General features: G+C 74.1%; 57 protein-coding genes (2 of these 57 cut by a window edge). 13 read left to right on the top strand and 44 right to left on the bottom strand.

What is annotated here, in order from left to right:
* The 3 genes in view from FHX39_RS06290 to hisF are tightly spaced (at most 4 nt apart) and all read right to left on the bottom strand, a layout consistent with a single transcriptional unit that may run on beyond the window.
* Positions 1-712 carry the 5' portion of a glycosyltransferase 87 family protein gene (locus FHX39_RS06290; protein ID WP_183337276.1) on the bottom strand. Its footprint begins 584 nt before the window's first position, so 712 of the gene's 1,296 nt are visible here — the first part of the coding sequence; its start codon is at positions 710-712; its stop codon lies beyond the left edge, outside the window.
* The gene (locus FHX39_RS06285) at positions 709-1,227 is read right to left on the bottom strand and encodes an HIT family protein (protein WP_332836697.1); all 519 of its coding nucleotides are present in this window, start codon (positions 1,225-1,227) and stop codon (positions 709-711) included. The genes FHX39_RS06290 and FHX39_RS06285 overlap by 4 nt, the downstream gene beginning before the upstream one ends.
* 4 nt (positions 1,228-1,231) lie before the next feature.
* The gene (gene hisF, locus FHX39_RS06280; protein WP_183337275.1) at positions 1,232-2,032 is read right to left on the bottom strand and encodes an imidazole glycerol phosphate synthase subunit HisF; all 801 of its coding nucleotides are present in this window, start codon (positions 2,030-2,032) and stop codon (positions 1,232-1,234) included.
* Positions 2,033-2,086: 54 nt separating this feature from the next.
* Between hisF and FHX39_RS06275 the strand changes: the two genes are divergently transcribed.
* Entirely contained in the window at positions 2,087-3,604 is a 1,518-nt protein-coding gene (locus FHX39_RS06275) for a TldD/PmbA family protein (RefSeq protein ID WP_183337274.1), read from the top strand.
* Positions 3,601-4,983, top strand: coding sequence for a metallopeptidase TldD-related protein (locus tag FHX39_RS06270; protein ID WP_183337273.1), 1,383 nt, complete (start codon positions 3,601-3,603; stop codon positions 4,981-4,983). The genes FHX39_RS06275 and FHX39_RS06270 overlap by 4 nt, the downstream gene beginning before the upstream one ends.
* Here FHX39_RS06270 and FHX39_RS06265 read toward each other — a convergent pair.
* The 8 genes from FHX39_RS06265 to FHX39_RS06230 form a co-directional block, all read right to left on the bottom strand.
* Positions 4,967-6,481 carry a glycosyltransferase family 39 protein gene (locus FHX39_RS06265; RefSeq protein WP_183337272.1) on the bottom strand — a complete coding sequence of 505 codons (1,515 nt, stop codon included), beginning with the start codon at positions 6,479-6,481 and terminating at the stop codon, positions 4,967-4,969. The genes FHX39_RS06270 and FHX39_RS06265 overlap by 17 nt on opposite strands.
* Before the next feature lie 79 nt (positions 6,482-6,560).
* Complete coding sequence (locus FHX39_RS06260; RefSeq protein ID WP_408631482.1) at positions 6,561-9,437, bottom strand: DEAD/DEAH box helicase; 2,877 nt, start codon at positions 9,435-9,437, stop codon at positions 6,561-6,563.
* A 46-nt stretch (positions 9,438-9,483) separates the two neighbouring features.
* Positions 9,484-10,431 carry a diacylglycerol/lipid kinase family protein gene (locus FHX39_RS06255; protein ID WP_183337271.1) on the bottom strand — a complete coding sequence of 316 codons (948 nt, stop codon included), beginning with the start codon at positions 10,429-10,431 and terminating at the stop codon, positions 9,484-9,486.
* The gene (gene tatC / locus FHX39_RS06250; protein WP_332836696.1) at positions 10,424-11,305 is read right to left on the bottom strand and encodes a twin-arginine translocase subunit TatC; all 882 of its coding nucleotides are present in this window, start codon (positions 11,303-11,305) and stop codon (positions 10,424-10,426) included. The genes FHX39_RS06255 and tatC overlap by 8 nt, the downstream gene beginning before the upstream one ends.
* 46 nt (positions 11,306-11,351) lie before the next feature.
* Positions 11,352-11,660: a twin-arginine translocase TatA/TatE family subunit gene (gene tatA, locus FHX39_RS22380; RefSeq protein ID WP_183337270.1), complete on the bottom strand. Its 309-nt coding sequence runs from the start codon at positions 11,658-11,660 to the stop codon at positions 11,352-11,354.
* Complete coding sequence (locus FHX39_RS06240; RefSeq protein WP_183337269.1) at positions 11,657-11,977, bottom strand: hypothetical protein; 321 nt, start codon at positions 11,975-11,977, stop codon at positions 11,657-11,659. The genes tatA and FHX39_RS06240 overlap by 4 nt, the downstream gene beginning before the upstream one ends.
* A gap of 60 nt (positions 11,978-12,037) precedes the next feature.
* A complete protein-coding gene (locus FHX39_RS06235) occupies positions 12,038-13,012 on the bottom strand; it encodes a helix-turn-helix transcriptional regulator (RefSeq protein WP_183337268.1) in 975 nt (324 codons plus the stop codon).
* Positions 13,009-14,007, bottom strand: coding sequence for a helix-turn-helix transcriptional regulator (locus tag FHX39_RS06230; RefSeq protein ID WP_183337267.1), 999 nt, complete (start codon positions 14,005-14,007; stop codon positions 13,009-13,011). The genes FHX39_RS06235 and FHX39_RS06230 overlap by 4 nt, the downstream gene beginning before the upstream one ends.
* A gap of 116 nt (positions 14,008-14,123) precedes the next feature.
* On the opposite strand from FHX39_RS06230, the gene FHX39_RS06225 reads away from it, so the two are divergent.
* Positions 14,124-15,284, top strand: coding sequence for a DUF3866 family protein (locus FHX39_RS06225; protein ID WP_183337266.1), 1,161 nt, complete (start codon positions 14,124-14,126; stop codon positions 15,282-15,284).
* A gap of 11 nt (positions 15,285-15,295) precedes the next feature.
* Positions 15,296-15,775, top strand: a complete 480-nt coding sequence (locus tag FHX39_RS06220; RefSeq protein WP_183337265.1) for a GNAT family N-acetyltransferase — start codon at positions 15,296-15,298, stop codon at positions 15,773-15,775.
* A gap of 35 nt (positions 15,776-15,810) precedes the next feature.
* Here FHX39_RS06220 and FHX39_RS06215 read toward each other — a convergent pair whose 3' ends face one another.
* Positions 15,811-16,176 carry a VOC family protein gene (locus FHX39_RS06215; RefSeq protein ID WP_183337264.1) on the bottom strand — a complete coding sequence of 122 codons (366 nt, stop codon included), beginning with the start codon at positions 16,174-16,176 and terminating at the stop codon, positions 15,811-15,813.
* 93 nt (positions 16,177-16,269) lie between these two features.
* Between FHX39_RS06215 and FHX39_RS06210 the strand changes: the two genes are divergently transcribed.
* Positions 16,270-17,244 (top strand): helix-turn-helix transcriptional regulator, encoded by a 975-nt coding sequence (locus tag FHX39_RS06210; protein WP_183337263.1) that lies wholly within the window; start codon positions 16,270-16,272, stop codon positions 17,242-17,244.
* On the opposite strand, the gene FHX39_RS06205 is transcribed toward FHX39_RS06210, so the two are convergent.
* The 6 genes from FHX39_RS06205 to FHX39_RS06180 form a co-directional block, all read right to left on the bottom strand.
* Positions 17,241-18,284, bottom strand: a complete 1,044-nt coding sequence (locus FHX39_RS06205) for an FKBP-type peptidyl-prolyl cis-trans isomerase (RefSeq protein ID WP_332836695.1) — start codon at positions 18,282-18,284, stop codon at positions 17,241-17,243. The genes FHX39_RS06210 and FHX39_RS06205 overlap by 4 nt on opposite strands.
* Before the next feature lie 384 nt (positions 18,285-18,668).
* Complete coding sequence (pafA, locus tag FHX39_RS06200; protein WP_183337262.1) at positions 18,669-20,042, bottom strand: Pup--protein ligase; 1,374 nt, start codon at positions 20,040-20,042, stop codon at positions 18,669-18,671.
* 17 nt (positions 20,043-20,059) lie between these two features.
* Positions 20,060-20,851 (bottom strand): pseudouridine synthase, encoded by a 792-nt coding sequence (locus FHX39_RS06195; protein WP_183337261.1) that lies wholly within the window; start codon positions 20,849-20,851, stop codon positions 20,060-20,062.
* Positions 20,848-21,594 (bottom strand): SMC-Scp complex subunit ScpB, encoded by a 747-nt coding sequence (scpB, locus tag FHX39_RS06190; RefSeq protein ID WP_183337260.1) that lies wholly within the window; start codon positions 21,592-21,594, stop codon positions 20,848-20,850. Before scpB ends, FHX39_RS06195 begins: the two co-directional genes overlap by 4 nt.
* A complete protein-coding gene (locus tag FHX39_RS06185; protein ID WP_183337259.1) occupies positions 21,591-22,445 on the bottom strand; it encodes a segregation and condensation protein A in 855 nt (284 codons plus the stop codon). The genes scpB and FHX39_RS06185 overlap by 4 nt, the downstream gene beginning before the upstream one ends.
* Entirely contained in the window at positions 22,436-23,428 is a 993-nt protein-coding gene (locus FHX39_RS06180; RefSeq protein ID WP_183341016.1) for a ParA family protein, read from the bottom strand. The genes FHX39_RS06185 and FHX39_RS06180 overlap by 10 nt, the downstream gene beginning before the upstream one ends.
* 178 nt (positions 23,429-23,606) lie before the next feature.
* Between FHX39_RS06180 and FHX39_RS06175 the strand changes: the two genes are divergently transcribed.
* The 4 genes from FHX39_RS06175 (at position 23,607) to FHX39_RS06160 (ending at position 27,477) form a co-directional block, all read left to right on the top strand.
* Entirely contained in the window at positions 23,607-25,214 is a 1,608-nt protein-coding gene (locus tag FHX39_RS06175; protein ID WP_183337258.1) for a molybdopterin-dependent oxidoreductase, read from the top strand.
* A 181-nt stretch (positions 25,215-25,395) separates the two neighbouring features.
* Positions 25,396-26,061: a fasciclin domain-containing protein gene (locus tag FHX39_RS06170; RefSeq protein WP_183337257.1), complete on the top strand. Its 666-nt coding sequence runs from the start codon at positions 25,396-25,398 to the stop codon at positions 26,059-26,061.
* Between the two features lie 43 nt (positions 26,062-26,104).
* Positions 26,105-26,722 (top strand): ECF RNA polymerase sigma factor SigK, encoded by a 618-nt coding sequence (sigK, locus tag FHX39_RS06165; protein ID WP_332836694.1) that lies wholly within the window; start codon positions 26,105-26,107, stop codon positions 26,720-26,722.
* Between the two features lie 11 nt (positions 26,723-26,733).
* Positions 26,734-27,477: an anti-sigma factor gene (locus tag FHX39_RS06160; RefSeq protein WP_183337255.1), complete on the top strand. Its 744-nt coding sequence runs from the start codon at positions 26,734-26,736 to the stop codon at positions 27,475-27,477.
* A gap of 345 nt (positions 27,478-27,822) precedes the next feature.
* Here the strand turns inward: FHX39_RS06160 and FHX39_RS06155 are convergent, their stop codons facing one another.
* Positions 27,823-28,599 carry an ANTAR domain-containing protein gene (locus FHX39_RS06155; RefSeq protein ID WP_183337254.1) on the bottom strand — a complete coding sequence of 259 codons (777 nt, stop codon included), beginning with the start codon at positions 28,597-28,599 and terminating at the stop codon, positions 27,823-27,825.
* A 79-nt stretch (positions 28,600-28,678) separates the two neighbouring features.
* Here FHX39_RS06155 and FHX39_RS06150 point away from each other — a divergent pair, with 79 nt between their 5' ends.
* On the top strand, positions 28,679-29,179 hold the full coding sequence (locus tag FHX39_RS06150; protein ID WP_183337253.1) for an EVE domain-containing protein: 501 nt from the start codon (positions 28,679-28,681) through the stop codon (positions 29,177-29,179).
* Here FHX39_RS06150 and FHX39_RS06145 read toward each other — a convergent pair.
* Both FHX39_RS06145 and FHX39_RS06140 read right to left on the bottom strand, forming a co-directional pair.
* Complete coding sequence (locus tag FHX39_RS06145) at positions 29,176-29,892, bottom strand: cation transporter (protein ID WP_183337252.1); 717 nt, start codon at positions 29,890-29,892, stop codon at positions 29,176-29,178. The two genes, FHX39_RS06150 and FHX39_RS06145, sit on opposite strands and share 4 nt — an antisense overlap.
* The gene (locus FHX39_RS06140) at positions 29,889-30,242 is read right to left on the bottom strand and encodes an ArsR/SmtB family transcription factor (protein WP_332836693.1); all 354 of its coding nucleotides are present in this window, start codon (positions 30,240-30,242) and stop codon (positions 29,889-29,891) included. The genes FHX39_RS06145 and FHX39_RS06140 overlap by 4 nt, the downstream gene beginning before the upstream one ends.
* Positions 30,243-30,329: 87 nt before the next feature.
* Between FHX39_RS06140 and FHX39_RS06135 the strand changes: the two genes are divergently transcribed.
* Positions 30,330-31,223: an SDR family oxidoreductase gene (locus FHX39_RS06135; protein WP_183337251.1), complete on the top strand. Its 894-nt coding sequence runs from the start codon at positions 30,330-30,332 to the stop codon at positions 31,221-31,223.
* 23 nt (positions 31,224-31,246) lie between these two features.
* On the opposite strand, the gene FHX39_RS06130 is transcribed toward FHX39_RS06135, so the two are convergent.
* Entirely contained in the window at positions 31,247-31,642 is a 396-nt protein-coding gene (locus FHX39_RS06130) for a VOC family protein (protein WP_183337250.1), read from the bottom strand.
* Positions 31,643-31,701: 59 nt separating this feature from the next.
* On the opposite strand from FHX39_RS06130, the gene FHX39_RS20995 reads away from it, so the two are divergent.
* Both FHX39_RS20995 and FHX39_RS20990 read left to right on the top strand, forming a co-directional pair.
* A complete protein-coding gene (locus tag FHX39_RS20995) occupies positions 31,702-32,046 on the top strand; it encodes a hypothetical protein (protein WP_232530587.1) in 345 nt (114 codons plus the stop codon).
* Between the two features lie 495 nt (positions 32,047-32,541).
* Positions 32,542-32,955, top strand: a complete 414-nt coding sequence (locus FHX39_RS20990; protein ID WP_232530586.1) for an MFS transporter — start codon at positions 32,542-32,544, stop codon at positions 32,953-32,955.
* Between the two features lie 10 nt (positions 32,956-32,965).
* Here FHX39_RS20990 and FHX39_RS06120 read toward each other — a convergent pair whose 3' ends face one another.
* From FHX39_RS06120 to FHX39_RS06015, 22 genes are all read right to left on the bottom strand, one after another.
* Positions 32,966-33,922, bottom strand: coding sequence for a site-specific tyrosine recombinase XerD (locus FHX39_RS06120; protein ID WP_183341012.1), 957 nt, complete (start codon positions 33,920-33,922; stop codon positions 32,966-32,968).
* Positions 33,919-35,034, bottom strand: a complete 1,116-nt coding sequence (gene ald, locus FHX39_RS06115) for an alanine dehydrogenase (RefSeq protein WP_183337249.1) — start codon at positions 35,032-35,034, stop codon at positions 33,919-33,921. The genes FHX39_RS06120 and ald overlap by 4 nt, the downstream gene beginning before the upstream one ends.
* A gap of 127 nt (positions 35,035-35,161) precedes the next feature.
* The gene (locus FHX39_RS06110; RefSeq protein WP_183337248.1) at positions 35,162-36,328 is read right to left on the bottom strand and encodes a DegT/DnrJ/EryC1/StrS family aminotransferase; all 1,167 of its coding nucleotides are present in this window, start codon (positions 36,326-36,328) and stop codon (positions 35,162-35,164) included.
* A gap of 142 nt (positions 36,329-36,470) precedes the next feature.
* Entirely contained in the window at positions 36,471-37,115 is a 645-nt protein-coding gene (locus FHX39_RS06105) for an NUDIX domain-containing protein (RefSeq protein ID WP_232530910.1), read from the bottom strand.
* Positions 37,116-37,162: 47 nt separating this feature from the next.
* Positions 37,163-38,860 carry a CTP synthase gene (locus FHX39_RS06100; RefSeq protein ID WP_183341008.1) on the bottom strand — a complete coding sequence of 566 codons (1,698 nt, stop codon included), beginning with the start codon at positions 38,858-38,860 and terminating at the stop codon, positions 37,163-37,165.
* Between the two features lie 51 nt (positions 38,861-38,911).
* Positions 38,912-39,841: an aminoglycoside phosphotransferase family protein gene (locus FHX39_RS06095; protein ID WP_183341006.1), complete on the bottom strand. Its 930-nt coding sequence runs from the start codon at positions 39,839-39,841 to the stop codon at positions 38,912-38,914.
* 19 nt (positions 39,842-39,860) lie between these two features.
* Positions 39,861-41,093, bottom strand: a complete 1,233-nt coding sequence (locus tag FHX39_RS22030) for a type II toxin-antitoxin system HipA family toxin (protein ID WP_183337247.1) — start codon at positions 41,091-41,093, stop codon at positions 39,861-39,863.
* Positions 41,090-41,392 carry a helix-turn-helix domain-containing protein gene (locus tag FHX39_RS06085; protein ID WP_183337246.1) on the bottom strand — a complete coding sequence of 101 codons (303 nt, stop codon included), beginning with the start codon at positions 41,390-41,392 and terminating at the stop codon, positions 41,090-41,092. The genes FHX39_RS22030 and FHX39_RS06085 overlap by 4 nt, the downstream gene beginning before the upstream one ends.
* A gap of 275 nt (positions 41,393-41,667) precedes the next feature.
* Positions 41,668-43,392, bottom strand: a complete 1,725-nt coding sequence (locus tag FHX39_RS06080) for a CDP-glycerol glycerophosphotransferase family protein (protein ID WP_183337245.1) — start codon at positions 43,390-43,392, stop codon at positions 41,668-41,670.
* A 46-nt stretch (positions 43,393-43,438) separates the two neighbouring features.
* The gene (locus FHX39_RS06075; protein WP_332836691.1) at positions 43,439-44,509 is read right to left on the bottom strand and encodes a glycosyltransferase family 4 protein; all 1,071 of its coding nucleotides are present in this window, start codon (positions 44,507-44,509) and stop codon (positions 43,439-43,441) included.
* A complete protein-coding gene (locus FHX39_RS06070; RefSeq protein ID WP_183337244.1) occupies positions 44,502-46,091 on the bottom strand; it encodes a lipid II flippase MurJ in 1,590 nt (529 codons plus the stop codon). Before FHX39_RS06070 ends, FHX39_RS06075 begins: the two co-directional genes overlap by 8 nt.
* Positions 46,088-46,957 carry a hypothetical protein gene (locus tag FHX39_RS06065; protein ID WP_183337243.1) on the bottom strand — a complete coding sequence of 290 codons (870 nt, stop codon included), beginning with the start codon at positions 46,955-46,957 and terminating at the stop codon, positions 46,088-46,090. Before FHX39_RS06065 ends, FHX39_RS06070 begins: the two co-directional genes overlap by 4 nt.
* Before the next feature lie 3 nt (positions 46,958-46,960).
* Positions 46,961-47,893, bottom strand: coding sequence for a copper transporter (locus FHX39_RS06060; RefSeq protein ID WP_183337242.1), 933 nt, complete (start codon positions 47,891-47,893; stop codon positions 46,961-46,963).
* Positions 47,890-49,071 (bottom strand): putative cytokinetic ring protein SteA, encoded by a 1,182-nt coding sequence (steA, locus tag FHX39_RS06055; protein WP_183337241.1) that lies wholly within the window; start codon positions 49,069-49,071, stop codon positions 47,890-47,892. Before steA ends, FHX39_RS06060 begins: the two co-directional genes overlap by 4 nt.
* 76 nt (positions 49,072-49,147) lie before the next feature.
* Positions 49,148-50,860 (bottom strand): DNA repair protein RecN, encoded by a 1,713-nt coding sequence (gene recN / locus FHX39_RS06050; protein WP_183337240.1) that lies wholly within the window; start codon positions 50,858-50,860, stop codon positions 49,148-49,150.
* Complete coding sequence (locus FHX39_RS06045) at positions 50,857-51,894, bottom strand: NAD kinase (RefSeq protein WP_332836690.1); 1,038 nt, start codon at positions 51,892-51,894, stop codon at positions 50,857-50,859. Before FHX39_RS06045 ends, recN begins: the two co-directional genes overlap by 4 nt.
* A gap of 16 nt (positions 51,895-51,910) precedes the next feature.
* A complete protein-coding gene (locus FHX39_RS06040; RefSeq protein WP_183337239.1) occupies positions 51,911-52,738 on the bottom strand; it encodes a TlyA family RNA methyltransferase in 828 nt (275 codons plus the stop codon).
* The gene (locus FHX39_RS06035; protein WP_183337238.1) at positions 52,735-52,935 is read right to left on the bottom strand and encodes a hypothetical protein; all 201 of its coding nucleotides are present in this window, start codon (positions 52,933-52,935) and stop codon (positions 52,735-52,737) included. Before FHX39_RS06035 ends, FHX39_RS06040 begins: the two co-directional genes overlap by 4 nt.
* A complete protein-coding gene (locus FHX39_RS06030; RefSeq protein ID WP_183337237.1) occupies positions 52,932-53,210 on the bottom strand; it encodes a hypothetical protein in 279 nt (92 codons plus the stop codon). The genes FHX39_RS06035 and FHX39_RS06030 overlap by 4 nt, the downstream gene beginning before the upstream one ends.
* Positions 53,211-53,219: 9 nt before the next feature.
* Positions 53,220-54,230, bottom strand: coding sequence for an HAD-IIA family hydrolase (locus FHX39_RS06025; protein ID WP_183337236.1), 1,011 nt, complete (start codon positions 54,228-54,230; stop codon positions 53,220-53,222).
* A gap of 1 nt (position 54,231) precedes the next feature.
* Positions 54,232-55,194: a tetratricopeptide repeat protein gene (locus FHX39_RS06020; RefSeq protein ID WP_183337235.1), complete on the bottom strand. Its 963-nt coding sequence runs from the start codon at positions 55,192-55,194 to the stop codon at positions 54,232-54,234.
* A 1,204-nt stretch (positions 55,195-56,398) separates the two neighbouring features.
* Positions 56,399-56,401: the final stretch of a DeoR/GlpR family DNA-binding transcription regulator gene (locus FHX39_RS06015; RefSeq protein ID WP_183337234.1), read on the bottom strand. The gene runs 777 nt beyond the window's last position; the window shows 3 of its 780 coding nt (coding positions 778-780); its start codon lies off the right edge, out of view — the gene reads right to left on this strand; the stop codon is at positions 56,399-56,401.

Raw genomic sequence — 56,401 nt, 5'->3', positions numbered from 1 at the left:
TGTTGCGCGGCAGGAACGCGTACCCGATGCCGGTGAAGACGAAGAACGAGATCCCCGAGACGATCGCCAGCCGGCGGCGGCCCTGGAGGAAGGCGAAGACCCCGAACAGGGCCGGCGTGAGCTTGATCGACGCGGCCAGCCCGACGAGGACGCCCTGCCACGGGCGCTTGTGGGTCGGCGCACCCGGGTAGCGCGGGAGCAGGTCGGCGACGACCAGGGCCATCAGGAACGTGTTGACCTGGCCGTAGCCCAGCGTGGTCCGGATCGGCTCGACGGCGATCAGCGCGACGGACCCGACGAGCGCGAGCTTCCACCCGCGCGGGACCCCGCAGCGGCGCAGCACCGACTGGGTGGCGCCGACGCCGGCCACCGTCCAGGCGATCTGCCAGAAGAGGTACGGCCCGAACGCCAGCGGCGTCATCAGCACGGCGGCGATCGGCGGGTAGATGAAGAAGAGGTGCCAGCCGGGCGTGCTGGTCAGGAAGATGTCCTTGCCGACGAGCATGTCCTTGACCGCGTACACGTAGACCTGGAGGTCGATCGTGTTCGGCGTCCGCGGCCACCAGTGGCTGTACGCGATCACGAACGGCAGCAGCAGCAGGCCCACCACGGCGGGCGGCAGGACCTCGACGAGGAGCAGCCGGGCCTGCCGGCCCCGCGACGTCACGACGTGCGTCCCGGGCGGCCCGGAGGGGGCGTCGACCGTCGTCACGAGGCGCCCGAGATCTGGCGCCACACCGAGTCGAGCTCGCCCTCGGGGACCTCGTCGTGGTTCACGAGGTGGTGCAGGCCCGGCTCGTCGGCGTAGCGCGGGATGACGTGCACGTGCGCGTGGAACACGGTCTGGCCGGCGACGGCCCCGGCCGAGGACAGGATGTTCATGGCGTCGGGCGCCAGGCGCTGCTTCAGCATCCGAGCCACCGCGTCGATCGCCGGCGCGATCTCCGGCAGCGACGGGTCGCCGCTGACGAGGTCGGCCACGTGGCGACGCGGGATCACGAGCGTGTGCCCGCGGTGCCAGGCGTTGATGTCGAGGAACGCGATCGCGTGCTCGTCGGCGTACACCTGCCGCGACGGCAGCTCGCCGGCGACGATGCGGCAGAAGAGGCACTCCTCCGGGCTCACGTGCTGCGGCTCGAGGTCGGCGAGCGTGAGCTTGCGCTTCTTCTTCCCCGGCTTGTCGGTCTTGCCGGTCTTCTCCGGCTTGTCCGGCTTCCCTGGCGTCACGCGGTCAGAGTCTCCCTGCTCGGTCGGCCACCGACGCCGCGACCCGCCGGACGGGGTGCCCGGCCGCGGCGATCGCGTCCTTCACGTCCGCCACCCGGAGCGTGCCGAAGTGGAACACCGTCGCCGCCAGCACGGCATCGGCCCCCGCCGCCACCGCGGGCGGGAAGTCCTCGACCCGACCGGCGCCGCCCGAGGCGATCAGCGGCACGTCCACGACCGCGCGCACGGCGGCGATCATCTCCAGGTCGAAGCCCGCCGTGGTCCCGTCGGCGTCCATCGAGTTGAGCAGGATCTCCCCCACGCCCTCCTCGACCCCGCGACGCGCCCAGGCGACGGCGTCGATCCCGGCCGCGCGGCGTCCGCCGTGCGTGGTGACCTCGAAGCCGGAGGGCTGGTCCGGGGCGCGCCGCGCGTCGACCGAGAGCACGAGCACCTGGTTGCCGAAGCGGCGGGTGATCTCCCCGATCACCTCGGGGCGGCGGATCGCGCCGGTGTTGATGGCGACCTTGTCCGCGCCCGCCCGCAGCAGCACGTCGACGTCGGCGACGCTGCCGACGCCACCCCCGACGGTCAGGGGGATGAACACGGTCTCGGCGGTACGACGGACGACGTCGAGCGTCGTCTCGCGTCCGTCCGAGCTGGCGGAGATGTCCAGGAACGTCAGCTCGTCGGCCCCTTCGGCGTCGTAGACCGCCCCGAGCTCGACGGGGTCGCCCGCGTCTCGGAGGTCGACGAAGTTCACGCCCTTGACCACCCGGCCGGCGTGCACGTCGAGACAGGGGATGACCCGTACGGCGACAGCCACGGGGCCCAGCCTAGGGGGCGGGACCGTGTCGGACCCGCTCGTTACTGTGAGCGCGTGCCCCCACCCCCGGACGCCCGCGGCGTCGACCCCGGCTTCACCGCCCTGCCGCTGCGGGAGCTGGCCGACGCCGCGCTCGCCCGGGCGGCCGACCTCGGCTGCAGCTACGCCGACCTCCGGGTCGAGCGGATCCGCGAGGGCGTGCGGACGTTCCGCGACACGAGCCTCGAGTCGAGCACCGACCACACCACGGTCGGGCTGGCCGTGCGCGTGGTGCACGACGGGGTCTGGGGCTTCGCGTCCGGGATCGGCCTGACGACCACCACCGCCGCTGCCCTCGCCGAGCGGGCGGTCGCCACCGCCCGGGTCTCCAAGCCGCTGACCCCGCACCGCGTCGAGCTCGCCGACGAGCCCGTGCACCGCGACGCGACGTGGGTGTCGTCGTACGAGGTCGACCCCTTCGCGGTCGACGAGTCCGAGCGCCAGGGCCGGATGCTCGAGCTGTCCGGGGCGCTGCTCGCGGCACCCGGGGTCAGCCACACCTCGGCGATGCTGCACTGGGTCCACGAGAACAAGTTCTTCGCCAACCTCGCCGGCACCACGACGACGCAGGAGCGGGTCCGCATCCACCCCCAGCTCACGGCGGTGAGCGTCGGCGACCACGGCTTCGCCACGATGCGCACGCTCGCGCCGCCGGTCGGCCGCGGCTGGGAGTACCTGACGGGCACCGGCTGGGACCTGGACGCCGAGGTCGCCGCGATCCCGGCGCTGCTGGCCGAGCACGCCGTCGCCCCCAGCGTCGAGGCGGGCCGCTACGACCTGGTGATCGAGCCGAGCAACCTCTTCCTCACCATCCACGAGTCGATCGGGCACGCGACCGAGCTCGACCGCGCGCTCGGCTACGAGGCCGCCTACGCGGGCACGTCCTTCGCCACGTTCGACCAGCTGGGCACGCTGCACTACGGCAGCCCGGTGATGAACGTGACCGGCGACCGCGTCGTCGACCGGGGCCTCGCGTCGATCGGCTACGACGACGAGGGCGTTGCGGGGACCAGCTTCGACATCGTCTCCGGCGGCACGCTCGTCGGCTACCAGCTCAACCGGCAGATGGCCGCGGAGAAGGACCTGGGCCCCTCGAACGGCTGCGCGTACGCCGACTCCCCCGGCCACATCCCCATGCAGCGGATGCCGAACGTCTCGCTCGCGGCGGACCCGCAGGGGCCGAGCACCGAGGAGATGATCGCGGACGTCGAGCGCGGCATCTACGTCGTCGGGGACAAGTCCTGGTCGATCGACATGCAGCGCTACAACTTCCAGTTCACCGGGCAGCGGTTCTACCGGATCGAGAACGGCCGGCTCGCGGGCCAGGTCAAGGACGTCGCCTACCAGGCGACGACCACCGACTTCTGGCGCTCGATGGAGGCGGCGGGCGGGCCGGAGACGTACGTCCTCGGCGGGGTGCTCAACTGCGGCAAGGGCCAGCCGGGCCAGACCGCACCCGTCTCGCACGGGTGCCCGTCGGCCCTGTTCCGCGGGGTGAACGTGCTGAACACGGCGGCGGAGGGAACGGCATGAGGGTCCAGGACCTGCTGACCGAGGCGCTCGCGGTCGCGACCGGCCCCGTCGTCGCGGTGCTCACCGAGCGCTACGAGACCAACCTGCGGTGGGCGGCGAACGCGCTGACCACCAACGCCGAGGTGCACGCCCGGAGCCTGTCCGTCACCGCGACGGCCGAGGTCGACGGCGGCACGGCCGTCGCCACCGTCGCGGCCGACCTGGTGGACGTCTCCGAGGTCGCGGCCCTGGTCGCGGCCGCCGAGGCGGCGGCACGTTCCGCGTCGCCCGCCGACGAGCCGGTGCCGTTCGTCCCCGACGACGGACAGGGCCGCCTCGACTTCGAGGAGGATCCCGCGACCACCAGCGTCGAGACCCTGGCGACCGTGGCGTCCGGGCTCGGGCGGGCGTTCGCGCAGGCCGAGACCGACGGCCACCTGCTCTACGGCTTCGCCGAGCACGTCGTCGAGACGGTCTACCTGGCCAGCAGCACGGGCCTGCGCCGCCGTGGCGTCGACCCCGAGGGTCGGCTCGAGCTGAACGGCAAGAGCGCCGACCTGGCCCGTTCGGGATGGGTCGGGCAGCAGACGCGCACCTTCACCGACGTGGACGTGGACGCGCTCTACGCCGAGGTCAGCACCCGGCTGGGCTGGGCCCGACGGACGGTCGAGCTGCCGCCCGGGCGCTACGAGACCCTCCTGCCGCCCGGGACCGTCGCCGACCTGATGGTCTACGCCTCCTGGACCGCGAGCGCCCGCGACGCCGAGGACGGCAGCAACGTGTACGCCGCGGGCGAGGGCCGGACGCGGGTCGGCGAGCGGCTGACCCCGCTCCCGCTGACCCTGCTCTCCGACCCGGCCTGGCCGGGCGAGGAGACGCTGCCCTTCGTCGCCAGCACCATGTCGACGGACGGGACGTCGTTCTCCTTCGACCAGGGCCTCGACGTCGGGCAGGTCCGCTGGCTCGACGACGGCGTGCTCACCGAGCTGGTGCGCAACCGCGGTCACGGCGCGGCGACCGACCGACCGGCGACCCCGGCCGCGCACAACCTGGTCATGGACGGCGGCGGCACGGCCACGCTAGAGGAGATGATCGCCTCCACCGAGCGCGGCCTGCTGCTGACCTGCTTCTGGTACATCCGCGAGGTCGACCCGGAACGGCTCCTGCTGACCGGGCTGACGCGCGACGGCGTCTACCTCGTCGAGCACGGCGAGGTGGTCGCGGCGGTGAACAACTTCCGCTGGAACGAGTCGCCGGTCGAGCTGCTCGGGCGCGTGACCGAGGTCGGGGCCGCCGTACCGGTGCTGTGCCGGGAGTGGAACGACTACATCACCAAGACGGTGATGCCGCCGCTCCGTGTGCCCGACTTCAACATGTCGACGGTCAGCCAGGCGTTCTGAGCAGCTGGTCGCCGCGCTCGGTCTGCGCGGCGGTCCGGGTGAAGAGCCAGGTCTGCTCGGCGTCGCTGCGCTCCAGCAGGGTGCCGTCGAAGCCGAGCTGACGCAGCCGGCGGATCTCGGTCGTGCGCTGGACCTCGTCGGCGACCGGCGAGAGGTACCAGAGCCGCTGCACGCCGCGCAGCCGCGGCTCGACCGCCTGCAGCGGCAGCCGCTCGTCCCACAGGTAGTGCCGGGTGAGCCGGTCCGCACCCGCGTTGAGGACGGGCCCGTTGCCGAGCGCGCCGGGGTAGGAGACGGTGATGGTCGAGACGAGCGGGTAGTCGATGACCGCGTCGCCCGGGTTGCCCCGGTAGGCCACGATCGCGGCGATCTGCGCCCAGCTGTCCCACGCCCCCACCTCGCGCTGGTCGCGGAACGTGACCGCCGACGCCAGCGGAAGGCTCATGGCCAGCACGAACCGGAGCCAGCCCCGCCGTACGGAGGCGAGGCCCGCTCCGCTCAGCACGGCCAGCGCGCCGAGCGAGAAGGACAGGTAGCGCTGGGAGTAGAGCGGCGTCCAGACCGCGGAGACGCTGACCAGCGCCAGCCCCGGGAAGACCGCCCAGCCGACGAGCAGGAACGTGGTCCCCCGCCGGCCCCGGCGGTGCCGCGCCAGCCACACCAGCCCGGCGGCGGCCATCGCCCAGGCCAGGACGGCCCACACCCCGTTCAGCGGGGCGACGGTCTCGGTGGCGATCTTGGCCAGCGACTCCAGCGTCGGCGGGTCGATCCAGTCCACCTGCGCCTGCTGGCCGCGGGCGCGCCAGGCGAGCAGCGACACCGGCACCGCGCCGGCGAGGAGCCCGAGCAGCGGCGCGAGCCGGCCGCGGGGCAGCCCGAAGCGCCAGACCCGACGTCGGAGGCCCGCGGCCTCCGGCGGCGCCCAGAGCCAGACGACGAGCACCGGCAGCATCAGCGCCGCGTAGACGTGCAGCCCACCCAGGAACGCGGTCACCAGGGCGACCGGCAGGAACCAGGCCCACGAGGGACGGCGTACGGCGAGCACCACCAGCAGCACGAGCAGCACCGCCGCGGCGGTGAACCAGGCGGCCGAGCGGCCCTCCAGCCCGATCAGCGTGACCCGGGGGCAGACCGCCATCACCAGTCCCGCCAGCAGGCCGGCGCGCGGGGTGAAGAGCAGCGAGCCGAGCACGACGACCAGCCCGGCCGCGAGGCCGCAGGCGACCACGGAGGGCAGGCGCAGCGTGAGGGTCGAGATCCCGACCTGGTCGAGCCAGACCTTCATCACCGAGTAGAAGAGCGAGTGGACGACGTCCACGTTCTGCAGCATGGCGCCGAGCTGCGACCACGACCGCGTGACCGCCGACACCGTCGCCGCCTCGTCGCGCGACTGGGTCGGGACCCAGCTGCCGGCGCCGACCAGCCCGACGGTCATGACGAAGACCGTCACCGCCCGGACCACCACCGACCCCGTGCGGAACGGGGCGGGCGTCGGCACGAGGCGAGATCCTACGTGGGCCGGACCGGGCGGAGCCTGAACGTGAGGGCCGGGGCGCGTCGCCCCGGCCCGCGTCCGCTCAGGCCGGGTCGACCTCGTCCGCCTCGAAGGTCACGACCCCGCGCCGCATCGTCCGCACCATCGTGTGCGCGGTCTCGCGCAGCGGCCCCGGACCGGCCGCGTCGGCGACCTGGCCCGCGAAGTCCACGACCTGGCGCACCCAGCGCACGAAGTCGCCGGCGGTGAGGTCGGTCTGGTCGAGCACCGAGGCGAGGGACCGCCCGTCCGCCCACCCGTACGCGACCTCGGCGAAGCCGATCTCCGGCTCCCCCGTCCGGGTCAGGCGCGCGTCGCGCTCGACGAGGGAGACCTCGCGCCAGACGCGACGGACCTGGGTCACCGCGTCGCTCGAGGGGGCGTCCGGCATCCGTGGGCGCCGCGTGTGGTCGTCGCTGCGCCGGGCCTCGAAGACGAGGCTGCTCAGCACGGCGGCGAGCTGCGGGACGGTGAGACCGTCGAAGACCCCGGCGCGGATGCACTCGGCCGCGACCAGGTCGAGCTCGCCGTAGATCCGCGCGAGCATCCGGCCGGCGTCGCTGACCTGCTCGCGCGGGGCGCGGGACGCCTCGCCGTTGAGGTAGCCGAGCGACTCGAGCACGACGCAGATCCGGTCGAAGGCCGTCGCGATGGTGTGCGTCCGGGTGCTCGCGCGCTCCTCGACGCGGACGTTCTCGCGCTCGAGGCGCAGCGCCCGCTCCGCCACCCGGGCGTGGGTCTCCCGGTCGGGGCAGGAGTGGCAGGGGTCGCGGCGCTGCTGGTCGCGCAGGTCCTCGACCCGCGCCGCGACCTCCGCGTCGGCGGGCGGACGCTTCAGCGAGGCGGCACCGAGGTCGATCTCGGCGAGCTTCGAGCGGAACGCGGCGGCGAGGTTGCGCCGCGACGCGGGCTCCTTGGGCGAGAAGTGCTTGGGCACCCGCATGCGCCCGGCGACGACCGGCGGGCTGGGGAAGTCCACCAGGGCCAGCCGTCGGACCTGGCGGTCTTCGGTCATCACCAGCGGGCGCGGTGCGTCGTCCTCGCCGCCGCCCTCGCGGGTCGAGGGGTCGAGCACCACGACCCAGCCCTGGCTGCGCCCGGCGGGCACCCGGACGATGTCACCCGGCTTGAGGCTCAGCAGCACCTGCGTGCTCTCGGCCCGCCGGTCGGCCTTGCGCTCGCGGGCGGCGTCGGCCTCGAGGTCGGCGATCTGCAGGCGACGGCGGGCGTACGCCTCGAAGTCGCCCTTGTCGCAGGCGGCCGCGGCCCACTCGGCGGTGACCGTCTCGGCGTTGCGCGCCAGGGTCCGGGCCAGCCCGACGACCGAGCGGTCGGACTGGAACTGGGCGAACGACTGCTCCAGCAGCGCCCGGGCCCGGGTGCGCCCGACGGCGCCGACGAGGTTGACCGCCATGTTGTAGGTCGGCGCGAAGGACGACTTGAGCGGGTACGTCCGCCGCGAGGCCAGGCCGGCCACGGCGCGCGGGTCCAGACCCGGCTGCCACAGCACGACGGCGTGGCCCTCGACGTCGATGCCGCGCCGGCCGGCGCGGCCCGTCAGCTGGGTGTACTCCCCCGGCGTGATGTCGGCGTGGGTCTCGCCGTTGTACTTGACCAGCTTCTCCAGCACGACGCTGCGCGCGGGCATGTTGATGCCCAGGGCGAGGGTCTCGGTGGCGAAGACGACCTTGGTCAGGCCGCGGACGAAGCACTCCTCGACGCACGCCTTGAACGCGGGCAGCATCCCCGCGTGGTGCGCGGCGATGCCCCGGGTCAGGGCCTCGGCGAAGCGCGGGTAGTCGAGGGCCCGGAGGTCGGCCGGGTCGAGCCCGCTCAGGTGGTGGCTGAGGACCCCGGCGATCTCGCTCTGCTCCTCGGGCCGCGTCAGCGTCACGCCCGTGCCGAGCAGCTGGCGGACGGCACCGTCGCAGCCGTTGCGGGAGAAGATGAAGACGATGGCGGGCAGCAGCGCCGCCCGGTCGAGCTGCTCGACCATGTCCGCCCGGCTGGGCACCAGCGACGCGCGCGGCCGCTGGCCGGCTCCGGCCCGCTGGCTGCTCGCCCCGCCGTACGCGCCGCTGCCGTAGGCCACGTTCCGCTTGCCCTGGCCGCTGCGTCCCCGCGGCCGCCTCGAGTCGTCGCGGACGTACTTGGACTCCTCGCGGGCGACCTTGAGCAGGCCGGGGTTGACCTCGCCGCGACCCGGTGCAGCGTCGGGGCGGGCGGTCGGGGCGACGTCGGCGAACAGGTCGTACAGGGTGCGGCCGGCGAGCACGTGCTGGTAGAGCGGGACGGGACGCCGCTCGGAGACGACGACCTCCATCTCGCCCCGTACGGCGGCGAGCCACTCGCCGAACTCCTCGGCGTTGCTCACCGTCGCCGACAGGGCCACGACCTGCACCGAGTCGGCGAGGCCGATGATGACCTCTTCCCACACCGCGCCCCGGAACCGGTCGGCGAGGTAGTGGACCTCGTCCATGACGACGTATCCGAGGTTGTCGAGCGTGCGCGAGCCCGCGTAGATCATGTTCCGCAGGACCTCGGTCGTCATGACGACGACGGGGGCCTCGGAGTTGATCGAGCTGTCGCCGGTCAGCAGGCCCACGTTCGCCGAGCCGTGGCGGCGCGCGAGGTCGGCGTACTTCTGGTTCGACAGGGCCTTGATCGGCGTCGTGTAGAACGCCTTGCGCCCCTGCTGCAGGGCGAGGTAGACCGCGAACTCGCCGACGATGGTCTTGCCGGCCCCGGTCGGGGCGGCGACCAGCACACCGGAGCCGGCCTCGACGTGGGCGCAGGCCTCCCGCTGGTAGTCGTCGAAACCGAACCCGTACCCGTCGGCGAACGCCGCCAGCTGCGGCGAGGAGCGCCGTTCCTGGAACCTGCTGTACGCCTCGGCGGGACTGACCTGTTCCGCACTCACGCCTTCGAACTTACCTGGGTGGTGGTGGCGGGTCTGGGGTCCGTCGTCACAGGCAGATGCGGAGGGCGCCGGGGACCGAGGTCGCGGTGACGGGCGTCGGCCCCAGCTCCTCGCCGTCGCCGTACGCGAGGCCGCCGCCGCCGGAGACCGCCACGGAACGTGCCCGGAGCTGCTCCACGCAAGGGTCGGAGGCAAAGCTGCCGTCCCGCATCCGGGGCAGGAGCTGGAGGAGCTTGGCACGGCCGACGGGATGGATGATCGTCAGGTCGAGCCAGCCGTCGTACGGGTCCGCGGCCGGGCAGATCCGCAGGCCGCCGCCGTACGTGCTGGTGTTGCCGACGGCGACGAGCATCGCGTCGAGGTCTCGTGGCTCGCCGTCGATCACGAGCTCGTACGCCAGCGGCCGAAAGGTCCGCAGCTCGGCCAGCGCCGCGATCGTGTAGCGCGCAGCACCCTTCGGCCGGCGCATCCGGTTGGCGCGGGCGTTGACCAGGGCGTCGAAGCCGGTGGCGAGCACGGTGCCGACCCAACGGCCCCCGACGCGCAGGAGGTCGACCGGACGCGTCGTCCCCCCGGCGAGGGCGGCCACCGCGCCGCCGACGTCGGCGGGGTCGAGCCCGAGGCTGCGCGCGAAGTCGTTGCCGGTGCCGGCGGGGACCAGCCCCAGCGCGAGCGCGGGCCCGTCCGGGTGCTCGGCCGCGTGCCCGGCGACGGCGTTGACGCCGAGGTGGGCCATGCCGTCACCGCCCATCACCGCCAGGACGTCCACGCCGCTGCCGGCGGCCCGGGCCACGAGCTCGGCGGCCTCCATCGGGGTGCGGCTGAGCGAGATCTCCACCGCGTGCCCCGCGTCGCGGAGCCGCCCGGTGACCTGGGGCAGCAGTGCCTGAGCGCGCCCCTTGGCGGCCGCCGGGTTCACCACCAGGGCGATCGAGGCGGTACCGGTGCGGCGCTCCTCGGGCTCGCCCTGCTGAGGAACGACCGGCTCAGGCATCCTCACCGTCGGTCAGGCCGCGCAGCGCGCGGTCCCGGGCGACCGGGTCGATGGTGCCGCGGCGGGCCTTGCGCCGGTCGAGGACGTGCGCGATCACCTCGGCCACGATGAAGAGCACGGTCATCGGCAGCGCCAGCGCCAGCATCGAGAACGGGTCGGTCGACGGCGTCGCCACCGCACCGAACACGAAGGTGCCGAAGATGATCAGCGAGCGGTACTTGGAGAGGTACTTCGCCTTGAGGATCCCCATGATGTTGAGGATCAGCACGACCTCGGGGATGAGGAACGCGACCCCGAAGACGAGCATGAAGCGCATCAGGAACGACAGGAACTGGTTGACGTCCTGCAGGTTGGTGATGCCGTTCTCGGTGAAGCCGAGCAGCACGACCAGGCCCTTGGGCATCACGTAGTACCCGACGGCCACCCCGGCCAGGAAGAGCGGCGTGGCGGACCCGAGGAAGATCAGGGTCCACTTCTTCTCCTTCGCCAGCAGACCCGGGACGATGAACGCCCACAGCTGGTAGAGCAGGATCGGAGACGTGGCCAGGATCCCGGCCATCGCCGACACCTTGAGCGCCAGCGTGAACGGCGAGGCCACACCCTGGTTCACCATCTGCAGGCTCGCGCCCGGATTCTTCGCCCGGATGGCCTCCGCGGCGAGCTGGTACGGGTAGAAGATCACCTCGGTGAGGTAGCTCCGGAAGAACCAGGCGACGACGGTGCCGACGACGATCGTCAGCGCCATGATGATCAGGCGGTAGCGCAGCTCGGCGATGTGCTCGAACAGACTCATCGAGCCGTCAGGACCGGCCTTCGGCGGCTTCAGCCACGCGAAGCTGAGCCGGATGGGCCGGCCGCGGACCGTCAGGGACACGGGGCACTCATGGACACGAGGCGCTCAGGCTGTCGGTGTCGCGACGTCAGACGTCGCGACGGGCGTCGCTCGGGTCGACCGCGTTCGGGTTGGTCCGCGGCGGCTGCTGGTAGCCGGGGTCGGTCGGGGCCAGCGGCTCCGGGGTGACGGTCGGCTGGCCGGCGGCGAGGTCGTCGGCCGCGGTGGTCTTGTCGTTCTTGGGGAGGCTCTTCGTCTCCTCCTTGAACTCACGGAGGGCGCGCCCGCTGCTCTTGCCCAGGCCGGCCAGCCGCGAACCACCGAAGAGCAGCAGCACGACGGCCAGGATGATCAGCAGCTCGGGAACACCGAGGCCACCAAGAGCGAGCGGGGTCATGATTCCTTCTTTCCCGGCGCGTCTGCGCCTCGGTGATCGTACGACTCGACCGTACCCGGCCACGCGTCGTCAGCGGTGAGTTCGGAGCCGGCGTCGGGCAGGGTTCGGTCGGTGACCTCGGTCGCACCGGTGACCTGGACCTGGGGGACCTGGACCTGGGCGAGGAGGTCGGCCAGCTCGCCGGCGCGCCCGGCCGCCACGTCCAGCTCGGCCAGCAGCCCCCGGGCGGAGCGCCAGACCCGGAGCGCGACGAGGACGAGCACGCCGAGACCGCCCAGGGCGATGACGGCGAACAGGAGGACCCAGGGCCAGACCACTCCCCCATTCTGGCCGCTTCCGCCCCGGGCGCTGACACGCCCGGTCCCCGACGCTCGCGGCTAGCCGGGCTCCGCCGCGTCGAAGGCCGCGTACGCCGCCAGGGCCTCGCGCGCCGCTCCGGCCGCGGGCTCGCCCGCGCCGACCGGGGCCAGGACCTGCGCCGCCCCGCCGAGTCGCAGCAGGAGGTGCCGCAGCCAGGCCGGGTCCGTGACCCGGAACGAGGCGACGACGGCGCCGTCGCGGCCGGGCGTCGTGGACTCGGTCGGGTAGTACTCCGCGACCCACGCCGCCTCCGGCGCCAGCTCGAGGGTCACCACCGGCGCGTCGGCCAGGTCGGCGAACCAGCCGGCGCTCAGGTCGGTCAGCACCACGTCGTGGGGCTGCACGGGCTCGTCGGTGACGCTCGCGGCGGCCACGCGGTCGAGGCGGAACGTCCGCAGCCCGTCCGCCCGGTAGCACCACGCCTCGAGGTAGCCGTTCCCGTCGAGCACGAAGAGCCGCAGCGGGTCGACGAACCGTTGCGTCGTCTCCTCCCGGCTGGCCACGTCGTACGTCAGGTCGAGGCGGCGACCGCGCTGGAGGCCGTCGGTCAGCGTCGCCTGCACCTCGTCGCTCGCCGAGGTCACGCTGACCGACGCCTGCCCGGTGGGCGTCGCACCGGACGCGACCTCGAGCTTGGCCAGGGCGCGATCGGTCGCGGCGCGCTGGTCCGGCCCGGCGATCTCCCGCAGCGTGCGCAGCGCGAGCACGAGGGCCAGCGCCTCGTCCGCGGTCAGCCGCAGCGGGCGGGTCAGGTAGTCGGCGTTGCTCAGGTGGATGACGCCCTCGCCGTCCACCGCGTCCATGTCGATGTCGATCAGGTCGCCCGGCGACAGGCCGGGCATCCCGCACATCCACAGCACGCCGAGGTCGGCCCGCAGCGTCCGCGGGCTGACCCCGAACGCCGCCGCCACGTCCGCGACCGGCGCACCGTCGTGCTCCCGCAGGTACGGCACCAGGCTCAGCAGCCGGCGCACCTGGGCCTGGCTCGTCATCGGGCGACCGTCGCGACGCCCGGTGCCGCGGTCGGCGACGTCTCGGCCACGGCCGCCAGCCGCGCCACCACGGCCTGGCGGAGGTCCAGCGGCTCGAGGACGAGCACGTCCGCGCCGTGGCCGGCCACCTCCTCGGCCATGCCGGGCAGGCTGCCGTAGCCGACCCACCAGCGCTCGTAGCCCTCCGGCGCCCACGCCAGGTCCGGCGTCGCCTCGGGCCGACGGCCCCGTCGGGTCAGCGACGGCGCCCGGCCCGGGCGGACCGCGAGCAGGGCCTCCGCCGTCGGCTCCTGCGGGTCGAGGGCGCGGGCCAGCGCCCGCAGGTCGAGACCCTCGGGGACCGCGTACGCCCCCGGGCGCGAGACACCGACCGGGACGTCGGTGATGCGGGACAGCTTGAACATCCGGTTCGCGTCGCGGTCGACGTCGCGGCCGACCACGTACCAGCGGCCCCGGCGCGAGGTGAGCCCCCACGGCTCGAACGTCCGCAGGCTGCCGTCGCGGTAGGTGAAGCGGACCCGGGTCTGGTCGAGCACGGCGTTCCAGAGCGGGCCGAAGGCGGGCTCGGTCGCCTGCACGGACGGTTCCAGGGCGGCGAGGGCCGACGGGTCGGGCTCCACGCCCGCGGCGCGCAGCTTGGTCATCGCGCTCTGCGTCGACTCGGCCATGCTCGCGTGCTGCCAGACCCGCGCGGCGACGCCGACGACCGAGGCCTCCTCCGCGTCGAGCTCGATGGGCGGCAGCGAGAACTCGCTCGGCAGGATTCGGTAGCCGGCCTCGTCCTCGAACAGCTGGTCGTAGCCGCCGACCTCGATCGGCACGCCGAGCGCCCGCAGCTCGTCCTTGTCCCGCTCGAAGGTGCGCTCGAAGGCGGCGTCGCTCAGGCCGTGGTAACCCTCGACGAGCTCGCGGATCCGCGTCTTGGGCAGGTAGCGACCGGCGACCAGCAGCGCGATCGTGAGGTTCACGATCCGCTCGGTCTTCCTGGGCGCCATGGGGGTCGGTCCTCCTGCTCGGGGGGAGCTGTCAGGGGGCGGAATCGTACGCAGGTTCGGGCGGAGCACGACGCTACTACGCGCTGCCGGCGAATCCGCGCCACTAGGGTCTGAGCGTGATCGTGTGGGCCTCCGGAACCGTCGCGGCGCTGCTCGGGGGGTGGCGGGGCGCCGTCGAGCTGACCGCGGTCCGTGACGACACGAGGGCCGAGGTCCGCTCGCTGGCGTACACCGACCTCATGGCCGCGCCGGCCGTCGGGGACCGCGTGCTGCTCAACGTCGGCGCGCTCGACCGCGGCCTGGGGACCGGCGGCTACGCGCTCGTGATCGCCGTGCTCGGCCCGGACGGTTCCGTGGTGGCCCAGCCCCCGCAGCCGGCCGGGCACCTGGTCAAGGCCCGCTACCTGCCGCTGCAGGCGATGGTGGCCGGGGCCGACGAGCAGGGGTCGCCGCACCACGACCTGCTGGCTGACGCGGACTCGCTCGACGGCCTGCCGGTGGTCGTGGCCGATCTGCACTCCGCGCTCGCGCCGACCCTGCTGGCGCTGGCCCACGACCGCCCCGGCACGCGGGTCGTCTACGTGATGAGCGACCAGGGGGCGCTGCCGATCGCCTTCTCGCGCGCGGTCGCCCAGCTGCGCGACGCGGGGCTGATGGCAGCCACCGTCACGGTCGGGCAGTCGTTCGGCGGAGACCTCGAGGCCGTCACCGTGCACTCGGGCCTGCTCGCTGCCCGCCTCGCGCTCGACGCCGAGGTCGCGGTCGTGACCCAGGGACCCGGCAACCTCGGCACCGGGACCCGCTGGGGCTTCTCCGGCGTCGGGGCGGGCGAGGCGGTCAACGCCGTCGCGGCCCTCGACGGGCGGCCCGTCGCGAGCCTCCGCATCTCGGGGGCCGACGCCCGACCCCGTCACCGCGGGGTCTCCCACCACAGCCTCACTGCGTACGGACGGGTCGCCCTCAGCGCGGCCGACCTCGCCGTCCCGGACTTCGGCGGAGCCGCCCGGCTGCGCGGGGTCACCGACCCGGCCGGGCTCGATGCGCTGGTCGCGATGGCCCCGGACGTGGAGGCCGCCGCCCGGGGGCTCGACCGGCACCGGGCCGTACGCGTGGCCCTCGACGGCCTCGACGACGCCCTGCTCGCCTCCCCGCTCCGCCTCTCGACGATGGGCCGGGGCCTCGACGGCGACCCCGCCTACTTCCTCGCCGCCGCGGCCGCGGGCCGGCACGCCGCCACGCTCCTCGCCCAGGACGACCGCGAGGCCCCGTTCGGCTAGCGTCGGTGCGCATGAGCAGCGTGGAGGTCGAGTTCCGCCCCGCCCGCGTCGATGCGGGCGACGGCCAGGTGCTGGCCCAGGCCATGGCCGCCGAGATCGCCGTCCTCTACGACGGGCTCGACCAGAACGGCGCGGACATGCCTCTCGCAGGGCCACGCGAGCTCGGACCGCCCGGCGGCGGCTTCTGGGTCGGCTACGTCGACGGCTCCCCCGCCTGCTGCGGCGGGCTCAAGCAGCTGCCCGACCCCGGCGCGTGCGAGATCAAGAAGATGTACGTCGTCCCCGCCCTCCGCGGCCGTGGCGTCGCCCGTCGGCTGCTCGCGTTCCTCGAGGGCCAGGCGCGCGAGCGCGGCTACGCCGTCGCCCGCCTCGACACGGGCGAGCACCAGCACGACGCCCTCCACATCTACGACTCCTCCGGCTACGTCCGGATCCCCAACTTCAACGGCAACCCGGTGGCGACCTACTTCGCCGAGAAGGCGCTGGCCTGAGGCGAGCGGGCTGCCCCGGGGCCCGAAGCGGTAGGTCAGTCGGTCGGCGACACCCGGACGAGGTTCCCGTCGGGATCGGCGACGACGAAGGTGCGGCCGAACACGTCGTCGTGCGGCGGCTCGACGACCGTGACGCCCTTCGCGCTCCACCGGGCGAAGAGGTCGTCGACCGCGTCGGCCGAGCCCGGGACCATCAGCCCCACCTCGCTGGTCCGCGGGGTGCTCGGCACGGCGTGCTCGGGGCGACCGGTCCACACCGCGAACAGGACGCCGGGCGCCACCGCGAACGCGACGTAGCGGGGGCTGGTGAAGGACGGCCGGATCTCGAACAGGTCGCCGTAGAAGACCGTGGCGGCCTCGGCGTCCCGGACGTAGACCAGGAACAGGTTGGGTGCGGGCATCGGGGCTCCTCGTGGGTTGGCTGACTGCCGTGCCCCTCACCCCACCGACCCATCGCGACAGGACCTGTCACCTTTTTCCGACAGGATGGGACCGTGAAGGCCTCCCGCCTCCTGACCCTGCTGCTGCTCCTGCAGACGCACCAGCGGATGACCACCGGCGAGCTCGCCGAACGCCTCGAGGTGTCGCGCCGGACCGTCCTGCGCGACGTGGAGGCGCTGTCCGAGGCCGGCGTGCCCGTCTACGCGGAACGTGGCCGCCACGGCGGGATCGTCCTGCTCCCGGGTGCCCGCCTGAACGCCTCCCACCTCGACCCCACCGAGATCGACGCGCTGCTGCTCACCGGCCTCGACCACGCCGGCCTGGAGCAGCTCGGGCTGGCCGCGGCGGCCGAGCAGGCAGATCGCAAGCTCGCCGCCCGCCGAGGGTCGGGACCGGGAGGTACGGCCCCGCTGAGCGGGTTGGTGGTCGCGGACAGCACCGCCTGGCTGTCCTCGCCGAGCACCGCTGACGTCGTGGTGGCCGACCTGGCGACGGACCTCCGGACCGGCCGGCGGCTCGGGCTCGTCTACCGACGCAGCGGCACGAGCGACCCGACCACGGTCGTGGTCGACCCGTACGGGCTGGCGGTCAAGGCGGGCCGCTGGTACCTCGTCGCGGACGTCGAGGGCGATCCGCGGATGTTCGCGGTCGAGCGCCTCGCCTCGTACGCGGTGCTGCCCGACCCGGCGCAGCTCCGGCCGGGGCAGACGTTGGCGCGGGTCTGGGCCGGTCTCGCGGCCGGGGTCGAGCGGGTCCGGGACGTGGCCGTCGAGGTCCGGCTCCGACGCAGCCGGCTGGACCTCGCCCGCCGCGTCCTAGGCTCCCGGCTGAGCGAGGTGCGGCCCCAGGACGACACGTGGTGCCACGCGACGGTCCGGTACGAGGAGGTCGAGGCCGTCCGCCAGCTGCTCCAGCTCGGCGACCACGTCGAGGTGCTCGGCCCCCCGGAGGCCCGCCGTCGGGTCCACGCGCTGGCGTCCGACCTCGCCGCCCGCCACCGCGATCCCGCGGCGGGGCAGCCGGTCTAGCTCGCGCTGGAGGTGAAGAGCACGTCGACCACGAAGACGAGCGTGTCGCCCGGGTTGACCTTCGGGGTCGCATTGCCCTGCGGGTAGCCCTCGGCCGGCGGGACGACGACGAGGACGCGGCTGCCGACCTTCTGGCCGACCAGGCCCTTCTGCAGGCCGGGGACGAGGGAGGCCAGGGCGGCGGTCGCGGGCTTCGCGCCGTACGTCTGCTCCAGGACCTCGCCGGTGCTCCAGTCGACCCACTGGTAGTTGATGGTGACCGAGTCGGCCGCCCCGACGGCCTTGCCCTTGCCCTCGATCAGCGGCTGGACGACGACGGAGGTCGGCGGGTCGGTCTTCGGGACCGTGACGACCGGCTTGCCGTCGGTCTCGGCCACGGTCGGCAGGCCGGCCTTCGGGGTCACCGCGGTGCCGACGGGACCGGTCAGCGGGACGGCCACGATGTCCACGACGAAGACGAGCGTGTCCCCGACGTTGATCCCGGCCTGCGGGCTCCCTCCGCTCGAGTCGTAGCCGTCGGAGCCGGGCATCGCGATGACGACGCGGCTGCCCTGGTGCTGACCCTGCAGGCCCTTGCTGAAGCCGGGGACGACCTGGTCGAGCGGGAACGCGATGGACTGCCCGCGGCTGAAGGAGTCGTCGAACTTCTTGCCCGTACGCCCGTTCACGCCGTAGTAGTTGACCTCGACGGTCGACCCCGGCTGCACGACCGCACCCTTGGTGTTGGGCTGCAGCACCTCGGCGCGGGTCTGGTCGATCGCCCACGGCGACTTGATCGTCACCGTCGGGGACTTGCCGTACGCGCCCTCGACCTTGACCGCGTCGAAGTTCTTCGACGCGGTGACCGGGGCCGCGCTGGGGCTCGCCGACGCCGAGGCGGACGGGCTCGCGCTCGCGGTGTCGGAGGCCGCGGCGGACGGCGACGGGCTCGCCGAGGCGGCGGGGTCGTCGCCCGACCCGCACGCGCCGAGACCCAGCAGGACGGCGCTGAGCCCGACGCCGACGAGGGCGCGGGTCAGGGGGACACGTCGATTTCGCACCGGGCGAGATTACAGGGGTGAATCTGTGCAACCGGGTTCATCAGAGACCGCGCGCCGAGGCGGGCGACGTCGAGTGCGCGCAGATCGTGAGCCACGAGAGCGAGTCGTCGCGGTTCGCGCGCACTCGCCCGCGCCGACCGCGCGTCTTCAGACCACTGCGGGAAAACCGCGTACAGGGGTGGCGCCGGCGGCCAGACTGCCGTCGTCGGTCTGAAGACGTCACCGCAGGGCGGCTGCCGATCGCGCGTCTTCAGACCGCTACGTGGAAACCGCGTACAGGCGTGGCGCCGGCGGCCGCATGCGCCGTCATTGGTCTGAAGACGTCATTACAGGGCAGCCCTGGCCAGAACCACGGGGGCAGAACCTGCTAGGGAGCAGAAGCGGCTAGTACGAGCGGCGCATGCTCGCGATCAACCGATCCACCCGCTCGTCGGTCGCGACGAAGGGGTCCTTGCACAGGACCGTGCGCTGGGCCTGGTCGTTGAGCTTGAGGTGCACCCAGTCGACCGTGTAGTCGCTGCGGCAGTCCTGGGCGGCGCGAATGAAGTCGCCGCGCAGCTTGGCCCGCGTGGTCTGCGGCGGGATGGACTTCGCCCGGAACACGGCCGGCTCGGTCGTGACGCGGGCCGCGGCACCGCGGGCCTCGAGGATGGAGAACAGACCCCGACCCCGCCGGATGTCGTGGTAGGCGAGGTCGATCTGGGCGATGCGCGGGTCGGCGAGGCTCAGGTCGTGCTTCGCCGAGTAGCGGTCGATCAGCTTGAGCTTGATCGCCCAGTCGATCTCGGTGTCGATCAGCTCCAGCTTGTCCTCGCCGACCGCGCGCAGGGCGCGCTCCCACAGGTCGAGGACGCGGTCGACCGTCGGGGTCCGCAGGCTCTCGCGGGCGACGAACTCGGCGACCTTCTCGTAGTACTCGGTCTGCAGCTCGAGCGCGGAGATGCGGCGGCCGTTGCTCAGGCTGACCTTCACCTGGCCCGTACGGTCGCGGCTCATGTCGCGGATCGCGCGGATCGGGTTGTCGAGGGTGAGGTCGCGCATGGGCACGCCGGCCTCGATCAGGCGCAGCACGAGCTCGGCGGAACCGACCTTGAGCAGCGTCGTCGTCTCACTCATGTTCGAGTCGCCGACGATGACGTGCAGGCGCCGGTAGCGCTCGGGGTCGGCGTGCGGCTCGTCGCGGGTGTTGATGATCGGGCGGCTGCGGGTCGTCGCCGAGGAGACGCTCTCCCAGATGTGCTCGGCGCGCTGGCTGATGCTGAACTCGGCCCCGCGCGCCGTCGTCAGCACCTTCCCGGCGCCGCAGATGAGCTGGCGCGACACCAGGAACGGCACGAGGACGTCGGTGATCTTGGAGAAGTCGCCGATGCGGCTGATCAGGTAGTTCTCGTGGCAGCCGTAGCTGTTGCCGTGGCTGTCGGTGTTGTTCTTGAACAGGTAGATGTCACCGGCGATGTTCTCGCTGGCGAGCCGCTGCTCGGCGTCGACGATCAGGTCCTCGAGGATCCGCTCGCCGGCCCGGTCGTGGTTGATCAGCTGGACCAGGTCGTCGCACTCGGCCGTCGCGTACTCCGGGTGGGAGCCGACGTCGAGGTAGATCCGCGAGCCGTTGCGCAGGAACACGTTGCTGCTGCGGCCCCAGGTCACGACCCGGCGGAACAGGTAGCGCGCGACCTCGTCCGGCGTCAGCCGGCGCGTCCCCCCGGACGTGCAGGCGACCCCGTACTCGGTCTCCAACCCGTAGATGCGGCGATCCATGGACCGGGCAGCCCTCCCTAGGACCCGTCGTCGACGAGGTCCAGCAGCGCGCCCAGCTCCTCGGAGGTGAGGTCGCGGATCTGGCCCACCTTGAGGGTGCCGAGCCGCACCGGTCCGATGCCGATCCGGGACAGCTGCCGGACCGGGTGCCCGACGTGCTCCATCGTACGGCGCACGATGTGGTTGCGGCCCTCGTGGAGCGTGAGCCGCACGAGCGACTTGCCGCCGACCGTCGAGACGACCTTGAGCCCGCGCGGGCGGACGGGGCCGTCGTCGAGGGTGATGCCGTCACGCAGCCGCTGCATCGTCACGGAGTTGACGATGCCCTCGACCTCGGCCAGGTAGGTCTTGTCGATCTCGAAGCTCGGGTGCGAGAGCTTGTGCCCGAAGTCGCCGTCGTTGGTGAGGATGATCAGGCCCTCGGTCTCGGTGTCCAGGCGACCGACGTGGAACAGCCGCTCCTTGAGCAGCGCGTGGCTCGCCCCGGACTCGACGACGGCGTCCGCGATCGTCGGGCGGCCCTCCGGGTCGTGCAGCGTGGAGACGACGCCCCGCGGCTTGTTCAGCACGATGTAGCGGTGCCGCCGGGGCGGCGGGATGCGCGAGCCGTCGACGCGGATCACGTCGCGCTCGGGGTCGACGCGGCGACCTTGCTCGGAGACGACGCGGCCGTTCACCTCGACGCGGCCCTGGTCGATCATGATCTCGGAGGCCCGGCGCGAGGCGAGGCCCGCCTGGGCCAGCACCTTCTGCAGCCGCTGGCCCTCGGGCTCCTCGGCGGCGGAGCCGCCCTGCTTGCGAGGGCTCATGCCCTCACCTCCTCGTCCTGCCCGGCGGGCACTGCTGCTGATGCGTCCTGCCCGGCGGGCACGCTGTCGTTCTGGTGGTCGGTCTCGGGGTCGTTCTGGTGGTCGGTCCAGGGGTCCGCGGTGGGAACGGGCTCCGGCACGAGCTCGACGACCGGGGCCGCGAGCGCCGACAGCTCGGCCTCGAGGTCCTCGACGTCGGGTAGGTGCGGCGCGAGGGGCGGCAGGTCGTCCAGACCGACCAGCCCCATCTTCTGCAGGAACAGCTGCGTCGTGGCGAAGACGGCGGCGCCGGTGTCGACGTCGTGGCCCGCCTCCTCGACCAGGTCGCGCGCGAGCAGGGTCCGGATGACGCCGTCCACGTTGACCCCACGGATCGCCGCGACCCGACCCCGGGAGACCGGCTGCTGGTAGGCGATCACCGCGAGGGTCTCCAGCGCGGCCTGCGAGAGCTTGGCGTTCTGCCCCGCGACGACGTGCGCGGCGATGACCCCGGCGTGCTCGACCCGGGTCCAGTAGCGCCAGCCGCCGCCCACCCGGCGCAGCTCGAAGCCGCGGCCGGTCTCGTCGTAGAACGTGGCCAGTGCCTCGAGCGCCTCGCGCGTCACCGTCTCCGGCGCCCCCACCGCCTCGGCCAGCACGAGCTCGGTCATCGGCTCGTCGGCCATCAGCAGCAGGGCCTCGAGAGCGCCCGAGATCTCGGCGGCCGTCGGCACCGCGGCGATCGGCAGATCGGGCTCGGTCATGCGGGGCGGTCCTCGTCGGGGGTGTCGTCGGCGTCGTCGGTGGTCTCGTCGAACTCGTCGGAGATGGCGAGGTCGCCGGAGTCGGCTCCCGTCCAGCGTACGGTCAGCTCGCCCAGGGCGGTGACCTGCTCGAAGGCCACGGCACCCTCGCGGAACAGCTCCAGCAGCGCGAGGAACCGGGCGACGGTGGTCAGCCGGTCGGCGTCGCCGGTCAGCGCCCGGAACGTCGCCACCCGCGTACGCCGCAGCCGGTCCACGAGCACCCCGGCCTGCTCGGTCACGCTGACCGCCGGCGCGTGCAGGTGGGCCAGCGACAGCACCTCCGCGACCCGGGGCGCCATGGCGCGGGCGGCGAGCGCCGCGAAGGCCTCGGGCGTGATCGTCAGCACGACCTCGGGCAGCAGCCGGGCGAACTGCGGCTCCAGCCCCGCCGCCCGCGGGGACCGCAACGACTGCTCGGCCAGGGTCCGCTCCAGCCAGCCCGCCACCTGCTTGAAGGCCCGGTACGCGAGCAGCCGCGCGAAGAGCAGGTCACGGGCCTCGAGCAGCGCCAGGTCCTCGGGGTCCTCGACCTCGCCCGAGGGGATGAGCCGGGCGGCCTTGAGGTCGAGCAGCGTGGCCGCGACGACGACGAACTCGGTCGTCTGGTCGAGGTCCCACGAGCTGCCGGCGGCCTTGAGGTGGGCGATGAAGTCGTCGGTCACCTGCGACAGGGCGACCTCGGTGATGTCGAGCTGGCGGCGACCGATCAGCTGCAGCAGCAGGTCGAAGGGGCCGTCGAAGTTCGTCAGGTGGACGTCGAAGGACCCGCGCTCGGAGGGACGCGGCGGCCCGTCCGACGTCACCGGCACCGGTCGAGCACCTCGCGGGCGAGCATCCGGTACGACGCCGCACCCGGCGACGAGCTGGCGTAGCTGGTGATCGGCTCCCCCGCGACGGTGGTCTCGGGGAACTTGACCGTCCGCCGGATGACGGTGTGGAACACCTGGTCGCCGAAGGCCTGCACGACCCGGTCGAGGACCTCGCGGCTGTGCAGCGTGCGCGGGTCGTACATCGTGCCGAGGATGCCAAGCACCTTCAGGTCGGGGTTGAGCCGGTCCTGCACCTTGCTGACGGTGTCGGCGAGCAGCGCGATCCCCCGCAGCGCGAAGAACTCGCACTCCAGGGGCATCAGCACCCAGTCGGCCGCGGTGAGCGCGTTGATGGTGAGCAGGCCCAACGAGGGCGCGCAGTCGACGAGGATCACGTCGTAGTCGCCCTTGACCTGCCGGAGCACCCGCGACAGCGTCTGCTCGCGCGCGACCTCGCTGACCAGCTGGAGCTCGGCGGCAGCGAGGTCGATGTTGCTGGGCAGCAGGTCGACGCCCTCGGTGCCGGTCCGGTCGATGACGTCGGTGATCGCGACGTCCTTCGTCAGCAGCAGGTTGTAGATGCTGTGCTCGAGCGTGTGCGGGTTGACGCCCAGCCCGACCGAGAGCGAGCCCTGCGGGTCGAAGTCGACGAGCAGCACGCGTCGGCCCAGCTCGGCGAGGGCCGCGCCCAGGGTGATGGTGGTCGTCGTCTTGCCGACCCCGCCCTTCTGGTTGCACACGGCGATCACCATCGCGGGCGGTCGCGGGTCGGTCAGCGGCGGCGGGTCGCCCAGCGTGGGCCACGGCCGACCGGTCGGGCCGAGCTCGGCCTCCGGCAGCCCGGCCGTCGAGAGGTCCGGGGCGGGCGGGCGCGGGCTCGCGAAGAGCGCGTCGCCGTCCTCGTCCGGGGCACCGAGGAGCGCCGCGTCGAAGGGCGGCGGGTCGGCCGGCAGAGCCTGCGGCCCGTCGTGGGCGTCCACCATGATCGACACAGCTCCCGAGATCGTCTTGAGTTCCGTCGAACCCTAGTTCACGGGGCGGGACAGGAGCGACCTCCCGGCGGGCGGGCGAGCGCTTCCTCGCCCGGGCAGGTCGCCCGACCCGCCCGGAGCGGGAGCGGCGGCGTCCAATCTGCGGACGGGCCCATGACGAACTGGGTCCATGACCGCCCCCTCCGTCCTCGCGCGCACCGGCCCCGACGCGCCGGGCGGTCCCGGCGTGCCGGGCAAGGCGCTGCGGGCGGCGTCGGGTGTCGTGGCCGCGGGCGTCGCGGTCGGCGTCGGCCACCTGGTCGCCTCGTTCGTGAACCCGACCGCGTCCCCGGTCATCGCGGTCGGCTCCGCCCTGATCGACGCCGCGCCCACGCCGGCCAAGACCTTCGCGGTGCGGCTGCTGGGCAACTACGACAAGCCCGTCCTCATCGGCGCCGTGGGGGTGGCGCTGCTGGTCTTCGCCGCCGTCCTCGGGCTGGTCGCCTGGTCGCACCGCCGGGTGGCGCTCGTCGGGATCGCCCTCCTCGGCGTCGTCGGCGCCGGCACCGCCGTCTACCGCGGGGACCTGCTCGACGCGGTCCCGTCGCTGGTCGCCGGCGCGGCCGGCGTGGCGGCGCTGCTCCTTCTCGTCGCCCGGTCGGCCAGGTCCGCCCCCACCAGCGCGACCGCGAGCACGACGGCGACCACGACGACGGGCACCACGACGGGGACGGGCGGTCGCCGCGGCTTCCTCGCCGCGCTCGGGCTCACGGCCCTGGTCGCCGCGCTCGCCGGCGGTGGCGGTGTCGTCGTCGGCCGCGTCCGCAGCGCCGGCGCCCTGGCCCGGCGGGGTACCGGCCTACCGGCTCCGACCTCACCGGCCCCGCCGCTCCCCGCGGGCGCCCAGATCCCCGGCATGACGCCCTTCACCACCCCGGTCGACTCCTTCTACCGCGTCGACATCAGCCTCGTCACCCCGCAGATCGACGCCTCGAGCTGGAGCCTGACGATCGACGGGATGGTCGACTCGCCGCTCACCCTGACCTACGACGAGCTGCTGGCGATGCCCCTGATCGAGCGCGACATCACCCTCACGTGCGTCTCGAACGAGGTCGGCGGCTCGTACGTGAGCAGCGGGCGGTGGCTCGGCGTGCCCTTCAGCGCGATCCTGGAGAAGGTCGGGGTGCAGGCCGGCGCCGACCAGGTCTACTCGTACTCGCTCGACTCCGGCTACACCGCCTCCACGCCGCTCCAGGCGGTCAGCGACGGCCGCGACGCCATGATCGCCGTGGGCCTGGACGGCCAGCCGCTGGCCGACGCCCGCGGCTACCCGGCCCGCATGATCGTGCCGGGACTCTTCGGCTTCGTCGCCAACACCAAGTGGCTCGAGCGGATCGAGTTCACGACGTACGCCAAGCGCACGGCCTACTGGACCGAGCGCAAGTGGGCCACCGACGGACCGATCCTGACGCAGAGCCGGATCGACCTGCCGAAGTCGCTCAGCACGATCCCGAAGGACAAGCCCGTGATCGCGGGCGTCGCCTGGGCGCAGCACCGCGGCATCACCAAGGTCGAGGTCAAGATCGACGACGGACCGTGGCAGGAGGCCGACCTCGCCGTCGACGCCGGCCTCGACCTGTGGCGGCAGTGGTCGCTCCCCTTCACCGGGGACGCGGGGCTCCACAGCGCCACCGTCCGGGCGACCGACGCGACGGGCGAGACCCAGCCCGAGGCCCGCACCAAGGTCTTCCCCGACGGCGCCCGCGGCTGGCACCAGATCCAGTTCACCAGCGAGTAGCAGAGCTCTGCCCCACGACCTCCTCCGGGAGGTTTTTCGGCATGCCCGCATCCGTTTGCCCTGGTCAGAAATTGGTTGAACCGTGACCAATCCCCCTCCCGAGCGGTGGCGAACTGGAGGCGTCAACACCGTGGGGCCCATCCGAGGAGCCCCGCACGTCGTGCCCTCAGAAAGGCCGATCATGAACTTCAAGTCTTCCGCCACCAAGATCGCCGCCCTCGCCGCGGTCGTCGCGTTCCCCCTGAGCCTCGCGGCCTGCGGCGACACCGCCGACTCCGGTGCGGCCCCCGCGTCGAGCGCCGCCGCCCCGTCCTCGAGCGCCGCCGCCCCCTCCTCCAGCGCCGCCAGCCCCTCGGCCTCGGCCAGCGACGCGAGCGCCCCCTTCGGCTCCGGCTGCGCCGCCGTCCCGACCTCGGGCAAGGGCTCGTTCGACGGCATGTCGCAGGACCCGGTCGCCACGGCGGCCAGCAACAACCCGGCGCTGTCCACCCTCGTCACCGCGGTCAAGGCCGCCGGCCTGGTCGACACGCTGAACAACGCCGAGAACATCACCGTCTTCGCGCCGACGAACGACGCCTTCAAGAAGATCCCGGCCGCCGACCTCAAGAAGGTCCTCGCCGACAAGAAGACCCTCACCGCCATCCTGACCGGTCACGTCACCTCGCCGAAGCTGGCGCCGACGGACCTCGCCGGCAGCCACACCTCGCTCGCCAAGACCGACATCAAGGTCACCGGCAGCGGCGAGGACTTCACCGTCGACGGCACCTCCAAGGTCGTCTGCGGCAACGTGCAGACCGCCAACGCGACGGTCTACATCATCGACACCGTCCTGCTGCCGAAGTCCTGATCGCACCAGGCACCGGGTCAGACCGAGCATGACGCTGTACGCGGTGCCTACGGGGCCGGGAGACGACTCCCGGCCCTCGGGCTCTCCGGAGCCCACCTCCGCGCGTGAGGGGGAGGCGGCTGAGCTCGTCGAGCTCGTCCACTCCTCCGCGCGCGGTGACCAGGACGCCTTCGCCGAGCTCTACGACCGGACCTCGGGTCGGGTCTACGGGATCGTCTGGCGCGTCCTGCGCTCCCCCGACCACGCGGCCGAGGTGACGCAGGAGGTCTACACCGAGGTGTGGCGCCAGGCGGCGCGCTTCGACTCCGTCAAGGGGTCGGCGCTGGCCTGGATCGCCACGATGGCCCACCGCCGCGCGGTCGACCGGGTCCGCTCGGTCACCCGCGAGGTGGCTCGCGACGAGCACTACGCCGTCACCGGGATCGGCCGCGAGGTCGACCACGTGTGGGAGGGCGTCGAGCAGCGGATGGAGGCGGCCCGGGTCCGCAAGGCCCTGGAGTCGCTGACGCCGATCCAGCGAGAGGCGCTCACGCTGGCCTACTTCGGCGGGTTCACCCAGACCGAGATCGCCGCGCGCCTCGAGCTGCCGCTCGGCACAGTGAAGACCCGGGTCCGCGACGGACTGATCCGGCTACGAGACGCGCTGGGAGTCGAGGCGTGAGGGGAAGAACGATGAACGAGATCCATGGCGCCACCGGGGCGTACGTCCTCGACGCGCTGGAGGCCGACGAGCTCGAGGAGTTCGAGGCGCACCGCGCGGTGTGCTCGACCTGCAGCCGCGAGGTCGCCGAGTTCTGCGAGACCGCCCCGCGGCTGTCGGTGCTGGCCGCCGCGCCGCCCCCACCGCCGGCCCTGCGCACGTCGATCCTGCGCGGTCTCTCCGACGTCCACCAGCTGCCGCCGCTCCACGGGGACGTGCTCCAGGAGCGTCCGCGGGAGGTCGACGAGCTCGCCCTGCGCCGCTCGAGCCGTCGGGCCCGGGTGCTGTCGGTGCTCGTCGCCGCGGTGTCCGTCCTGGCCCTCGCGCTCGGTGGTGCGGTCTACTCCCTCGCCCGCCAGCAGCAGGCACCCGTGGCCGGACCCTCGGCGGACAACTCGCTTCTCGCGGCCCCGGACGCACGGATCGTGCCGATGGTGCTCGCCAACGGCGCCCAGGTGTCCTTCGTCGTCTCCAAGAGCCAGAACCGGGCCCTGTTCGTCGGGGGCCACCTGCCCTCGCCGGGGCTCGGCAAGACGTACGAGCTGTGGACGATGCGCGACCAGGCCGTGACCGCGGACAACCTGGTCCCGGCCGGCACGAACGTGGCGCAGTGGTTCCACGGGCCCATCCAGGAGTCGACCGGCGTGGCCGTCTCCATCGAGGACGTGGGCGGCGCGGACCGGCCCACCGACGTCCAGGGCGTCGTCACCCTCTGACCCGTCCACACCGACGGGTCCCAGCGGACAGGCCACGGGGCCGGCAGCCACGGCTGCCGGCCCCGTAGGCGTCTGCTCTCGCGACGATCCCCCGATCGTCGGGCGGGATTCAGACTCCCATCACGTACTTCTCAGCAACTTAGTCATCCGACCGGTGATCAGGAAGGTCGTAGCGCGAGTTGTCCAGTTCTGGTCGTGTCCGCTAGATGACACGACGCGAGGGTGCCCAGGGCTTCGGGAGGCCGTAGGTTCTCTCTTGAGCGGCGAGGGGATGAACCCCCGAGCATCCTCTCGCCGCTCTTCTCCTCTCCCGCACGACGCTCCCCCGAACCGTCGGGGTCGAGCTCAGCCCGCGAGGTCCTCCACCGGCAGCCGGCCCAGCACGACGTCCTCCGCGACGTCGTCGAGCTGACGGTCGTGGCTGTACGCGTGGCCCCGCAGCACGCTGAGGGCGTCACCGACCGACCGGTGCGACGACGCCATCACCATGCCGATGGCGATCGACACGTCGAGACGCCGGGCGGTCGCGTCGGCGTACCACTCGGGCAGCGCGTCCTCGGTGACCGCGTCGCGGACGGGGCGCAGGCAGAGGTCGAGCAGCGCGCCCAGCGGTGCGGCGACCGCTGCCGCGACCAGGTCCAGGTCGAGGTGTGCGCTGAGCGCCGCGTCCTCCGCGTAGAGGTCGAGCGCGGCGAAGACCTCCCCGGCCGGGCTGGGCAGCGGGAGCGCCGCGACCGAGCGGTACGGCGTGCGCCGCGTCAGCTCCTCGGCGTAGAGCGGCCACCGCTCCAGCAGCTCCGGCAGGTCCGCCGCGCACGGCGCCCCCGTCTGCGCCGCGACCAGGCAGGGCCCGTCGCCCAGCGTGGTCTGGAGCTCCTCGGCCTCCTCGGCGGCGGCGGTGCTCGCCGCCAGCGGCAGCCGGAGCTCACCGGTCACCGTGGCGAGCCCCGCCCCGTCGACCGGGAGCAGGGAGACGACCGCGCGCGCCAGGGCTCCGGGCGTGAGCGGACCGTCGCCCATCTGCTGCCCGACGGCCTCCAGGAAGTCGGCGGCCAGGCTGCCCGGAGGACCCGCGCCGCGTCGTCCGGACGGCTCCTCCGCGTCGGCGGACACCCGTGCCATGGTTCCTTCCTACCGCGCGGCGGGGCGGACGTCGTGCGCGCCCGGACACGGCGGACCGACGAGACCCCAGGAGGCGCCGATGGCCCCGGCGATCACCCGGACGACGCTGGGTGCGTGGCTGCTCAAGGCCAACCCCGCCGTGTGGGACCTGCGACGGTTCCTGGCCGACGGCGAGACCAGGCTGACGTCCTGGTCGGTGCGGCGCGGCTACCGCAGCGCGCTGATGCGCCCGGGCGACCCGGTGGTCTTCTGGCTCTCCGGACCCGGCACCGGCGGGCTGACCCGCGGGGTGTGGGGGCTCGGGCACGTCGTCGCGGAGGCCGAGCCCTGGGACGAGGCCGAGGCGGGCTGGTGGCTCGACGACACCGCCCGGCGCGGCCTCCGGGCCCGCGTACGGGTGGACGTGCCGTTGCTGGAGCAGCCTCTCCCGGCGGCCGACCTGCGCGCGGCGGGCCTGACCGACCTGGAGGTCCAGCGCATGCCCCAGGGGTCGAACCCGTCCTGGGTCTCGCGGGACCAGCTGGAGGTGCTGACCGAGCTGCTGCCCGACTGGCCCGAGCCGCCTCCGCCGGTGGGCTAGCGGCCGGAGGCGCAGCAGGCGTCAGCGCAGCCCGGGCCGCACGCGCAGGCCGGCTCCTCGGGGACCGCGGCCGGGTGCAGCGCCGACGCCGGGCTGCAGCAGCTGTCGCCCCGCCAGGCCTCGCGGCCCTCGCGGACGGCGACGGCGGCGATGACCAGGGCGGCGACCGGGTCGGCCCACGACCAGCCCAGCAGGCTGTTCAGCGCGAGCCCGACCAGCAGCACCGCCGACAGGTACGTGCAGAGCAGGGTCTGCTTCGAGTCGGCGACGGCGGAGCGGGACCCGAGCTCGCGCCCGGTGCGGCGCTGCCCGTACGAGAGCAGCGGCATCACGGCGAGGCTGACCGCCGCCAGGACGAGGCCGACCGTCGAGTGCTCGGTGGAGCCGCCGCCCACCAGCGACCGGACCGCGTCGACGGTGACGAAGGCGGCGAGCCCGAAGAACGAGAAGGCGATGACGCGCAGCGCGGTCTGCTCGCGCGCCTCGGGGTCGCGCCCCGCGAACTGCCACGCGACCGCGGCAGCCGAGGCGACCTCGATGACCGAGTCGAGCCCGAAGCCGATCAGCGCGCTCGACGAGGCCCGCGTCCCGGCCGCCAGGGCGACGACCGCCTCGACGACGTTGTAGGTGATGGTGGCGGCGACGAACCAGCGGATCCGCCGGGCGAGCAGGGAGCGGCGGGCCGGCGAAGGACCCAGCGTCAGCGTCGTCACGCGTGGACCTCCGTCCCGGCCACCGTCGGGGCCGCCTCGTCCTCGCCGCCGCAGCAGTCGGGGTCGACGACCAGCACCAGCGCGAGGAGGTCGCCCAGCGCGCTGACCAGACGGGCGTCGGCCAGCTCGTAGCGGGACCTCCGGCCCTCGGGGACCGCGACGACGAGGCCGCAGCCGCGCAGGCAGGCGAGGTGGTTCGACATCGCCTGGCGCGTCACCCCGAGGAGGTCGGCCAGCTCGGCCGGGTAGGACGGGCCCGTCCGGAGCGTCAGCAGCACCCGGGCGCGGGTGGGGTCGGACAACGCGTGGCCGAAGCGGGAGAGCGCGTCGGTGGACGTGGAGAGCTGCACGGCCCGACAGTACAGCGTCCGCTGGATACAGGTACTCCTGAACCGGCGGAGCGCTTCGGCGTGCGTCGGCCCGGGTACGTGACCCCCATGAGCGACCAGACCACGCCGACCGACCCCGCCGAGCAGCACGACCAGCCCGCGCACACCGACGACCAGATCGCCCACCCCGGGCTGACCGCGGACATGCGCGACACCCCGGACCACGGCGAGGAGTCCTACCGCGGTCGCGACCGGCTGACCGGCAAGCGGGCCGTGATCACCGGCGGCGACTCCGGCATCGGTCGGGCCGTCGCGATCGCCTTCGCCCGCGAGGGCGCGGACGTCCTCATCAGCTATCTGCCCGAGGAGGAGGAGGACGCGGCGGAGACGGCCCGGCTGGTCGAGGCCGCCGGTCGCAAGGCCGTGCGCCACCCGGGAGACATCCGTGACGAGGCGGTCTGCCAGGCGATCGTCGACACCGCGGTCGCCGAGCTCGGCGGCATCGACATCCTCGTGAACAACGCCGCCTACCAGATGGCGCAGCTCGGCGGCATCGCCGACATCACCACCGAGCAGCTCGACCGGGTGATGAAGACGAACCTGTACGCCATGTTCTGGCTCTGCAGGTTCGCGCTCCCCCACCTGCAGCCCGGGTCGGTGATCATCAACTCGTCGTCCGTGCAGGCGCTCTCGCCCTCGCCCGAGCTGCTCGACTACGCGACGACCAAGGCCGGGATCGTCAACTTCACCAAGGGCCTCGCGCTCGAGCTGGCGGAGAAGGGCATCCGCGTCAACACCGTGGCCCCGGGGCCGATCTGGACGCCGCTGATCCCGGCGACCATGCCCGTCGAGCGGGCCGAGGGCCACGGCGAGGACACGCCGCTGGGCCGGGCGGGCCAGCCGGCCGAGCTCGCGCCGGCGTACGTCTTCTTCGCCTCGCAGGAGTCCAGCTACGTCACCGGCGAGATCCTCACCGTGGCCGGCGGGGCGCAGGCCTCCTAGGCAGGGTCGTCAGGGCGAGGGCCTCAGGCCGGCGGGGCGGGGGCGAGGAGCTCGACGCGGTTCCCCTGCCCGTCGGCCGTGTGGCAGCGCTCGTTCCCTCCGAAGGTGCGGCGCTGGCTCCAGTCGACCTCGTAGCCCAGCCCGCGCAGCCGCGCCGCCACCTCCTCGAGCTCGGCGACGCTGTCGTACTGCAGTGCCGGGTGCGCCTTGCGCGCGGGCAGGAACGGGTCCTCGACGCCGACGTGGACCTCGGCGGTCACGGTGCCCGTGGCGTCGTACCCCCGGAACCACGCGCCGCCGCGGGCCTTGAGGTCGTCGGGCTTCTCGACCTCGGAAAGCCCGAGCCCGGTGCCGTAGAAGCGTCGGGCCTCGTCCTCGGTCCCGGGTGCGCAGGCGACCTGCACGTGGTGCAGCCTCATCGGTCTCTCCTCGTGCCCGTCGTCCGGTGTCTGTCGCCCGAGAACGTACGGTGACCGCCGTGGTGACCAGCGCGCGCCCCTCCGGGTCCTGGTCACCGTGGCGCGCCGTGGTCGGCTTCGGCGTCGTCAGCCTGTCGGCCGACATGGTCTACGAGGGCGCCCGGTCCGTCACCGGTCCGCTGCTCGCGTCGCTCGGCGCGTCGGCGGTGCTGGTGGGGCTGGTCACGGGGGTCGGCGAGGCGATGGCCCTCGTGCTGCGCCTGGTCTCGGGGCGCTGGGCCGACCGCAGCGGTCGTTACTGGACCCTGACGCTGGTCGGCTACGGCATCAGGCGGTCTGCGTGCCGGCGCTCGCCGTCACCCCGTTCCTCGGCGGCGCGGGCCTGGCCCTCGCCTGCGCCCTGATCCTCGCCGAACGCACCGGCAAGGCCGTCCGGAGCCCGGCGAAGACCGCGCTGCTGGCCCACGCGGCCAGCGGGGTCGGCCTCGGACGCGGCTTCGCGGTCCACAAGGCCCTCGACCAGGCGGGCGCCGTCGCGGGACCGCTGCTCGTGGCCGGGGTCGCCGCCCTCGCCGGGACGCTGTGGCCCGCCCTGGCCGTGCTGGTCGTGCCGGGCGCCGCCGCCCTGGTCGTCCTCGGCTGGATCCGGCGCCGGACCGGGCAGCCCGACACCCCGCCGGTGCCACGTACGAGCCCGACGGGCGTCGCCCCCGGACCCGCCGCCCGGCGCTCGGGCTGGTGGCGGCCCGGCGACGGGCTCCCCACCGCCTTCTGGCGCTTCGCCGCCGCGGCCGGTGCGGCCACGGCCGGGCTGGTCACCTTCGGTGTCATCTCCTTCCACCTCACCCGGGAGCACGTCGTCCCGCTCGCGGCCGTCCCGCTGGTCTACGCCCGCGGCGATGGCGGCCGAGGCGGTCGCCGCGCTCGGCACCGGGTGGGCGTACGACCGCGTGAAGGGGCGGGTGCTCCTCGTCCTGCCCTTCCTCGTCGCGGCCGTGCCGCCGCTCGCGTTCACCGGCTCGGGGGTCGCCGTCCTGGTGGGCGTGCTGCTGTGGGGCGCGGCCATGGGCGTGCAGGACTCGACGGTGAAGGCGCTCGTCGCCGACCTCGTCCCCGCTCCGACCCGCGCCTCCGCGTACGGGGTCTTCGCTGCCGTGCAGGGCGGCGCGGCGGTCGTCGGGGGCGTCGCCGCCGGCGCCCTCTACGAACGGTCGCTGCCGGCGCTCGTGACCGTCGTCGCGATCACGCAGGTGGTGGCCCTGGTCCTGCTGGTCGTCACGCTGCGGCACGTGCGCCGCGTCCGGACCGCCTGAGGAACGGGCGTCAGCGGGCGCGGGGGTGGGCGCCGGCGTAGACCTCACGCAGGTGGTCGACGGTGACCAGCGTGTAGATCTGGGTGGTCGTCACCGAGGCGTGACCCAGCAGCTCCTGCACCACCCGCACGTCGGCGCCGCCGTCCAGCAGGTGGGTGGCGAAGGAGTGCCGCAGCGTGTGCGGGCTGACCTCGCCCGGCACCCCGGCCTGCTCGGCGACGCGCCGCAGGACCGCGTACGCGCTCTGGCGCGAGAGCCGGGCACCGCGGGCGTTCAGCAGCAGCGCGGGGGTGCCCTGGCCCCGGGCGGCGAGGGCGGGGCGGCCCCGGACGAGGTAGGCCTCGACCGCGGCGCGGGCGTACGAGCCGAGGGGCACGATGCGTTCCTTGCTGCCCTTGCCGAGGACCCGCAGCCCGGCGAGCTCGTCCGGCGGACCGGACATGGCCCGGGTCAGCTCGTCGACGTCGAGGTCGACCACCTCGCTGATCCGTCCGCCGGTGCCGTAGAGCAGCTCGAGCAGCGCCGCGTCGCGGAGGCCCTCGGCGGTCTCGGTGGACGGCAGGTCCAGCATCAGCTGCACCTGGTCGATCGGGAGGGCCTTCGGCAGGCGTCGGGCCGGGCGCGGCGGGCGTACGTCGGCGGCCGGGTCGGTGGTGGTGAGCCCGTCGGCCACGGCGAAGCGGTGCAGGCTGCGCACCGCGACCACGGCGCGGGCGATGCTGGCCGGCGCGAGCGGTGGCAGCACCTCGGAGCCGTCCGGCGCGCGGACCCCCTCGGCCAGCGACGACGCGTACGCGCCCACCACCGCCGGCGTGACCGCGGCGGGGTCGGGGACGCCGGCCCCGGCGAGATGATCGACGTAGCGCGCCAGGTCGCGGCGGTAGGCGGCCAGCGTGTGGGTGGAGACCCCCCGCTCGACGCTCAGGTGGTCCAGGTAGGCGGAGACGAGCCGCTCCAGACCGGTCAGGCGAGCACCTCGGACGCCGCCCGGGACGTGGTCCCGAGCGAGGCCGCGACGGGTCCGTTCGTGAGCTCGCCGTCGTGGGTGTTGAGCCCCAGCGCGAGGGCGGGGTCGCGCCGCAGCGCCTCGCGCCAGCCGCGGTCCGCCAGGCTCGCGGCGTAGCGGAGCGTCACGTTCGTGAGCGCGTACGTCGACGTGTGCGGGACGGCGCCGGGCATGTTCGCGACGCAGTAGAAGACCGAGTCGTGCACCCGGAACGTGGGGTCCGCGTGCGTCGTCGGCCGGCTGTCCTCGAAGCAGCCGCCCTGGTCGATCGCGATGTCGACCAGCACGCTGCCGGGCTTCATCCGCGCGACCAGGTCGTTCGTCACGACGGTCGGCGCCTTGGCCCCGGGCACGAGCACCGCGCCCACGACGAGGTCGGCGTCGAGCACCGCGCGCTCGACCTCGAAGCTGTTCGACGCGACCGTCTTGATGTGGCCGCGGTAGAGGCGGTCCGCGTCGCGGAGCTTGTCGATGTTGAGGTCGAGCAGCGTGACGTCGGCCTGCATGCCGAGGGCGATCGTCGCGGCCTCCATGCCGGAGACGCCCGCGCCGATGACGACGACCTTGGCCGGGTGCGTGCCCGGGACGCCGCCCATCAGCGTCCCGCGGCCGCCCAGTGCGGACATGAGGTGGTAGGCGCCGACCTGTGGCGCGAGCCGTCCGGCGACCTCGCTCATCGGGGCGAGCAGCGGCAGCGACCCGTTCGGCAGCTGGACCGTCTCGTACGCGATGCCCGTGACCTTGCGGTCGAGCAGGGCGTTGGTGCAGGCCCGGTTGGCGGCGAGGTGGAGATAGGTGAAGAGGACCTGGCCGGGCTGCATCCGGTCGTACTCGACCTCGACCGGCTCCTTGACCTTGAGGACCATCTCCGACTCGCCCCAGACGGGCTCCCAGCCGTCGACGACCTTGGCCCCGGCCGCGGCGTACGCGTCGTCGGGGATGGAGGAGCCGACGCCGGCGCCGGACTGGACGAGGACCTGGTGGCCGCGGCTGGTGAGCTCGTGCACGCCCGAGGGCGTGATCGCCACCCGGCCCTCGTTGTTCTTGACCTCGGTGGGAACTCCGACCAACACGTGTCTCTCCTGGTCCGCGAGACGCGGCCCGTCCGGGTCCGCGCCCTGCTTCTTCGGCACTGCTCCGACGAGGTGAGCATAGACGCGACGGTGCCGCCCGGACGGGCGGCACGAGCGCCGCCGCGACCTACGCGTCCTGGCTCAGCACCCGCCGGACGGCCTGCCGCCACTCCTCCGGCAGCTCGGGGTAGGCCGGCACGTAGACGACGTGCCGCATCAGGTCGGCGGCGGGCCCGTCGGTGGTGAGGGCGACGAGGTTGCTCGTCCCCGCGCTCGCGTCGACGCCCGCGCGACGGAGCCGGGCGACCAGCGCGGCCGGGTCGTCCGCCCGGACCGGGAACAGCCAGTGCGTGCGGACGGCGCGCTCGCCCGGCTGGGGCACCTGGGCGGGCAGACCGGCCCGGAGCGCCTCGCCGGACGCCGTCCGGGCCCGGGTCCGGGCCGCACTCGGGTCGGCGGGGCGCAGCCGCCACGTCAGCGTCGCGAGCAGCGCGGCCGACGGCCGCCGGCGCCGCTGGAGTGAGTCCCCCGCCGAGCTCCCCCGGGTGAGCCGGCCCAGGAGCCGCTCGGGGTCGACGCCGCCGAGCCGGCAGGCTCCGAGCAGCAAGCCGTGCACCCGCGGCCGGCTGATCACGAGGAGCACCTGCGCCCGGACCAGGCGACGGGCGTACGCCCGGCGCGGCTGGACCGGCCAGGTCGGGTGGAGACGGCGGAGCCGGGCGAGCAGTTCCGGGTCGGACACCCGTACCAGGGCACCCCCGACGGCGGTGGCCGTCTTGATCAGCCCGAAGCTCACCAGCGTCACGTCCGCCGCCGACCGGAGCGTCTCCGGCCCCGTCCACGCCTGGGCCGCGTCCTCGACGAGGAGCAGCCCGTGGGCGCGACAGGTGGCGGCGATCTGGCCGAGGTCGGATCGGCCGCCGAAGAGCTGGGCGACGAGGACCGCCCGCGTCCTCGGGGTGATCGCGTCCTCGAGCGCCGCCGGGGTCGGCAGGAGGCTGGCGAGGTCGAGGTCCACGGGCACCGGGACGAAGCCGGCCTCGCTCACGAGCGCCGCCATCGCGGGATGCGTGATCGCCGAGACGACCACCTCGGCACCCTCCGGCCAGTCCGACGCAGTCAGCAGCAGGTCCCAGGCCGCCCGCACGGACAACGTGGCCAGGACGTCGTCCGACGCGCCAACCTCGCGGAGGAGCATGCGCTCGGCGCACCCGCGGCGACGTGCGACGACCACGGCGGCCAGGCCTCGGACGACGTCGCGCGACCGGAGGTCCAGCCGATGACGCGGGTGCATTCGCTCAGCAGAGCAGGAGCCGACGCGCGGCGTCGACGTTCTTGCTCAATTCCGACTCCTCGATCGCTCCGTCGTCGGCGGCTGAGCGTGGAAGACCGGAGGACGAGCGATCTGGGAGCACGAAATGAGCGGAAGCGACCGCTCAGTCGGGTAGCAGGCCCGCCGCGGCCAGGGCTTCGCGGGCCGGCCAGGGCGCATCGGCCGGCCGGAGCGTGGCGAAGCCGTCGCGGGCCCGGGCGACGCCGGCGGCAAGGACGCCGCTGACGAGCGTCGGGTTGTGCAGCCGGCCGTCGAGGACGGCGTCGAGGAGGTCGTCGAGGGAGGCCCAGACGACGTCCATGTCGGCCTCCTCGCCCTCGGCGGTGAAGCCGTCGGGCCGGTCGGCGACCGCGAGGTCGCGGGCCAGGTAGACACGCAGGCCCTCGCCGATGATCCCGGGGGTGGTGAAGAGCTCGACGAGCACGTCCCACCGTCCGGCGGAGAGGCCGACCTCCTCGGCGAGCTCGCGCTGCGCGGCGACCAGCGGGTCCTCGCCGGCGTGGTCGAGCAGGCCGGCCGGGGGCTCGGAGAGACGGTGGCGCACGGGGTGGCGGTACTGCCGCACCAGGACGACGCGCTCCTGCTCGTCCAGCGCGATGACGCCGACCGCGCCGGGGTGGCGCAGGTACTCCCGCGTCATCTCCCCGCCGTCGGGGGTGCGCACGACGTCCTGCGCGAACGTCGCCACGTGGCCCTCCGCCAGGATCTCGGTCGAGAGCACGGGCCAGGCCAGCGCGACGTCGGCCAGCTCGGCCGGCGCCAGGACCACGCGGTCGTCACCCAGGGCGGAGCCGCTCACCGACGCTGCTCGACGGGCAGCCGGGTCGACAGCCGCCGGTCCAGCGCGGCGTCGACGAGGCCGACGAAGAGCGGGTGCGGCTTGGTCGGGCGTGACTTGAGCTCGGGGTGCGCCTGCGTGGCCACGAAGTACGGGTGCACCTCGGGCGCCAGCTCGACGAACTCGACCAGCTGGGTGTCCGGCGAGGTCCCGCTGATGACCAGGCCCGCGGCCTCGAGCTGCTCGCGGTAGGCGTTGTTCACCTCGTAGCGGTGGCGGTGCCGCTCGCTGACGTGCGTCTGCCCGTACGCCTTGGCCACGACCGAGCCGGGCTGCAGCTCGGCGGGGTAAGCGCCGAGGCGCATCGTCGCGCCGAGGTCGCCCTCGCCGGAGACGATCGCGACCTGCTCGGCCATCGTGGCGACGACCGGGTACGGGGTCTCCGGCGCGAACTCGCTGCTGTCGGCTCCGCTCAGGCCGGCCAGGTTCCGGGCGACCTCGATGACCATGCACTGCAGGCCGAGGCAGAGGCCGAGCGTCGGGATCTGGTGCTCGCGGGCGTACTGGATCGCGCCGATCTTGCCCTCGGTGCCCCGGATGCCGAAGCCGCCGGGGATGACCACGCCGTCCACGTCGGACAGGTGGCTGGCCGCCCCCTCCTGCGTCGCGCAGGCGTCGGAGGGCACCCAGCGGATGCCGACCTTGGCCCGGTTGGCGAAGCCGCCGGCGCGCAGCGCCTCGACGACGGAGAGGTAGGCGTCGGGCAGGTCGACGTACTTGCCGACGAGCGCGATCACGACCTCCTCGCGCGGGTGGTGCACGCGCTGCAGCAGGTCGTTCCAGCGCGTCCAGTCGACGTCGCGGAACCGCAGGTCGAGCCGGCGGACCACGTACGCGTCGAGGCCCTCGGCGTGCAGGACCTTCGGGATGTCGTAGATGCTCGGCGCGTCGGCGCAGGCCACGACGGCCTGCTCGTCGACGTCGCACATGAGCGAGATCTTGCGCTTGACCGACTCGGGGATCTCGCGGTCGGAGCGGCACACCACGGCGTCGGGCTGGATGCCGACCTGGCGCAGCGCGGCGACCGAGTGCTGCGTGGGCTTGGTCTTGAGCTCGCCGCTCGGCCCGATGTAGGGCACCAGCGAGACGTGCAGGAAGAAGACGTTCTCGCGGCCGACGTCGTGGCGGACCTGGCGGGCGGCCTCGAGGAACGGCAGCGACTCGATGTCACCGACGGTGCCGCCGATCTCGTGGATCACCACGTCGATGTCCGGACCGCCCATGGCGAGCATGGAGTCCTTGATCTCGTTGGTGATGTGCGGGATCACCTGGACCGTGTCGCCGAGGTAGTCGCCGCGGCGCTCCTTGGCGATGACCGAGGAGTAGACCTTGCCGGTGGTGATGTTCGCCTCGGCGGAGAGGTTCCGGTCGAGGAAGCGCTCGTAGTGGCCGACGTCCAGGTCGGTTTCCGCGCCGTCCTCGGTGACGAAGACCTCGCCGTGCTGGAACGGGTTCATCGTGCCGGGGTCGACGTTGAGGTAGGGGTCGAGCTTCTGCATCGACACGCTGAGCCCGCGCGCCACGAGCAGGCTGCCCAGGCTCGAGGCGGTCAGGCCCTTGCCGAGGGAGGAAGCGACCCCGCCGGTGACGAACAGGTGCTTGGTGAACTTCTCACGTGGTCCCACGGGCCTCCAGCCTAGGCCATGACCCGGCATCCCGGCTGCCGTCAAGCGGCCGACCCGCGGGAGGGGCGTACGGAGGAACGTTCAACCCGTGGCGCGCAGGAGTCGGTCGAGGGTCCGGCGGCCGAACGCGCTGAAGCCCGGGTTGGACGTGCGGTAGTACCAGACCAGCCCGATCGCCTGCTCGAACGCCCAGCCCGTCCCGCGGGCCCACGTCGCGTCGTCGCTGCCCAGCGCTTCGCGGAACGTCTCCCGCGGACCGTCCTCGAGCAGGTGCCACGCGGCGACCAGATCCAGCGCGGGGTCGGCGGGGCCGCAGTCCCCCAGGTCGAGCAGCCCGACGAGCCGGGCCTCCCCGGGGCCGGAGGCGCCGTCGCGCGTGCCGACCAGGACATTGCTCGGGATCAGGTCCCCGTGCGTCGTCACGTCCGGGTCTGGCCCGCGCGGCAGGTCGCGCAGCCGGTCCCAGAGCCCGGCGAGCGCGCTCACGTCCAGCAGCCCGGCGCTGCGCTCCAGGCACTCGCGCACCCAGGCGTCGTGGTCGCCGATCACGCCGCCCCGGTTCGTCCGCCGCTCCCCCACAAACGTCCGCCCGTCCGTGGGCACGGCGCGCAGGTCGGTGACCAGCGCGGCCAGGTCGCGGGCTACGGCGTACGAGGCGCCCGGCTCCACCACGGAACCGTCCCGGCCGGGCAACCAGGTCTGCACCGACCACGGCAACGGGTAGCCGTGACCCGGCTCGCCGAGGGCGACGACCTCGGGCACCGCCACGCGCAGGCGGCCAACGAGGCGCCGGGACGCGTCCGCCTCGCGGGCCAGGTCCCGCCGGACGTCGGCGGCGTCGCCCGGCTGGAGCGGGAACCGGGCCGCGAGCGCGTCCCCGACCCGGGCGATCGCGTTGACCGTCCCGGTCTGCGGCAGCAGCCGGACCTCCAGCCCGGCCCACTGCGGGAGCTGATCGGCGAGCAGCGCCCGTACGGTCCCCTCGTCGACCTCGAGCTGCCCGGCGTGCATGGTCACGGCCGGCCGCCCGCTACCGGTGGAACCGGTCGAGCGCCGGCGCGAACCGCCGGAGCTCGGCCTCGCCGAGCCCGTTCCCGCGCGCGACGGTGCGCCACGACGCGGTGCCGCGCAGCACCTCGTCCAGGACCGCGGCCGCGTGGTCGGCGGTGAGCCGGAACGCGCCGGCGTTGGCCACCAGCTGCTCGAGCGCGCCCTCGGCGTCGTCGACGAAGCCGACGGTGGTGACGCGGGCGGCGCCCGGGTCGGGGTCCGGGTTGAGGTCGAAGGCGGGCGACAGCGTCCACCCCGAGGCCGTACGCAGGAAGCCGTGGTTGCGGAGGTGGTCGTCGACGTTGTTGATCACCAGCATGAAGGCGATCCGTCGCCACAGCCGACCGAGGTCGGCCACCACGGCGCTCCCGTGCTCCGCCAGCGCCTCCGCCAGCTCCAGGTAGTCGGCCGGAACGCCGTCGGACGACTGCAGCAGGGTCATCGCGCTGATGTAGCCGACCCGCGTCGCGCCGCGGCGGTCGAAGCGGTCGAGGAGCAGCACGTTCCGCTGACCGACGCCGACGAGCCGGGACGCCGGGACGTCGATCCCGCAGCCGCGTGCCAGGTCGAGCGCGGTCTTCTCCCACGCCATCACGTCCCAGGCGTCGCTGCGGTGCGGGAACTTGGCGATGCTGAGCCGGTCGCCGTCGCGCACGGACGCCTTCGGGCGGGCACCACCCAGGGAGCCCGAGCCGGCGGCCAGCAGCTCCTTCACCGCGGCGAGGTCGTCCGCGCCGTCGTCGACCACCGCGTCCGCGGCCCGCAGCAGCCGCGGCAGGGCGACCAGGCGGGGCACGTCCGAGCCGGCGTCCAGGTACGGCCCGGCGTCGTCGAGAGCGAACCTCAGCGCACCCTGGCGGGTCTCGTCGGCGACCCCGAGCAGGTAGTCGACCTCGCGGACGGTGGTCGCCGCCTGCTGCCCGGGCGGGGCCTGGGTGCGCAGCCGCTTGGCGATGAGGTTGCGGCCCCAGCGGTCCGGAGCGCTGTCGGCGAACGCGCCCGGCAGCCCGCCGGTCACCTGGTGCCGGGTCTGGAGCAGCGCGAGGTCCGGGCTCAGCGCGTACGCGGCGGGGTCGGCGGTCCACGCCGGGTCGTAGGTGAGGGTCGTCGAGACGACGCCCCGCCGCTCGCTGACGTGCGCGACGGCCGCCGGCGAGGTCCCGTTCGCGCCGTCGACGCTCACGCGGAGCCGGGTGGACGGGGCCGGGGTCACCGGCGCACCCGCTCGGGCAGGACCTCCTCGGCCCGCGCGCGGCCGAGGTCGGTGTCGTACGGGTCGAGGACGTCCACCACGCGGTCGAGCTGGCCCAGCGCGCGGGCGACCCGGAGGAAGACGTCGAGCCCGACCCCCGGGTCGCCGTGCTCGAGCCGGCGCAGCGTCGTCCGGCTCACGTCGGCGCGTTCGGCGACCTGCTCGGCGGTCAGGTTCTGCAGCTTGCGCCAGGTGACGAGGTGACGGCCGATCTCCGCCGCGCCCCGCTGCACCCGGACCGGAAGCTCGCCTCGCGCCACGATCGCTCCTTAAGGTCAGTCCAGTGCTCGTTAAAACGTTTAATGAGCACGATGCTGACCATTGTGGCACGTTCCCGGCGTGGGCGGCTCGTACGACGGCTGCTCACTCGGCGCCACCTGCTGGCCGCGGCACACGCTGCTGGCACCGGCACACCCTGCTCCCCACGGCACCCCCTGCAGGGTGTGCCGACACGGGCACGGTATGCCGACGGGAGCAGGGTGTGCCGAGCCGAGCCAAGCCCGGCGCGATCCGTGCGGCGAGCGGAGCGGGAGCCTCAGGCGATCTCGGCGCGCGCCGCGTCCAGGAACGCGTCGACGTACCGCTCGGCCGGGAAGTCGCCGAGGTAGTAGGTCTTGAGGCGGCGACGTTCCGCGGCCTCGGGGTCGGCACCGAGGAGGTCGTCGAGCGCGGCGTCGAGGTTGCTCGCGTCGCCGGCGATGACGTAGCCGCCGCGGGCGACCGGCATCTCGGCGAAGAACTCCTCGACGCTGCCGCCCATCGCCGCCACGGCGAAGGGCTTCTCGGAGTAGAGGAAGTCCGGCACCACGCTCGACACGTCGGAGACGAGAGCGTCGACCGCGTTGAAGCAGTCGACGATGCTCCAGACCTGCTCGGCCTGGGCGCCGTACACGTGCTCGGTGCCGGTCTTCGCCCGGTCCTGCGCGAGCAGCGCGAGGATGCGCTGGGAGGCGGCGACGAGCTCCGGGTTGCGCCCCGTGTAGGGGTGCGGGCGGTAGACCACCGTGCAGCCGCGGTCGATCAGCCCGCGCACGATCTCCGGCCCGATGGGCAGCGAGCTGTAGGCGGAGTCGGCGTGCATGCCGGCCCAGGTGGGGGCGTAGAGCACGCGGCGTACGGGCGTCCCGGGCACCGCGACGGCGACGTCCTCGACCTGCGGGCGGCCAACGATCTCGAAGAAGTCCGGCGCGGTGGAGATGCCGTGGGCGCTGAACCGGTCGATCGCCGCCTGCCCGGCCACGAAGTTCCGGTCGAACATCCGGAACACGGGGTTGTAGCTCGTGGCCTTGTCGCTGTCGCCGTGGTTGAGCTGCACGTGGCGCACGCCGGCGTAGCGGACCACGTGCACGTTCCGCAGGGCGTTGTTGACGTAGAAGATGCAGCGCAGCGTGCTGACCATGACCGGGTCCATCTCGCGCGACCCACGTCGCACGACGACGGGCTGGTCGGTCATCCGCTCCGCCTCGGCAAAGCTGGCGGGGTTGCGCACGAAGACGACGTACGGCACCCCGAGCCGGTCGAGGTAGGGGATCCAGCGTCCGATCTGGTAGCCGGTGCCGGGCTGGGCGTCCCAGTGCAGGGCGAAGCGCGGCCCGTACGCGGTCAGCGTCTTGGTGAGGCGCCGCTCGGCCCGCCGGCGCTGGAGGACCCAGAGCGCCGCGTCGGCCAGGGCGACGGCGGTGAGCACGAGAGTCACCAGCGCGAACACCCAGGCCAGCCAGTCCGGGATGACCGCGAGCACGACCGACACCGGGGCCACGACGCCCGCGATCGAGCCGATGTAGCCGACCCAGCGCGGCTTGAAGCGCGCTGAAGGACGGACCGAGATCCCCGGGAGATGGCTGCTGAACGGCACTGCGACCCGGACGACCCTCGAGTAGCCCACCTCCCCGACCACCGCGGCGGCCACCAGGACGAGCGGCAGCCAGTGCCCGGGGCCGTCCGCGAGGACGGCCACGACCACCGCGGCGAGCGCGAGCAGCCGACCCGGACCGCCCAACCCGGCGGCCGGCGTGGCCACGTCGGCCCGGGTGGCCAGCGCGACCAGTGCGCTCATGATCACCGCCAGCAGCATCACGACCACGTCAGGCGCCCCGAGCGCGGCGACGAGCAGCGTGACCAGGCCCAGCCCGCCGAGCAGGAGGTCACCGGCTCCGAGCCCCCACGCGATCCGGGCCGGGGTCGGCGTCGTCGCCCCCTCGATGGCGAACGCGGCGACGGGCGCGCTCGCCTCTTCGGCGGGGATCTGGGCCTGGGTCATGGTGTCTCGCTGGTCTGGATCGGGGATCGGAAGAACGGCCCTGAGTCTAGGAAGCGGAACGGGTCTGGCCCGTCAGGACGTGCCGGTAGGACACGGCCAGGTCGTCCGCGACGTCGTCCTCGTCGGGCCAGGTCGCGGCCTGCCGCAGGCCCAGGTCGGCCAGCCGGTGCCGGGCGGCGGGGTCGCCGGCGAGGTCGCGCACGACCCCCGCGGCCGCACGGGCGTCGTCCGGGTCGATCAGGACGGCGGCCTCCCCCACCAGCTCAGGGATCCCGCCGACCCGCGTGGCCACGAGCGGGACGCCGGCGAGCATCGCCTCCTGGGCCACGAGCGCACGCGCCTCCCAGCGCGACGGGAGCAGCACGAGGTCGGCCGCGTGGTACCAGGACGCGACGTCGTCGCTCGCGCCCACCAGCGTCACGGGCAGGCGCTCGTCGGCGACCCGACGGGCCAGGGCGTCGCGCAGCGGACCGGACCCGACGAGGGCGTACGACAGCCCGGCGCGGTCGCGCGTCGCGGCGGCGAGGTCGAGGAGCAGGTCAAGGTTCTTCTGCGGCGCCAGACGGGTGACCGTGACGACGAGGACGTCGTCGGCCGCGAGCCCGAGACGGGTACGCCGCTCGAGGCGCCCGACCTGCGGCGCGGCCAGCGCGGGTGCGGCCACCGGGGCCAGCGCCGCCTCGTGGGCGCCGAGCTGGACCGCCTGGGCCAGCAGGTCGCTGCTCGCCGCGAGGACCAGGTCGGCGCCGCGCGCGACCACACGCTGCAGGATGCGGCCGGCCCGGGCCCCGCCGCCGGTGTCGAGGACCGCGTTGTGCCAGGTCACGACCAGCGGCACGCGGCGCACGCGGGCGTACGGCAGCGCCAGCGCGGCGGCCTTGTAGCCGTGGGCGTGCACCACGTCGGCGGCCCCCACCCCGCGGGCGAGCGCGACCGCGTCCAGCGTGACCGCGGGCACCCCGACGTCGTGCGCGTCGAGGGTGACCGGGGAGGCGTAGACGGTGACGTCGAAGCCGCGCGCCACCAGCCGCGGCGCCACGCTGGCCACGTGACGCCCGATCCCGCCGGTGCTGGCGGTGAGGACCATCGCGACCCGCGGTCGTCGGGTGTCAGGCACGGGCCACCTCCAGCGGCTCGGGGTGGCGCAGCGCCCAGGTCGCGCGCAGCAGCGGTCGCCGGACGAGGGCGAGCACGCCCACGAACACGACGGTGGTCAGCAGGGCCGTGGCCAGCGCGAGCCCGACGGCCGCGAGCAGGCCGGCGTCGGTGCCGAGACGGGCCAGCGCGCCGCCGGCCAGGACGGCCGGCACCGCGGCGACCGCACCGGCCAGCAGGGCCGGGAGGACGCCGGGTCGCTGGGTCGTCCGCCGCACCAGCGCCACCCACCCCACGACGGCACCCACGGACAGGCCCAGCGAGACGCTGCCGGCCAGGGCGACGACCAGCGTCGCGGACGGGACCACCAGGCCGGCGACGAGGGCGGCGACGGTGACCGTCCCCCACGCCAGCGCCGTCGTCGTGCCCGCGGCGAGGGCCCGGTGCTGGGCCAGCAGCGCGCGGGTGGCCAGGCCCATCAGGGCGAAGGCCAGGACGGCCGGGGCGAGGGCCGCGACGGGACCGGCGAGCGCCCCCGTACGCCCGGAGCCGGGACCGATGACGAAGACCCGGGCCACCGGGACGGCGGTCGCCACGAGCAGGGCCGCGCCCAGCCAGGACAGCACGACCAGCGGCGGCGCGGTCCGACGCAGGACGGCCGCGACGTCGTCGGCGCCCCGCTCGGCGGCGGCCGCTAGCCGCGGGAACGTGAGCTGCAGGACGGGTGCGGCGAGGACGGCGTACGGGAGGAGGTAGAGGGCGTTGGCCCAGGTGAAGCGGGTGAGCGCGCCGGGGTCGGGGTTGCGCTGGGCGGCCAGGTTGATCACCAGCACGCTGACCTGCTGGAGGACCAGCCCGGCCAGGCCGGCCGCCCCGATGGCCGCGACCACGCGGGCGTCCCCGGTCGCGAAGTGCAGGGTCGGCCGGACCCGCGAGCCCAGCCGCGCCAGGGGGACGGCGGTGCAGAGCGCCAGCGCGACCACACCGGCCGTGGTCCCCAGGCCCAGCGCCAGCAGGGCCGGACGGCTGAGCAGCCCGAGATCGCGGCCCGCGCCCGGCGTGGCGAGCCCGGCGAAGGCGAGGTACGCGAGGACGACGACCACGCTCGACACCAGCGGGGCGGTGGCCGCGGCCAGGAACCGGCCGTGCGCCTGGAGGACGCCCGCGCTGACCACGGCGACCCCGTAGAACCAGACCTGCGGCACGAACATGACGACCAGCGCCGTCAGCACGCCGGCGCTGCCCGCGCAGTCGGCCTTCGCGTACGCCCGCGCGTAGAGCCCGGCGCCCAGCAGCGCCGCGACGGCGACGACGGTGAGGACGATGAGCGTCCAGGAGAGCAGCGCCGAGGTCGTCCGGTCCGCCTCCGCGCGCCGCCCCGCGCCGAGGTGCCGGGCCACGACGGGCACGACGACCCCGGCGAGCACCCCGCCCGCGGCGACCTCGAAGAGCACGTTCGGCAGCGCGTTCGCCGCGTTGTAGACGTCACCCAGGCAGGTGTCGCCGACGGTCTTGGAGAAGACGAGCGAACGGCCGAAGCCCACGACGCGCGCGGCGAGGGTCAGCCCGCCGACGCCGAGCAGGACGGAGCCGCGCCACCTCATCCGGGCCCGGGCTCGCTCGACACCGGCCCGCCCGGCGCCGGGTCGCGGCCGAGCCCGTCCAGCCAGGCCAGCGCGGGCGTACGGGCGATGACGGCGGTGAAGCTGACGCGCTCGCTGGCCGCGTTGAGCGCCACGACGGCGGCGAGGCCGACGAGCCGCGCGGGCCGGTCCAGCGTTCCGGCGGCAGCGGTGGCCGTGGCCGCGCCGAGCGCGTTCGCCCCGCAGTCACCGAGCATGGACCGTGCGGTCAGGTCCGTGGGGAGGCTGCCGACCGCGGCGCCCAGCGCGGGTCCCCCACCGGCGCCGGCCAGACCGCCGGCGAGCAGCACCACGACCTTGGCCGCCCGACCGGGACGGAGGTCGAGCAGGTTGACCAGGTTGGCGGTGCCGGCGACCAGCGCGGTGTCGACGACCACGTCGACGAGCCCGAGGCCGGCGGCGCGATGACGCCCCAGCACCACGGCGGCGGCGAGGCCGCTCAGGCCCACCCCGACGATCTTCACCGTCCCGCTCGTCACGCGGCCCCGGCGCAGGGCGGCGAGGTGCCCACGGAACCCGCGCGCCTGCGCCGAGCCGTGCAGGTCGTCGTACGCCCCCACCAGCCCCGACCCGACGCCGGCCACGCCGACGGCGAGGACCTGCGAGGGGGGCGCACCGAGCGCGGCCCCGACGAGCGTGCCCACCGCCAGCGCGCCGACGGCCACCGGTCCCTCGAGCAGGGTCACCGGCTCACCGGCGTGGTTGGTGCGGCTCCAGCGGCGCACCCACGGAACGTTCCCGGTCCGGGTCACCACGGCCCCGCCCACCAGCGCCGTCGCGGCCGCCGCCGCGGTGGACGCCAGCCCCCGCACAAGGGTCGCGACCACGGGTCAGCGCACCGCGGGGAGCGCGTCGTCGGCGCGGCCGAGCGCGCCGTAGTGGCCCTGCTCCCCCAGCAGCTGCTCCTTGCCGGCGAGGACCGTCGTCACGACGCCGCTGGGCAGGTCGGCCACGTCGACCGTGCTGAGCTCGCCCGACGCGGGCGACGACGTCCGGATCGCGCCGACGTCCGTCCCGTCCAGACCGTCGCTGTTCGAGCCCGCCACGACGACCGGGATGTGGTCGACGTTGCCCGGCTGGTCCCGGATCCCGACGTCGAGCTCGACGTGGGCCTGCGTCACCTCGGTGGCCGGCGGCTGGGCCGCCGTGGGCGCGGTGATGACGATGACGAGCTGCGCGGTGTCGTCCTGGTCGTCGCGGACGTCGGCGAGACCGGCGGAGGCCAGCGTGCGACCGACGGTCCGGGCGTCGACGTCGCGGCTCCCGGCGTTCTTGGACGCGATCGCCCGTGAGAGGCACCAGCCGACCTTGGTGGCGGGCGTCATGTCGTCGGTGAGGCCGACCATGCCGAGGTCGGCGACCGCCCGGTCGACGGTGTCGGCCTGGGTCGGGTCGAAGACCTCCTGCTGCACCTTCACCTCGGCGACCACCCGGCCGCCGGCCTGGGCCACCGCGTCGGAGACGGCCGCGACGACCGCGCCCGGGGCGTCGGGCAGGACGACCAGCGCCACCCGGGAGTCGGTCAGCCGCCCGGCCAGCACGAGCTGGGCCGTGCGCTGGTCGTACGTGCTGCGGTAGGTGTCGAGGTTGTCGCGCCGGGTCAGCTCGCTGCGCAGCGCCGTGACCTGGTTACGGTCCTGCTGGGCCTGCGCGAGGATGCCCTCGTCGACCGAGGGGCTGAGCGAGACGCCGACGGCGATGCCCACGGCGAGCGCCAGGAACACCGCCATCAGCGAGACGATGTGGTAGCGGAAGTTGATCACGTGAAGAGTTCCTTGATCCAGTACGCGAGGTCCCGCAGGCGGGCCATCAGGACGCTGCCGAGCGCCCCGCCGACGTCGGTCATCGCCATCGCGGTGACGAGCGCGACGACGCCCGACAGGACGAGCAGCACGAGGTGCCAGCCCTTGACCTGGCTGCGGTAGATGCGGGAGACGCCCTTGGCGTCGACGAGCTTGGAGCCGACCCGCAGCCGCGTGAGGAACGTCGAGGCCATGCCCTCGCGTCCCTTGTCCAGGAACTCGACGAGCGAGTAGTGGGTGCCCACCGCGACCAGGAGGCGGGCGCCGTACGAGTCGGCGAGCAGCATGGCGGCGTCCTCGCTCGTCCCGAGCGACGGGAACACCACGGCGCTGAGGCCGAGGGCCTCGATCCGCTCGATCCCGGGCGCACGGCCGTCCTTGTAGGCGTGCACCACCAGCTCGGCGCCGCACTGCAGCGCGGCGTCGGAGCAGGAGTCCATGTCGCCGATGATCATGTTCGGCTTGTAGCCCGCCTCCAGCAGCGCGTCCGCCCCGCCGTCGACGCCGATCAGCAGCGGCTTGTACTCCGAGATGTAGGGACGGAGCACGTCGAGGTCGCCGCGGTAGTTGTAGCCGCGCACGACGATGAGGACGTGCCGGTCCTCGATCTGCGTCCGGATCTCGGGGACCCCGACGCCCTCGAGCAGCAGCTCCTTCTCCTCGCGGAGGTAGGTCATCGTGTTGAGCGTGAAGGCGTCGATCTGGTCCGAGAGCCCCGCCCGGGCCTGCTCGAGCTGCTGCTCCAGCACCTCGGTCGTGACGAGCGTGCCGCTGGTCACCACCGCACCCTCGACGTCGAGCAGCCGGTCGCCGTCGACGACCAGCCGGTCGCCCTCGGTGACCAGGGTGAACACGTCCTCGCCCACGTCGTCGATGAGCGGGATGCCGGCCTCGAGCAGGATGCTCGGCCCCAGGTTGGGGTAGCGCCCGGAGACCGACGGGACGGCGTTCACCACGACGCCCGCACCCGTCGCGACGAGCGCCTCCGCGCTGACCCGGTCCAGGTCGGAGTGGTGGATGATCGCGACCTCGCCGGGCTGCAGCCGCTTGGTCAGGTTCTTGGTCCTGCGGTCGATCCGGGCGACCCCGCCGACCTCCGCCGGCTCCGCCCTGCGACGGAGGAGGGCGGGCAGCTTCATGACGCCGGCCATCCTCCCACGGGTGCCGGGCCGTCGGCCCTCACGTGAACGCGCGGCGCCGGTGTGGTCGACGGGCTCAGCGGCCGCCGGAACGGGCGGACGCCGCGAGCTCCACCAGCTCGCCCGCGTGGGCGAGCGCGGAGTCGGTCGTGTCGAGGCCGGCCATCATCCGCGCCAGCTCCTCGGTGCGCTGGTCCTCGCGCAGCCGGACGACCCCGCTGGTCGTGACCTGCCCGTCGTCGGCCTTGACCACGACGTAGTGCCGGTCGGCGAAAGCCGCGACCTGGGCGAGGTGCGTGACGACCACGACCTGGCTGTGCCGGGCGAGCTCGGCGAGGCGTCGCCCGATCTCCACCGCCACCCGGCCGCCGACGCCCGCGTCCACCTCGTCGAAGACCAGGGTGCCGCCCGGGCGGTCGGCGGCGAGCACGACCTCGAGGGCGAGCCGGACGCGCGAGAGCTCGCCGCCCGAGGCGACCTTGCCGAGGCTGCGCGGCTCGGTGCCGGGGTTGGCGGCGAAGAGCAGGTCGACCGCGTCCGCCCCGGACGCCCCCAGGGCCGTCGGCGTGAGCGCGAAGGTCAGCCGGGCGTGCGGCATGGCCAGGGCGGTGAGCTCGGCCGACACGGCGTCGGCGAAGCCTTGGGCCGCGCCGCCGCGCAGCTCGGTGAGCCGGGCCGCGCGCTCGCGGAGGTCGGCGTCCTGCTGCTCGACGGCCACGGTGAGCTCGCCGATCCGTTCGTCGCCGCCCTCCAGCTCGGTGAGCCGCTGGACCGCGCGGGCCGACCAGGCCAGCGCGTCGTCGACGGTGGGCCCGTACGAGCGGGTGAGCCCGGAGAGATGGGCGCGCCGCTCCGACACCCACTCCAGACGTCGGGGGTCGGCGACGAGGTCGTCGACGTAGCGCGCCAGGTCGGACGCGACGTCGGCCACGAGGTAGGAGGCCTCGGCGACCCGGACGGCGAGCGCCTCCAGCACGGGGTCCGCCGAGGCGTGGTCGAGGCTCCGGCGTGCGTCGGCGAGCGCGGCCATGGCGCCGCCGCCCCCGCGGGGGTCGTCGGGGTCGCCGGACAGCCCGGCCAGAGCGCCGCCGACGGACAGCCGCAGGTCGTCGGCGTTCTGCAGCCGGGTCGACTCGGCCGCCAGGGCGAGGTCCTCCCCCGGCTGGGGCTCGACGACCTCGATCTGCTCGAGCCCGAAGCGCAGCAGCTCGACCTCGCGGGCGCGTTCCGCGCTCGCCGCGACGAGGGTGTCGAGCTCGACGCGGGCCGCGCGGTGCTCGGCCCAGCGCTGCCGGTAGGTGGCGAGGAGCGCGGCCAGCTCGGGACCGGCGTACGCGTCGAGCAGCTCACGCTGGCGCCCGGCCGCGGAGAGCCGGATCTGCTCGGACTGCCCGTGGATGGCGACGAGCTCGGTCGTCACCTCGGCGCAGACCGACACCGGCACCGGCGCCCCGCCCAGGAACGCGCGGGAGCGGCCGGCCGCGGTGATGTGGCGGGCGACGACCAGCTCGTCGTCGTCCAGGTCGCCGCCGGCGTCGCGGACCCGGGTGGCCAGCCGGCTCGTCTCGGGGCCGTCGGGCACGGTCAGGCGTCCCTCGACCACGGCGCGCTCGGTCCCCGAACGCACCGAGCGGGCCTCGGCCCGATCGCCCAGGAGCAGCCCGATCCCGGTGACGATCATGGTCTTGCCCGCGCCGGTCTCTCCCGTCACGACCGTCAGGCCGGGATGGGGCTCCACGACGGCGTCGTTGATGACGCCGAGGTCGTGGATGTGCAGCTCGGAGATCACGGGCTCGTGGCCCCGCTCGTGCAGCGCGAGCCGTCGTCGTCGGGGTCGTCGGACTCGTCCGGGTTCTCGCCGGAGCCGAGCGAGACGGAGCGGTCCTCACGGCTGGTGCGTTCCTCGGCCTCGCCGCGCCAGCCCTCGACGCGCAGCCCGAACTTGTTCACCAGCCGGTCGGTGAAGGGCGCCTCGGACAGCCGGGCCAGGAGCAGTCGGTGACGGCCCTGCTGCACCTCGATCTGCAGCCCGGCGCGCAGGTCCGCGGAACGTCGCCCGTCGCACCACACGACCCCGTCGGTCTGCGAACGCTCGATCAGCTGGATGACCACGTGGGAGGTCGGGCCGAGCACCAGCGGCCGGGCGAACAGCGCGTGCGCGCTCAGCGGCACGACCAGCAGCGCGTCGACGTTCGGCCAGATCACGGGTCCGCCGGCGGAGAAGGCGTACGCGGTGGAGCCGGTCGGGGTCGACAGCAGCACGCCGTCACAGGCCCACCGCGAGAGCGGCCGGCCGTCGATCTCGACGAGCACCTCGAGCACGCGTTCCCGCGAGGCCTTCTCGATCGAGACCTCGTTGACCGCGTAGGACGACCAGGTCACCTCGCCGCTCGCGCAGTCGCGGAGGGCGACCTCGATCGTCGAACGTTCCTCGACCGCGTACGAGCGCTCGACGATCCGCGTGACGATGCTGTCGATCTCCGACGACTCCGCCTCGGCGAGGAAGCCGACGTGGCCGAGGTTGACCCCGAGCAGCGGGACGTCGGCCTGCAGCACCCACTCCGTCCCCCGCAGGATGGAGCCGTCTCCGCCGAGGACGACCATCAGCTCCATGTCGGGCATGACCTGGTCGGGCGGCTCGAGCGGGACGACGGTCGCGGCGAGGTCCGGCGGCAGGCAGGCGGCGTCGCCCTCGGGGAGCGCGCTGACGATGCCGGCCTCGTGCAGACCCCGGATCAGCCGGGTGGCCGCGGTGATCGCGGTCGGCCGGCCCATGTGCGTGAGGACGGCCACGCGCCTGCGTGGTGCGGGTGTGGTCGTCACCGCGTCAGCATAGGGATCACGGCCACGGGGTGACCGGGTGCGCGCACGGCGTCCGGCTCAGGTGGACGAAGAACTCCTGGTTGCCCGCCGGCCCGGGCAGCCGGCTCGCGACCACGGCCTGGACGTGCCAGCCGAGCGCTGCCGCGGCCGCGGCGACCCCGTCGACCGCCTTCCGGTGGAGCCCGGGGTTGCGCACGACGCCGCCCTTGTCCAGCGCGGCGCGGCCGACCTCGAACTGGGGCTTGACCATCAGCAGCCAGGTCCCGTCCGGCGCGGTGACCTCGCTGAAGGTGTCGACGAACTTGGTCAGCGAGATGAAGGAGAGGTCGGCCACGACGAGGTCGACCGGACGCCCGTCCAGGTTGTCGGGCGTCAGGTCCCGGGCGCTGGTCTGCTCGTGGACGTGCACACGCGGGTCGGCGCGCAGCAGCTCGGCCAGCTGCTCGGTGCCGACGTCGACCGCGTACACCTCCTCGACGCCCCGCTCGAGGAGCACCTGCGTGAAGCCGCCCGTCGAGGAGCCGGCGTCCAGCGCGCGGCCGGACGGGACCAGGCCGAGGTCGTCCAGGGCACCGGCCAGCTTGTGGGCGCCGCGGGACACGTACGGGTCGGTGCGCGCCTCGAGCTGCTCGGTGCCGGCGACGAGGTCGGAGGGCTTGAGCACCGTCCGCCCGTCGAGGCTGACCCGACCGGCCTTGATGAGCTCTGCGGCCTGACCACGGGAGCGCGCGAGACCGCGGTCGACGAGGGCGCGGTCGAGCCGGACCGGGACGGTTCCGGGAGTCTCGGGCGGGGCCGTCCCTTCGGTCTCCGAAGTCGCCTCCGGCTCCGGTGTCGTGGTCATGGCCTCGGCCCGGGAGACGGCCGGCCGGCCGGTGCGTGGTCGACAGGGGTCCGCAGGACCTCCTGCAGGGCGCTGTGCGCGGTCGAGAGACGTTCCGCGTGCTCGTCGACCGGCACGTCGTCGAGCCCGTCGACACCCCGCAGGGCCTCGTCGACCCGCCGGTCCCCGGTCTGCGGGACAGGAGCCACGTCGCTCACTCCGCCACCTCGGGCAGGGCGGCCTCCAGCGTCGCGACCCGCAGCTGCAGGTCGTCGAGCTCGAGCCGCAGGACGTCGAGCTCGCCCTCGGCGACGTCGAGCCGCTCGCGCGCCGCCCTCAGGTCGGTCGCCGCAACGACGCCCAGGCGGGCGGCCACCCGGCCGACCTCGGCCGCGACCAGCTGCTCGAAGAGCTCGCGGTTGGCCCGGCTCGCCTGCCCGACCTCCTCGGCCAGCTGGGCGAACCCGGCGAAGAGAGAGCGGTAGGCAGGCACCCGGGGAGTCTAGGCCGCGGGGACGACGAGAGCCGGCAGCGCGGCGCCGAGGTCGAGCGGACGGCCGGCGTCCTGCGCCTGCCAGGCCAGGTGCGCCGCGGCCCACGTCGCGGCCACGCGGCCGTCGAGGGTCCCCGGGGTGTCGGCGTCGATCACGAGGCTGCCGCCGTCGACCCGGGCCGTCGCCGGGCCGCACCGGGCGGTCTCCCCGGAGATCTCGACGTCGAGCGCCGGCACCAACAGTGCGCCGACGTCGTAGCCGAGGTGGGTGGGCCGGGACCCGGGGGCCGCGGTCAGCAGGTCGGCCGGTCCGTGCGAACCGGTGAGCACCAGCAGCCCGTCGAGCCCGGCGTTGACCGCGCCCCGGATGTCGGTGTCGAGCCGGTCGCCGACGAACAGCGGCCGATGGGCACCGAGCCGGGCCACGGTCTCGTCCAGCAGCGGGCGGTAGGGCTTGCCGGCGACCTCGGGGTCGACGCTCACGGCGAGGCGGACCGCCGCGACGGCAGCCCCGTTGCCCGGCACCAGCCCACGGTCGGTGGGCCGGGTGGGGTCGTCGTTCGTGGCGACCCACCGGGCTCCGCGGTGGATGGCCACCGAGGCCTCGATGAGGTGCTGCCAGGTGAGCTCGACGCCGTAGCCCTGCAGCACGGCGACGGGCTCGTCGTCGGCCGTGGCGACGCTGGTCAGACCCACCTCGGCCAGGGCCTGGCGTACGCCCTCGCCCCCCACGGCCAGCACCTTCGCCCCGCGCGGCAGGTCCCGGGCCAGCACCTGGGCACCGGCCTGGGCCGAGGTGACCACGTCCGCTGCGCCCGCGGGGATGCCGAGCTCGGTCAGGTGCTCGGCCACCGCGGCCGGGGTGCGGGCGGCGTTGTTCGTGACGAAGCCGACCTGCACCTGCCGCTCACGCAGCGCCGCGAGCGCCGGTGGAGCTCCGGGCACGGCGACCGGGCCGAGGTAGATGACCCCGTCCAGGTCGAAGAGCACGCCGTCGTAGGCGTCGATGAGCGCCTGCACCTCAGTCGCGCTCCGGCTCGGCCTCGTCCGCCGGACCCGGGGCGTCGTCGTCCTCGGCCCGGGCCTCGTCGTCGCTCTCCAGCTCGTCGCCGGGCTCGTCGCCGGGCTCGTCGTCCACCTGCTCGTCGTCGCCCTCGTCGTCGTCGCCCTCGTCCGCGTCGTCGTCGTCGCGCGCGTTGTCGTCGTCGGGCTCGGGCTCGTCGTCCTCGGGCTCGTCGTCGACCAGGTCGGAGTCGTCGAGGTCACCCACGTCGAGGGTCACGCCGTCGAGCTCCTCGAGCCGCTGCAGGGCGTCGGTCAGCTGGTCGGGGTCGCGCTTGGCCGCCTCGGCGAACATCCGCCGTGCCTCCTCGGCCGAACCCGTCTCCAGCAGGGCGTCGGCGTACGCGTAGCGCAGCCGCGCCGCAGCCTGGTGCTCCAGCTCGACCGCCTGCGCCGCCGCACCCCGGGTCAGCGCCGGGCCCGTCCGCTTCGGCGCCGGACCCGTCACGGCCTCACGCAGCATCCGTACAGCCTCGGCCTTCTGCCCGAGGTCGGCCCGGGCGCCGGCGGCGACGATGGTCATCTCCGTCCGCAGCGCGGGCTCGAGGTCCAGCTCCGCCGCCTCGCGAGCCAGGGTCAGCGCGTTCTGAGGACGGCCGAGCGCGCGCTCGCAGTCGGCCATCACGGGCAGGTAGTCCGACGAGCCGGTCATCCGGCGCAGGGCGCGGAACTCCGACAGCGCCGCCGCCCACTCCCCCGACGCGTACGCGGTCTCCGCCGCGGCCTCGCGGACCACGGGAAGGCGGGCCGCACGACGGCGAGCCGCCTCGGCGTGGGCGTACGCCAGCTCGGGGTCGGTGTCGATCAGGTTGCCCGCGGCCACGAGGTGTCCGGCCACGATCTGCTCGAGCTCCTTGGGCAGGCTGCGGAGCTCCGCCCGCACCGCACGGTGCAGCGTGGAGAGGTCGACGCCCTCGGGCACCTGCGGCTCGTTCGGCCGAGCCGCGAGCCCCGGACGAGGCGGCGGCCGGTCGCCGCGTCGGTCGGTGCCGCCGCGCTGGCCCGACCCTCGCGAGTCCGAACCCCGTGAGTCATAGCTGCGCGGACCCGAACCGCGCGAGTCGCCACCGCGAGAGTCATAGCTGCGCGGACCCGAACCGCGCGAGTCGCCACCGCGGGAGTCGTAGCTGCGCGGACCCGAACCGCGCGAGTCGCCACCGCGCGAGTCACCACCGCGGGAGTCGTAGCTGCGCGGACCAGAACCACGGGAGTCACCGCCGCGCGAATCACCGCCACGCGAGTCGTAGCTGCGCGGACCAGAACCACGCGGGTCCCCACCGCGCGAGTCGCCACCACGGGAGTCGTAGCTGCGCGGACCCGAACCACGCGAGTCACCACCGCGAGAGTCGTAGCTGCGCGGTCCTGAACCACGCGAGTCACCACCGCGCGAGTCATAGCTCTGCGGGCCTGAACCGCGGGAGTTCCCGCCACGCGAGTCGCCACCGCGGGAGTCATAGCTCCGCGGGCCTGAACCGCGGGAGTCCCCGCCACGCGAGTCGCCACCGCGCGGCTCGTAGCTGCGCGGACCTGCCCCCCGTGAGTCCCCGCCGCGCGAATCGCCCCCACGCGAGTCATAGCTGCGCGGGCCCGAACCGCGCGAGTCCCCGCCACGCGAATCTCCACCGCGCGAGTCATAGCTGCGCGGACCCGAGCCGCGCGAGTCGCCACCCCGCGAGTCCCCACCGCGCGAGTCATAGCTCCGTGGACCCGAACCCCGGGAGTCACCGCCACGGGAGTCGTAGCTGCGCGGACCTGCCCCGCGTGAGTCCCCGCCGCGCGAATCTCCACCGCGCGAGTCATAGCTGCGCGGACCTGCCCCGCGTGAGTCCCCGCCGCGCGAATCTCCACCGCGCGAGTCATAGCTGCGCGGACCCGAGCCACGCGAGTCGGCGGGGCGGTCGCCGCGCGGTCCGGACGGCGGACGGCTGCTGCCGCCCCGGTCTCCATCCCCACGCGGCGGGCGGCCTGCGGAACCCCCGCGGCGTGGGTCGTCGCCCGAGCGGCCTCCGCGTCCTCCGGCTCGGTCGCCACCTCGCCCGTCGCCTCGACCCTGGTCGTCCGGACGTCTCGCTTGTTCCACCCGCCCATCCTCCCCGACGGCGGGCGCGGGACCTACTGGCGTCCGGTCA

Source organism: Microlunatus antarcticus, assembly GCF_014193425.1.
In the GTDB taxonomy this organism is placed as follows: domain Bacteria; phylum Actinomycetota; class Actinomycetes; order Propionibacteriales; family Propionibacteriaceae; genus Microlunatus; species Microlunatus antarcticus.
The sequence above is the reverse complement of the archived record's forward strand: the minus strand, read 5'-3'. Positions and strand labels throughout refer to the sequence as shown.

What these genes read in the sequence shown, in the direction of transcription:
- FHX39_RS06270 (WP_183337273.1), top strand. Translation starts at nt 3,601, where the DNA reads ATGAGGGTCCAGGACCTGCTGACCGAGGCGCTCGCGGTCGCGACCGGC.
- FHX39_RS06255 (WP_183337271.1), bottom strand. Translation starts at nt 10,431, where the DNA reads ATGCCTGAGCCGGTCGTTCCTCAGCAGGGCGAGCCCGAGGAGCGCCGC.
- tatA (WP_183337270.1), bottom strand. Translation starts at nt 11,660, where the DNA reads ATGACCCCGCTCGCTCTTGGTGGCCTCGGTGTTCCCGAGCTGCTGATC.
- FHX39_RS06235 (WP_183337268.1), bottom strand. Translation starts at nt 13,012, where the DNA reads ATGACGAGCCAGGCCCAGGTGCGCCGGCTGCTGAGCCTGGTGCCGTAC.
- FHX39_RS06230 (WP_183337267.1), bottom strand. Translation starts at nt 14,007, where the DNA reads ATGGCGCCCAGGAAGACCGAGCGGATCGTGAACCTCACGATCGCGCTG.
- FHX39_RS06220 (WP_183337265.1), top strand. Translation starts at nt 15,296, where the DNA reads ATGAGCAGCGTGGAGGTCGAGTTCCGCCCCGCCCGCGTCGATGCGGGC.
- FHX39_RS06215 (WP_183337264.1), bottom strand. Translation starts at nt 16,176, where the DNA reads ATGCCCGCACCCAACCTGTTCCTGGTCTACGTCCGGGACGCCGAGGCC.
- pafA (WP_183337262.1), bottom strand. Translation starts at nt 20,042, where the DNA reads ATGGATCGCCGCATCTACGGGTTGGAGACCGAGTACGGGGTCGCCTGC.
- FHX39_RS06195 (WP_183337261.1), bottom strand. Translation starts at nt 20,851, where the DNA reads ATGAGCCCTCGCAAGCAGGGCGGCTCCGCCGCCGAGGAGCCCGAGGGC.
- scpB (WP_183337260.1), bottom strand. Translation starts at nt 21,594, where the DNA reads ATGACCGAGCCCGATCTGCCGATCGCCGCGGTGCCGACGGCCGCCGAG.
- FHX39_RS06180 (WP_183341016.1), bottom strand. Translation starts at nt 23,428, where the DNA reads ATGGTGGACGCCCACGACGGGCCGCAGGCTCTGCCGGCCGACCCGCCG.
- FHX39_RS06175 (WP_183337258.1), top strand. Translation starts at nt 23,607, where the DNA reads ATGACCGCCCCCTCCGTCCTCGCGCGCACCGGCCCCGACGCGCCGGGC.
- FHX39_RS06170 (WP_183337257.1), top strand. Translation starts at nt 25,396, where the DNA reads ATGAACTTCAAGTCTTCCGCCACCAAGATCGCCGCCCTCGCCGCGGTC.
- FHX39_RS06160 (WP_183337255.1), top strand. Translation starts at nt 26,734, where the DNA reads ATGAACGAGATCCATGGCGCCACCGGGGCGTACGTCCTCGACGCGCTG.
- FHX39_RS06155 (WP_183337254.1), bottom strand. Translation starts at nt 28,599, where the DNA reads ATGGCACGGGTGTCCGCCGACGCGGAGGAGCCGTCCGGACGACGCGGC.
- FHX39_RS06150 (WP_183337253.1), top strand. Translation starts at nt 28,679, where the DNA reads ATGGCCCCGGCGATCACCCGGACGACGCTGGGTGCGTGGCTGCTCAAG.
- FHX39_RS06135 (WP_183337251.1), top strand. Translation starts at nt 30,330, where the DNA reads ATGAGCGACCAGACCACGCCGACCGACCCCGCCGAGCAGCACGACCAG.
- FHX39_RS06130 (WP_183337250.1), bottom strand. Translation starts at nt 31,642, where the DNA reads ATGAGGCTGCACCACGTGCAGGTCGCCTGCGCACCCGGGACCGAGGAC.
- FHX39_RS20990 (WP_232530586.1), top strand. Translation starts at nt 32,542, where the DNA reads ATGGCGGCCGAGGCGGTCGCCGCGCTCGGCACCGGGTGGGCGTACGAC.
- FHX39_RS06110 (WP_183337248.1), bottom strand. Translation starts at nt 36,328, where the DNA reads ATGCACCCGCGTCATCGGCTGGACCTCCGGTCGCGCGACGTCGTCCGA.
- FHX39_RS06100 (WP_183341008.1), bottom strand. Translation starts at nt 38,860, where the DNA reads ATGCCGGGTCATGGCCTAGGCTGGAGGCCCGTGGGACCACGTGAGAAG.
- FHX39_RS06095 (WP_183341006.1), bottom strand. Translation starts at nt 39,841, where the DNA reads ATGCACGCCGGGCAGCTCGAGGTCGACGAGGGGACCGTACGGGCGCTG.
- FHX39_RS06080 (WP_183337245.1), bottom strand. Translation starts at nt 43,392, where the DNA reads ATGACCCAGGCCCAGATCCCCGCCGAAGAGGCGAGCGCGCCCGTCGCC.
- FHX39_RS06070 (WP_183337244.1), bottom strand. Translation starts at nt 46,091, where the DNA reads ATGAGGTGGCGCGGCTCCGTCCTGCTCGGCGTCGGCGGGCTGACCCTC.
- steA (WP_183337241.1), bottom strand. Translation starts at nt 49,071, where the DNA reads ATGAAGCTGCCCGCCCTCCTCCGTCGCAGGGCGGAGCCGGCGGAGGTC.
- FHX39_RS06040 (WP_183337239.1), bottom strand. Translation starts at nt 52,738, where the DNA reads ATGACCACGACACCGGAGCCGGAGGCGACTTCGGAGACCGAAGGGACG.